This window comes from Mesorhizobium sp. M0227, assembly GCF_040321855.1.
Classification (GTDB): Bacteria; Pseudomonadota; Alphaproteobacteria; order Rhizobiales; family Rhizobiaceae; genus Mesorhizobium.
On sequence record NZ_JAMYSJ010000009.1, the window covers coordinates 1 to 57,671 of the forward strand.

The window sequence follows — 57,671 nt, forward strand, 5'->3', positions numbered from 1 at the left end:
GGGGCGATCATGCCCCCGTGTCGTCAAAAAGCTACCAGCCAAATATCCTGTCAGAACACTGAAGGTGCCTAAGTGAACTGCATTAGCCCAATGGGCGGCGTTTTTCGTTTGTAGCCAATTGATTTCGTTGCATCCGAGCAGAGACTCCAGCCAAAGGATTGACCCTTCGCCATGGTTGCGGCACCCTTGGCCGTGGGTTGGGTGTCACGAACAAGGCGCCTATGGATGTCGAAGAAGTTGAAAGCTGCAATCATTGCAGCCCTTGTCGCTCTGGCTGCTGGTTTCGCCGTCAGCAACGGGCTGATAAGCCAGCAGACGGCCGATGAGATCAAGGCCAGGACTGACCAGGTTCTGACCGAGGAAGAGGCCGCACAGCCTGCGCCTCAGCCTGACAGCCCCGCCCCGCCTTCCACGGAACCCGCACCGCAGGCTCCGGCCCCTCCCGCCGCGGCACCCCCGCAAGGATCACAACCGGGTCAATGAAGAAGCCCCGCCAGAATGGGCTCCTCTCGTGCGATCGTGCCATCACCATACCTGCTGAGTGTATCGTTTTAATACAATCGCCGATTGGTAGACTTGCGCCACGGATAGGCAGTTAGTTTCAGCGTCAGGCAAAAAGGGGGGAAATGCCTCGCACTGGGAGAAAACGATGTCCGTACAAAAAGGCGACTTTCGAACCAACAGAGCCGACTACGTGATTGCCGCGATGCATGGCGGAGTGACCGCCGAAGACAGCGTTCGAGACGAGAACCTGGCAAGGAGAAAGAAGTCCCTGTGGCTGAAGGAGCGGCGATCGGCCAAGTCGGCTGAGAACCCGTTGGACAGCTCGCCGCTGTCTAAAAGAAGCCCTCGCGGTTAGCGATTTACAATCACCCTTCCGCGATCACACCATATCCGCACACAACCCACTCACCCATATTGCAGGTGCCGCCGTCGGTGTTGACTAGCTCCGACGGCGGCCTAGTTCGTGGCGAAATAACCTCCGTTTTTTGAGAAGACGGCGGGACTAAGGTCTTGTGCCCTACACGCAAAGGTCCGAGTGGTCCTGTTAGGTTCCGGAAATGTCTCTTGGACGTTCCGCTATTTTATCCAATTGAAATTTAGCGTTACCGTGTATTCTCGCCCGATAGCGGCGCCTGATCCGGCTGCCCGCATCCGCCCTGGCTGAGTCCCCTCAGCCGATGCGCTCACCGCTCTTCGGATCGAATAGATGCAGCTGGTGTGGTTCGGCCGCCAACCGTACCTCGTCGCCGGGCTTCACGCCGGCACGGCCCATGGCAAAGACGCAAAGCTGCTGGCTGGCCAGCTTGACGTAGAACTGCGTCGAAAGCCCGAGCGGCTCGACCACCCTCACCTCGCCCTTCAACGCGCCGTCATCCGCCAATTTTATATGCTCGGGCCGCAAACCGACGGTGATTGCGTCACCATCCTTGAGCGGCAGGCCTTCCGGCAGCCTCAGCGCCTGGCCATCGGTCAGCACGGCCTCCGGGGTAGCGCCCTCCCGAACCGTCGCCGGCAGGAAATTCATGCCGGGTGAGCCGATGAAACCGGCGACGAACATGTTGGCCGGCCGATCATAGAGATCAAGCGGCGCGCCGACCTGCTGGATCAGCCCGTCATGCATGACGACGATCCGGTCGGCCATGGTCATCGCCTCGATCTGGTCGTGCGTGACATAAACCGATGTCGTCTTCAGCTGCTGGTGCAGCGCCTTGATCTCGGCGCGCATATGGACGCGCAGCTTGGCGTCGAGGTTCGACAGCGGCTCGTCGAACAGGAAGACCTTGGGGTCGCGCACGATGGCACGGCCCATGGCGACGCGCTGGCGCTGGCCGCCGGACAATTGCCGCGGCAGGCGCTGCAGGAACGTGTCGAGCCCGAGCCGCTTGGCGGCGCCGTCCACCCTGGCGTCGATCGTCGTCTTCTGCGCCTTCTTCAGGAGCAGGCTGAAGCCCATGTTCTTCGACACGTCCATATGCGGATAGAGCGCGTAGGACTGGAACACCATGGCGATGTCGCGGTCCTTGGGTGCCACGTCATTGACCAGCCGCTCGCCGATGCGGATCTCGCCGCCGGAAGCCTCCTCCAGCCCGGCGATCATGCGCAAGAGCGTGGACTTGCCGCAGCCTGACGGGCCGACCAGGACGACGAACTCGCCATCGGCGATTTCAAGGTCGACCGCCTGCAGGACGCGGACGGCGCCATAGTCCTTGCGGACCTTTTCGAGCGTAACAGAGGCCATCGATCTATCCTTTGACGGCGCCGGCGGTCAGGCCGGTGACGAGATAGCGTTGCAGGAAGGCGAAGAAGATACAGACCGGGATCAGCGCCAGGATGGACGCCGCCATCATCTGTCCCCAGTCGACGGCGAACTTGCCGATGAAGGTGAGCAAGCCGACGGCAAAGGTCTTTTGGTCGTCGCTGGAAATCAGCATCAGCGCGAACAGAAGCTCGCTCCAGGCGGCGGTGAAGACGAAGCCGAGCGTTGCGCCCATGCCCGGTAGCGTCAACGGCACGATCACCTTGCGCATCGCCTGCGCTCGGGTGCAGCCGTCGATCATCGCGGCCTCCTCCAAATCCTTTGGAATGCCGTCGAAGAAGGACTGCATCAGGAAGGTGGCAAAGGCCGTGTTGAAGGCGGTGTAGATGATGATCAGCCCGGTCAGGCTGTTGATCAGGCCGATCTGACCCATCACGCGGTAGATCGGCGGAATGACCATCACCAGCGGAAAGGTCTGGGTCAAAAGCAACATCAGCGCAAGTGCTGCCTTGCCGCGAAAGGTGAAGCGCGACATGGCATAACCGGCGAGCGTGGCGATGATTGTCACCAATGCCGCCGTCGATACCGAGACGATGACGCTGTTGAGGAAATAGCGCGGGAAATCGGTGGCCTCGAGCACGGTGACGAAATTCTTCAACGTCATCTGCGACGGCCAGAACGTGATGCCTTCGGAATAGAGCAGCCGCTCCGGCGTGACCGAGATCTTCAGCGTCCAGTAGATCGGGAACAGGGCAAAGAGCACGTAGGCCGCGATTGCCGCGTAGAGGCCGATGCCGCCGAAGAAGCGCTGCGAGGTTGAGCGTCCTGCGATCATCAGACGTGCCTCACCAGGGTGCGGCGGATACCGATCAGCGCAATCGCATAAGCAATGAGCAGGACGAGCAGCAGCACCGCCACCGCCGAGGCATAGCCCTTGTCCAGCGATTTGAAGGCGCTGACATAGATGTAGACCGGCACCGTGTTGGTCGAGCCGGCTGGCCCGCCCTCCGTCATGACGAAGATCAGGTCGGCGAAGGTGGCGATCCAGATGGTGCGCAACATCACGGTGATGGCGATGGTCGGCGCCAGAAACGGCAGCGTCACCTTGGTGAAGCGCTGCCAAGGCGAAGCGCCGTCGATGGCCGCTGCCTCATGCAGTTCCGACGGAATGGATTTCAGCGCCGCCAAGAGCGTGATGGCGAAGAACGGAATGCCGAACCAGATGTTGGCGACGATCGGCCCCCACATGGCGGTTGAGGGATCGGAAAGCACATTGGTCGGCTGGGCTTTCAGCCCCAACGCAAACAACCAGTGCGGCAATGGGCCGATGATGGGATTGAACAGCCAGGCCCAGGTCAGGCCCGACAAGAAGGACGGCACCGCCCAGGGCAGGAACACCAGGGCTTGCACGGCCTTGCGGCCGCGAAATGGCTTGTCGAGCAGCAGCGCCAGGCCGAGGCCAAGGAAGAACTGGAAAAACAGACTGGCGACGGTCCACCACAACGTGTTGACCAGCGCCTGCCCCAGCACCTGATCCGACAGCATCGCCTGATACTGCCCAAGCCCGACATATTCGGACTTGAACGCCGAGAATTTGCGGAAGGAGTAGCTGATGCCGATGACCAGCGGCACCAGAAGCACCACGACCAGCAGGATGATCGCCGGGCTGAGATAGAGCCATGGCTCGATTGCGGCGTGGGATAACCGCTTGCGGCGCGGCTGGCCGGCGGATCGTATTTCGGACACGGCATAGGTCATTGGTTTAGGGGTCACTCCTGGAACGTCGGCTGGCGGAGAGCGTCCTTCTCCCCGTGAAACTGGGAGAAGATGCCGTAGACAGATGAGGGGCAGCGCTAACCTGGCAGAAGCTAGTGCTGCCCTCATCCGTCATTTCGTGACACCTGCTCCCCGTGAACGGGGAGAAGGGAAGAAAAGCTACTTCTTGTTCTTCGCCAGCCAATCCTGCTGTTCCTTGGTCAGGAAGGCAGCCCACTGGTCGGCGACGTCCTTGGCCGTCTTCTGGCCAAGCAGCACTTCCTGAAAATTCTTGATCGCCACCTGGTCGACGAAGTTGCCGAGGTTCTCCAGATGCGTTGGCGGGGTCACCATTTCATATTTGGAGCTGTCGCTCAGCTCCGTGAACCAGCCCTTGAACTGCTCGGTCTTGAAATGGGGATCCTGGTCGGCGCCGTTGTGGATCGGGACGACGCCGACTTCCTTGGCCCATTCCAGATTGTCCTTCGGCGAGAGCAGCGTCGCCATCAGCTTCCACGCGTCGTCCTTGTGCTGCGAGTTGGCGAACATCGCCCAGCCGGCATAGCCCAGTGTCGGATAGGATTTGCCGCTCGGCCCGACCGGCAATGGCGCTACCGCGAAATCGTCGGCGCTCATCTTCTCGGCAATGCCGAGCAGCGCGTCCGGATCCTGGTTGAGCATGGCGCAGGTGCCGGAATAGAAGCCGGTGACCGTTTCGTTGAAACCCCAACTCACCGCATCCTTAGGCGCCAGTCCGTCCTTGTACATGTCGGCCAGCATCTGCAGGCCCTTGACCGAGCCTTCTTCGTTGATCGTCGAAGTGCCATCCTCGTTGAAGTAGCCACCCTTGCCGGCGGCGATGTTCATGAACATGTGCATGCCGTTGAAAGCGCCCGGCCCGCCGCGCAGGCAGTAGCCATATTTGCCCGGCAACGCAGAGATTTTCTTGGCGTCGGCGATGAAATCATCGAGCGTCGCCGGCGGGCCATCGAGGCCGGCTTCCTTGAACAGTTTCTTGTTCCAGAACAGCGCGTTCACATAGTAGCCGTAAGGGATCATGAACTGGGTGTTGTTGACGGTCGAGCCGAACTGCTTGGCGCGGTCGCCCAGCGTCTTGGCATCATCCCATTTGGCCATATAGGGGCCGAGATCCTCGAGCTGGGCATTGTTGGCGTAGAGGCCCATCCAGCGTTCCGGCATTTCGACGATGTCAGGCGTATCGCCGGCCTGCACCATGGTCAGGAATTTCTCGAACGCCTGGCCCCAGGGCAGCGAGATAAGCTCGACCTTGATGCCCGGATTGGCGGTTTCGAATTCGGCGATCTGCTTCTTCAGGAATTCGGTGCGCGGCGGGCTGGTGATGACTTCGACCATTTTCAGGGTCGAGTCGGCCACAGCACTTCCGGCGGAAATCGCCAGTCCCGCAACGGTGGCAAGCATGACGGTCAGTTTTTTCATGTTCAAGACTCCCATTTTGAACCCGCTTGTTATTTTCTGGCTTTTTCGAAGGCTTGGGCGACATCCGCCCACAGGTCTTCGACACTCTCCAATCCGATATTGAAGCGGATGGTTCGGGGGCTGACGCCGAAGCGCGCCATCGAATTCAGGCCAGGCGTCTGCTCCAGCGACGCCTTGGCCGGCACGACCAGGCTTTCATGCCCGCCCCAACTGACGCCGATGCGGAAATATTTCATCGCATCGACGAAGACGGGGATGTCGATCTCGTCCGTCACCTCGAAGGAGAACAGACCGGCATAGCCGGCCAGTGTCGCCTTGCCCGGATGGTTCGAATAGACAGGATGGTTGACGCGCTCGACATTGGCATGCGCCTTCAGCCGTTCGGCGATGGTCAGGCCGCTCTTCATGTGGTGCGGCAGGCGCAGCGGCAGCGTGCGCAAGCCGCGCAGCAACAGCCAGGCTTCGAATGGCGACAGCTTGCCGCCGAGATAGGAATAGGTCTGCTCGTTGATGTGCTTGATATGAGCGGCCGAACCCGCGACGACGCCAGCGACGGTGTCGCTGTGGCCGCCAAGGTATTTCGAGGCCGAATGCAGCACCAGGTCGACGCCATGCGCGATCGGCTTCTGGAACACCGGCGTCGCCCAGGAATTGTCGATGGTGGTGACGATGCCCTGTTCCTTGGCCAGCCGTGTCAGATGCGCGATGTCCTGCAGCTCGAACATCATCGAGGTCGGGCTTTCCAGGTAGAGCAGCTTGGCGCCGGGAAGTGCCGCCGCGACCGCATCCGGGTCGGAGCCGTCGACATAGTCGACCTTGATGTTGAGCCGAGGCAACAGCCGCTCGAACAGCCGGTAGGCATCGCCATAGCAATTGCGCACCGCCACGATGCGCTCGCCTGCCCCAACGAACGCAAGCACCGTGGCACTGATCGCCGCCATGCCGCTGGAAAAGCCGCGCGCGGCTTCTGCGCCCTCAAGCGCTGCCACGCGCGCCTCGAACTCCATCACCGTCGGATTGTCGCCGCGCGAATAGATCGGCTGCTTTCGTTTGCCAGCAAAGGTATCGGCCATCTCGGCATAGCTGGCGAAGGTGAACAGCGAGGTCTGGTAGATCGGCGGCACCACCGCACCGCCAGGGAACGGTTCGTCATGCGCCAAGAGTGTCGCCGCCTCGGCGAGATAGTCGTGATCGAAACCGGATGGATGCTCGTTCATGTCTGGCTCGAAAGTTTGAGTTTGGCGGCACCGCGCTTGAGATCGTCCTCGACGGTAGCGATCAGCTTGAGGGCTTCGGCGCGGGCGCCCTGCGGGTCACGGGCTGCGATGCATTCGTAGATGGTGCGGTGATAGGGAAAGCTGGCATGGCCGAAATCGCGAACGCCGAGCGGATGCTCCCAGAAGCGGTGGAACAACTCGTACATGGCGGCGATGATCTGCTCGAACAGCGGATTACCCGAGGCCCGGTAGATCGCCTGGTGGAACTCCCAATCCTCTTCCGCCGACATGCCGTCGCGCGTGCGGAACGCCTGCTCCATGATGTCGAGCTTGCGTGCGATTTCGGCGATATCTGCCTGGCTGGCGCGTTCGGCGCAAAGAGCTGCGGCCTCCGCCTCCAGCGCGCGGCGGATCTCCATCGTCTGCATCAGGCTGGTGAAATCATTGCCGCCCGCCAGCGTCAGCGGCATGTGCAGCATATCGTGTGAAACAGCCGCCTTGAGATAGGTGCCGCTGCCCTGCCGCCTCTCGACGAGGCCGAGCCCTTCCCAGCGTGTCAGCGCCTCGCGCACGGTGTTGCGGCTGACCTTCAGCCGCTCGGCCAGAATGCGTTCGGTTGGAAGCCGCTCGCCCGGCTGCAGGGCTTCGGCGCGAACAAATCCCACCAACGCCTTCAACACCGCGTCGTCGCGCGCCGTGGTCTGAATGGGTGGCAGGCTGTTCTGGTCCACATTTCCTCCAAGTGGTCCAATGGTCCAACCAATTTCTGCACAGAAGGAAGCTCCTGTCAACCAACTGTCAGGAGCACTGTCGGAGGGAGCGACGCAATACTTTCAAGGCGGTCGCGCGATCGCGCTTCGATCGTATCTGCTAATCTGAGGCAGCAGGCGACCCGAACCAGGTGGTCAGCGCGTCCACCAGCCCCTGTTGGGTTCCCGCCCCGGCCCAAGCCACATAACCATCGGGCCGGATCAAGACGGCGCCGGGCGCGGCGACCCTCCCGAGCACCGGGAGGTCCCAGATACCGGCGTAACCGGCGTCGATCTGCCGGACCCGATCAGCCCAGGGCGCGAGGTCCAGCCTGCCGGGCTCACCGAAGTTGAGCAGCACGGGCCGCGCGTCGTGCAGCAAGGTGAAGACCCGCAACGGTCCGTCAGCGGTGGCCAGATCGAGATCGGGCATTCGCCGCCCAAGCAGCGGATGCCCCTCGCCGAAGTCGTAATGGACGCCCAGGCCGGACATCTCGGCGGCGATCCGTTTGCGGGGCTCATCCATGCCGAGCAACTCGGCAAAGATGTCGTTCAATGCCTTGCTGCGGTCATCCGTACGACGAAGAGCGACCTGTGCCATCGTGTTGCGCAACACGCGGGCAGCGACCGGATGGCGTTCGGTGTGATAGCTGTCGAGCAGGCTTTCCGGTGATATCAGCTTGACCACTTGGGCGAGCTTCCATCCCAGGTTAACCGCGTCCTGCACGCCGATGTTGAGGCCCTGTCCGCCCATCGGCGGGTGGACGTGCGCTGCGTCACCGGCCAGCAGGACGCGTCTGTCGCGGTATTTCACGGCTTGTCGCGTCATGTCGGTGAACCGCGAGAGCCAGGTCGGATTGTGGACCCCGTAATCGGTGCCGTAGATGGCGATCAGCGCCTCGCTGAGCTCGCGCAGGGACGGTTCGCCGCGGGCCTCCAGGTTCGGTTCCGTCAGCACGACGCCAACTTTTTTGCCGTCCTCGATCTTACCCAGGGCATGAATTCCGAAGGCGTTGCTGCGGAAGCCCCATTCCGGCTCTTCCGATATCTCGACCTCGGCAATCATCCAGCTCATCGTCGGATCCCATCCGGCGAACTCAATACCGGCTGATTTGCGAACGGTGCTGCGGCCTCCGTCGCAACCAACCAGATATGTCGTCTCAGCCGGTGGCCGTTGGACAGTTTGACATCGACGCCGCTGGCGTCCTGAGCAAACCCCGCAACCTCGTGTCCGCGATAGATCGGCACCTTGAACTCGCCGACCCAGTCGGCCAGGATGCGCTCGATGTGGTTTTGCCGCAGCGCCAGCAGATAATTGTGGCGCGTGGGAAAATCGCTGATGTCTAACCGGATCATGTGGAAGCCCACGGACGGCGATATCTGTCCCTGTGAAAGAAACCGATCCGCAATTCCGCGCTGGTCGAGCACCTCAAGAGTGCGCGCATGCAGGCCGCCAGCGCGCAATCCTGCCAGTTTCTGATCCGGTCGCCTTTCGACAATGGCAACGTCCACGCCTGCCAGCGCCAGTTCGCCTGCCAGCATCAATCCCGTCGGACCACCCCCGGCGATCACAACCGCATGATCTGAAATCATTATCATAACTCCCGTTTTCCGCACCCTGGCTTGGGTCGCGGTTTTACGGGAGGAGCCGGGTCTTGCCGCAAGCCTCTTGTGCGCCATATGTATGAAATGGAAGGGGTATTCTTCCCCTCATCGTTGGCTGCCCTCACAGCGAAACTGTGTAGGAACGGCTAGAACGGGTGTTCCGATTTCACATGCAGAAACGCAGATTCCTCCGTGCTTTGGCACGGAGTTCTGATGTTCTTTTGGAGAGAAGGGGGCCGGTCGGCGTTTGGCAGCGGTACGAGGAGGCCACTATGTGCCAGCGCCGGCCGGCCGACCCCACGGACCCAGGAGATGCGGCGGACCTGAGCATCATGGGGTATTCCCAGGATCGGAGCCGGCTTTCTATCCTCGTGCCGGCTTCGTCTTGGCCTGCACAGTTGCGCAAGAGCTTATGAAAATCAACAGTTTCTTAACCAAGGCTCGCGAATCGCTTGGATTAAGGTAAACGGGTAACCCTGTCGGGTTGACTGGATATTCGGAGCCTTGGCCGGTTATGCGGCTTTGGCAACAACCCGGTTGCGGCCGCCGCTCTTGGCTTCGTAGAGCGCGAGATCGGCACGCTTCATCAGCGCCGCCACCGTGTCCACGCCTTTCAGCACCGACGACACGCCGACGCTGACCGTGACTTCGATCGCCTTGCCGTCCTGCCCGATGGCGAAAGCCGCCTGGGCGATTTCGGCGCGAATGCGCTCGGCTACCTTCTCGGCCACCGCGCCCTCGGTGTCCGGCATCACCACGACGAACTCCTCCCCGCCAAAACGGCAGGCAAGGTCGATACCCCTGACATTCTTGCGCAGCCGTCGTGCGAATTCCCGCAGAACCTCGTCGCCGCCGTCATGACCGTGCGCGTCGTTGATCGCCTTGAAGCGGTCGAGGTCGGTCATCATCACCGACAGCGGCCGGCGCCGCGCCACCGCGCGATCGAACAGCGTCTGCAGATGGCTGTCTAGATAGCGGCGGTTGTGCAGCCCCGTCAGGCCGTCGGTCACCGCCATTTCGATGGTCTGGGTGACGCTGGCGCGCAGCTGGTCGTTGTAGCGCTTGCGGCGCACCTGGGTGCGCAGCCGCGCCGTCAACTCCTGCTGGTCGATCGGCCGCATCAGATAATCATTGATGCCGAGTTCGAGGCCGCGGATGATGCGTTCCTCCTCGCCCTCCTCCGCCAGCAGGATGATCGGCACGAAACGGGTGCGATCGAGCGAGCGCAACTGCGAACAGAGCCTCAGCGGATCGAAATCGGCGAACGCGGTCGAGATCATCACGCATTCATAGGACGTCTCGGCGGCCTGGAAGAAACCGGCATGCGGATCGCTGGAGATATCGAGATCGGCGCGGTCGCGCAGCATCTTCTGAATGCGCTCGACGGATGATTTGCGTTCGTCGATCAAAAGCACTTTGGGCGTCGTGTCCTCGGATGCGAAATTGCGGCTGAGCAACTCCTCGATGCCGATGTTGCGCGTCGTCGAGGCGCGCAGCCGCAACTCGTCGGTCAGCGACTTCAGGCGAACCAGGCTCTTGACGCGCGTCATAAGCTGCAGGTCGTTGACCGGCTTGGTCAGGAAGTCGTCGGCGCCGGCCTCGAGCCCGCGGACGCGGTCGGAAACCTGGTCGAGCGCGGTGATCATCACCACCGGAATGTGCGATGTCGCCGGATCGCTCTTCAGCCGCCGACAGACCTCGAAGCCGTCCATGTCCGGCATCATCACGTCGAGCAGCACGACATCGACCTTGCCGTTCTCGCAGGTCTCGATCGCATCCGGCCCGTTGGTGGCGGTCAGCACTTCGAAATATTCGGCCAGCAGCCGGACTTCCAGCAGCCGCACATTGGCAGGGATGTCGTCGACGACGAGGATCCGCGCAGTCATTTCACAAGGCTCCGGCTCGGCTGAAAGGGCACATCACGCATCGCCCAGATAGGATTTGATGGTTTCGATGAAACGCGGCACCGAGATCGGCTTCGAAATATAAGCCTCGCAGCCGCCCTGGCGGATACGTTCCTCGTCACCCTTCATGGCGAAGGCGGTCACCGCAATGACCGGGATGACGTGCAGCTCGTCGTCTTCCTTCAGCCATTTGGTCACTTCAAGCCCCGACACTTCAGGCAATTGGATATCCATCAGGATCAGATCCGGCCGGTGCTGGCGCGCCAGATCGAGCGCTTCCAGACCGTTGCGGGTGCGCACGGTCTCGTAACCGCTTGCCTCGATGAGGTCCCGAAAGAGCTTCATATTGAGCTCATTGTCCTCGACGATCATAACCTTCTTCGGCATCGATTTCCCGTCCCGGCTGCTCTTCCGCTTCGAAGGCGACCGTCATGCGCCCATGTCTGAACGCACCAAACCCTGCTTCACTTTACGGCAATATGATTGACGAAATGGAAATCCGCGGCTGGAAAACAGCGCGAATTCCACCTCGTCCCTGCGCGTCCAAAGGGCGCGCCACGCTCTAATGGCTTGCCGCAAGCAACTCTTGCCATTACTGCGGGAGAGACTCATTCCACACACCGAAGGTAGTGATGGCAAACGCAGCGTCAATGCGCGAAGAAGCGGAATCGATTGCCGTGAAGGCCCTGGGCTTCGTCGCCTCCGATCCGGAGCTGCTGCCGCGCTTTCTGGCGATCACCGGCATAGAGGTCCATTCGATCCGCAAAGCCGCCAGCGAGCCGGGTTTTCTGGCCGGTGTCCTGCAATTCATCCTCGCCCACGAGCCGACTCTGATGCGCTTTGCCGAGGAAACCGGCACCCCGCCGGCGGCTGTCGGCAAGGCCTTGCGGTCGCTGCCGCTGGGCGACGACAACCACGAGCATTCCATATGAGCGATGATCCGGAAACCGCGCGCCAGATTGAAGAACTGGCAGCCGACGACCGACCGCTGCTGGTGCTCGACGTCGATGACGTCGTGCTCGAATTCATCCGACCGTTTCCGAATTTCCTCAAGGCGCGCGGCTATGGCTTGACGCTGGCCTCGTTTCGGCTGACCGGCAACATCGCAGAGACCGCCAGCGGCCGCCTGATCGAACAGCCCGAAGTCACGGCACTGCTGGCCGATTTCTTTGACGCGCAAGCCGATTGGCAAAACATTACGGACGGCGCGGCAGAAGCCCTGGCAGGGTTTGGCGACCGCGCGGAAATCGTTTTGCTGACGGCCATGCCGCACAAGCACCGTGCCGTGCGTCGCGTCCATCTCGACGCGCTTGGACTGAGCTATCCGCTTCTGACCACTGAAATGGCCAAAGGACCGGCGGTGGCCAAGCTTCGCGGCAGGGCCGGCCGACCGGTGGTTTTCGTCGACGATCAGCCGCACAATCTGGCGTCGGTACGGGAATCGGTCGCCGACGCCGAACTGTTCCACCTGATGGCCGACAATTCGCTGCGCGCATTCCTGCCGCCGGTGACGGACGATGTGGTCGTCGTCCAGGACTGGCACGAGGCAGCGCCCAAGATTCAAAGCGCGCTGGGGCTCTGAACTCCAGCTTCAGGGGTTCAGTTCGCACCTGCGCCGCCGCTGTCGTCTCCGCTGTCATCGGCGCCGTCACCATCATCCACGCTGTCGTCCACGGCCGGATCGGCGGGCTTCAGCATGACGCCATTGACGGTGACCGAGCCATCGGCCTTGGCATTGACGATCCATTCCAGCCGGCCATCGGGCAGCGTCTTGCCAAAGCCCTTCGCCATGAGAGCGACTGGCACGTATTGGCCAACCTCCGGTTCCGACTTTGCCGCTTGCTGCAGGCCTTCGACAAGCTTGTCGAAGCCGGCGACATTGACGGTCACGCTACCTTCGGGCTTTTCGCCTGGGAATGTCATCTCGCCTTCCAGCGCGATCTCCGTGTCCTTGTTCTTCACGGTGCTGTGGCCAAGCACGACCTTCGGCATCCTGGCCATGAAGTCGACTTTAAGTTGCTCGCCGAATTCGGCCGACAGCGGCGGATTCTTATTGAGATCAAAGGCTTCGATCGCCTTCTTCGCCATGCTGTCGAGATCGATATTGGCGCCGCCAAAGTTCAAATCGACATCGGTGGGCAACAACCCCACGCTCCAGCTCGGCAGAAGCTGGGTCGGCACGGTCAGCCCCGATGCCTTGATGCCGTACGTGATCGTGCCGTTCTGGGCCACGCCATCGGTGCCGAACACGGTGCTGAGCTGGGTGGCGCCGAAATTGCCGACCGGGCTTTCCACCGCGAAATCCTTGAAACCGTAGGTCCCGTCGATACGCTGCCAAAGCGGCAAGGCGGCGAGCAGAAGCGATTTGAGCTGCGCCTGGTTGTCCTTCAGCGTCGCCTCGTCCTCGTTGGCCACCGCAAATGCCAGGAGATCGAGCAATGGCTTGGTCCGCACGCCCTTGCCGCTGGCTTCGACCGACAATTCCGGCGACCTGACGGTGACCGGGAATTTCAGCCCGCTCTCGGGGTCATCGAAATTGATCGCTTCGACAAAACTCGACACCTTCTGCGAGGTTGTGAAATCGACGCCCCCGGTCGCCGACTTGGTCGCGGCAACGGTCGCGATGCCGGCGCCCGTGCTGGCTTCCATGTGCTGCTTGGCATCCTTCGATGCCATCGTCATGCCGGCCATCGAGCTGGTGCCGCTGGTAAAGGCCGCCAGATTTGGATCGTAGACGCCCGAACCCTTGCCGTCCTTGATCGAAAACTGAGTGCTTTGCAGCCCCTCGGGTCCGTTGAACTCGAAGGAGGCGGTTTGGGAGAAATCCATGGAGACATCCCAGGACCCGTCGCTGCGCGGCTTGACCATCAAGGCATAGGGCGCGAAGTCGAACTTCAGCAGTTTCTGGTCCGGAAATGATGCGGCAAGTGCCTTGAAATCGAACACGATCTTGTAGGCGCCACCTTCGAGCGAAACCTTCAAAATGCCTTTGTCGATGGCCTGCTTGCCGACATAGCGGGACAAGTCGTCGGACAATTGCTTCGCACCCTGACTGTCGGCGGTCTGGCTGAAAGCAGGGGCACTCAACGCAAGAAGGAACACGAATGGCAGGGCACGGTTCACGCGAATTCTCCGTTTGACCTAGAAGAAAGACTTTGTCCGTCTGGTATGAAATTACCGCTGCAACCGCAAGGTGAGATCGACAACGGCACCCGGGCAGACCATCTCGATCAAAGCACCAGCCGCATCAGCGGGCGACCGGCCTTGCGTTCCACCAGCCGCTCGAAACCCGCCTTCTCGAAGACCCGTGACGAACCGACGAACAGGCCGATCGAGCGCGAATCGCGAGACAGGTCCATCGGGCACGCCTCGAGCAGCCGGGCCCCATTCTGGCGGGCGAAACCTATGCCGCCTTCGACGAGGCGATGCGTGATGCCCCTGCCGCGCGCCTTGGCGCGGATGAAGAAGCAGGAGATCGCCCAAACGGCCGCATTCCCCGCGTCGGCAGGATCGACCGGTGCCGACCCCCTGCCCTGATTGTTCCATTCGGGCACGTCGGCGCGCGGTCCGATCTGCATCCAGCCAACCGCCTGGCCATCCTCGAATGCCAGCAGTCCGGGCGGCGGGCCGGCTTCGATACGCGCCTTGATGTGGTCCTTGTTGCGTTCCCGGCTGCTCTCGCGGCGCATCGCCGGCGCCAGCCGGAAATGCGTGCACCAGCAGCCGTAGCAGGCGCCTTGCTTGCCGAAGAGGTCCTCGAATTCAGCCCAAAGCTCGGGCGCAAGCGGCGCTATGGTCGTGCTCATGCGTTCTCCCCAGGTCAGCCTTGTCGCTGGCCTTGCACTGTCGTACCATTGCTTCTGTTCTCTTTATGTTCGCAGCGATGGCGGCCCCTGTCAACAATCCCGATCACGGTTTTTGCCGCGACTGCCTGATGTTTCAGCGCAGCCCGACGCGCCGCTGCGAGCGCTGCGGCAGCCCCCGGCTCGTGCGTCATCCCGAGCTTTACCGGCTGCATCTGGCCCATATCGATTGCGACGCCTTCTATGCGGCGATCGAAAAGCGCGACAATCCGGCGCTCAAGGACAAGCCGCTGATCATCGGCGGCGGCAAGCGCGGCGTCGTCTCCACCGCCTGTTACATCGCCCGCATCCAGGGCGTCCGCTCGGCCATGCCGATGTTCAAGGCGCTCGAAGCCTGCCCGGAGGCGGTCGTCATCAGCCCCAACATGGAAAAATACGTGCGCGTCGGCCGCGAAGTGCGCGCCATGATGCAAGCGCTGACACCGCTGGTCGAGCCGCTGTCGATCGACGAGGCGTTTCTCGACCTCGCCGGCACCGAACGACTGCACGGCCTGCCGCCTGCTGTGGTGCTGGCGCGCTTCGCGCAGGCCGTCGAGAAGGAGATCGGCATCACCGTTTCGGCCGGCCTGTCCTATTGCAAGTTCCTTGCCAAGATTGCGTCTGATTTTCGCAAGCCGCGCGGTTTCTCGGTCATCGGCGAGGCCGAGGCAGTCGGCTTCCTGGCGGCGCAGCCGGTGACCATGATCTGGGGTGTCGGAAAGGCATTCAACGCCACCCTGGAGCGTGACGGCATCCGCACTATCGGCCAGTTGCAGCAGATGGATCGCGGCGACCTGATGCGCCGCTACGGCACGATGGGCGACCGGCTCTACCACCTTTCGCGCGGCGAGGACGTCCGCCGCGTCGATCCCGACCAGGATGCCAAGAGCGTATCGGCCGAAACCACCTTCGACACCGACATCGCGTCGCTGGAGGAACTGGTCGCGGTTCTCAGGGGTCTTTCGGAAAAGGTTTCGGCACGGCTGAAAAAGTCAGGCATTGCCGGGCGCACTGTGGTGCTGAAACTGAAGAGCCAGGATTTCAAGCTGCGCACGCGCAATCGCCAGCTCGGCGATCCGACCCGGCTCGCCGACCGCATCTTTCAGACCGGGGTGGAGCTTCTGCGCAAGGAAACCGACGGCACGAAATATCGGCTGCTCGGCATCGGCGTCAGCGACCTTTCGGACGACGACAAGGCCGACCCGCCCGATCTGGTCGACATCCAATCGCGCAAGCGCGCCATGGCCGAAGGCGCCATCGATGCCCTGCGCGACAAGTTCGGCCGCAAGGCGGTGGAAACCGGCTACACATTCGGCAAGGGCCGCGACGCCCATCCGCCGGAGCCGCTTGAGGATTAGGTGCGCTGCAGATCAATCCTGCTCGTCACCACGCTCTTGCCGGTTTTCGGGTCGGTGTCGATGACGGTCAGCCGCATGCCGTTCTCGCCGCGTTTCTCGACCTTCATCTGCGCCCTTCGGTCGCCATTGACCTCCTTGGCCCAGCGAATGCCCAGGTTGATCGCGTTGCCCGAACGGCTGCCGTTGAGCTGTGCCGGTCCCGTGCGAGAGCCGACATAGGTGCCGCTGTATTTGGCGCCGCTGGCCTTCAGATCCGCGCTGATGGCACGCGTGACCACGACAAGCCCCCGGCAATTGCCGTCGAGCGACAGGGAGGTCGATGTCGCGTTCGAGCTGAACGTGCAGGACACGTTCACGGTCGGCGCATCGGTGGTGACCTTGACGATACCCTTGCCGGCGAAATTGCCCTTGAACGACTGGAGAAATTGCGTCTCGTCGGCATGTGCCGCGCCTGCCGCAACCAGTAAACCGCCGGCAAGCGCGAATTGCGCGAAGAATCTCATCGAAGCTCTCCCTGTCGATCTTCAAAAAGGCGGGATGGTCCGCCAGCACGGCTGACCATCGGGACTCAACGCCACTTGCCGTTTCAGGTTCCGCCCGCCACATGACTGTTTCACAACATCCAGCCAGTCGCGACTGGCCCAGAAGAATGCCTTGCGTAGCGATTGCGGCAGAAGTCCTGGCCTGCGACATAGCGCGAATGGCACCCACACCCTCGATCCCCAAGGCCGCGTTCTGGATGGCGCTGTCGATCGCTTCCTTCCTTGGGATGACGGTCGCCGGCCGAGCCACGACAGCGGAGCTCAACGTCTTCCAGGTGCTGGAGTTGCGCTCTGTGATCGGCTTCTTCATCCTTCTGCCGCTGGTGATGACGAGTGGCGGCTTTCAAGCCATGCGCACGCGGCGCCCCATTGCCCATATCGCCCGCAACGTCATCCACTACACGGGCCAGGCGGCCTGGCTCTACGCCCCTCACTTTGATCCCGCTGGCCGTGCTGATCTCGATCGAATTCACCACGCCGATCTGGACAGCTATCCTGGCGGTGATTTTTCTTGGCGAAAGGCTGAACCGAGCCAAGCTGGCAGCGATCGGGCTGGGGCTGATCGGCGTGGTGATCATCGTGCGCCCCGGTGTCGGCTCGGTCGATCCTGGACATCTCGTCGTGCTGGGTGCCGCGGCCTGCTTCGGCATCTCGGTGGTCACGATCAAGTCGCTGACCCGGACGGACAGCGTCGTGCGCATCATCTTCTGGATGCTGGTTATCCAATCGGTGGTCGGTCTCATCCCGGCGCTTTATACGTGGCGCAACCCGCCACTGGAGCTGTGGCCATGGATCATGCTGATCGCCTTCACCGGCATGTCGTCGCATTTCTGCATGGCCCGTGCGCTTGGTCATGCCGACGCGACCATCGTCTCGCCGATGGATTTCCTGCGCGTGCCGCTATCGGCACTGATTGGCTGGCTGCTCTATAGCGAGCAGATCGACGCCTTCACCGCCGGTGGCGCGCTGCTGATCCTGATGGGCAATCTGCTCAATCTTCAGCGCAGGCCAATGAAGCCGGCCGAAGTGGCGGCGTCGTAGTCCCGCCGGCCGTCAGTTCCCTTCGTCGGGTATGTTGAGGAGATGGCCGCAGGCTTTGCAATGCACGGCGTCCGGCTCGTGCCGCCGCAAGCCGCACTGCGGACAGGGAAACAAAACCTTGGCTGGCCGGAAGATCGCCTGAGCCAGTCTGACAAACAGCGATATGCCGATGATCATGGTGACGATTGCCGTCAGCTTGCCGGCCATGCCCGGCAGCACGATGTCGCCGAAACCGGTCGTCGTCACCGTGGCGACGGTGAAATAAAGCGCGTCGATATAGTTCTCCAGGCCGGCGCCAGTGCGGAAGAAGAACGTGTAGACGAAGCCGGTGATGACAAACAGGAAGGTCAAGAGGTTGATGACCGCGTGGCTGGCCTCGCGCCACGGCCGCAGGCCGCGCATCTCCAGATGCCGCCAGAGCGAACCGCTGCGCGACAGCGACCACAGCCGCAGGATGCGCAGGAAGGCGAGATTGGCGAACGCCGTCGGCATCAGCAGCGTCAAAAGGATGAAGACATCGACCCACGACGTCGGCTGCTTCATCAGCCGCAGCATGTTTTTGGAGGCAAGCAGCCGGGCGACCAGGTCCGCGGCGACAAGCGCGGCCGCCGAATAGTCGAGCCAGAGGAATGACGGCTTGTCCTGAAGAACCGGCGTCGCAATGAAGAAAGCGATGATGGCGAGGTCGATGACTACAGCCACCAGTTGGAACCGGAAAGCGGCCGGCGTGCGCCCATGATAGAGCCTGCGCAGCCTGTCACGCAGCCGCGCCAAGGTTGAAACCGTCTGCGACCCGTTCCTCTGTGCCGGCTTCATGCTGACTGCGCTGGCGTTCGCGGCAGCGACCGCCCGGCTGATTGCCGCGCGCGAGAAAGAGCGGGGGTCACACCAACTCCACTTCGACCACGCCCGGCACCGCGCGCATCGCCGAGGCGATCTGCGGTGAAATCCGGTAGCGGTTCGGCAGCTCGATCTCGATTTCCCCTTCGCCTTCCTCCTTGATCAGCACGAAGCTGACCTGGCCTTCGCCCCTGACGGTCAGTTGGCCGGCCAGCGTGTTGATCGGCGAGGCGTTGCGCACGAAAATGCGAAGTGCCTTCTGGATACGGCTTGCCTCGTCCTCCAGCGACTGCACTGAGTTGATGCGCAGATTGACGCCTTCCGGCCTGTCCTCGGCGGCAACGGTGATGACCACGGAGCGGCCGGCCTCGAGCAGATCGCGATATTGCGCCAGTCCTTCGGAAAACAGCACAGCCTCGTACTGGCCCGACGTATCGGAAAAGGCGACGACCCCCATCTTGTTGCCGGTGCGGGTCTTGCGCTCCTGCTTGGACGTCACCGTGCCGGCCAGACGGCCGGCGGCGGCACCGCGTTTGACGGCCGCCGAAAACTCGGCCCACGTCTGAACCCGCATCTTCTGCAGGGCCGCCTTGTACTCGTCGAGCGGGTGCGCCGAGAGATAGAAGCCGACCACCTGGAATTCACGGTGCAGCCGGTCGGCGGCGAGCCACGGCTCTGTCGCCGGCAGATTGAGTGCCTGCGACTGGGCGCCGAGCGAAGCGCCGAAGATGTCGTGCTGGCCGGAAACCGCATTCTGCTGCGCCAGCGACGCCAGTCCCATCATGCGCTCCACGCCCGCCATCATCGACGCGCGGTCGTGGCCGAAGCAATCGAGCGCGCCGGCCATGATCAGGCTTTCGAAGACACGCTTGCCGACGATCTTGGGATCGACCCGCTCGCAGAAATCGGCGAGGTTCTTGAACGGCTTTTCACCACGCTGGGCAACGATGTGCTCGACCGCCGCATCGCCGACGCCCTTGAGCGCCGCCAGCGAATAGTAGATGCGGTTCTCGCCGACTTCGAAGGCGCGAAAGCTCGATATCACCGAGGGTGCCAGAACCTCGATGCCAAGGCGCAGCGCGTCCTGGCGGAAATCGGCCAGCTTGTCTGTGTTGCCCATGTCGAGCGTCATCGACGCTGCCAGGAACTCGACCGGATAATGCGCCTTGAGATAGGCGGTCTGGTATGAAACCACCGCATAGGCGGCGGCATGCGATTTGTTGAAACCATAGTCGGCGAACTTGGCCAGCAGGTCGAAAATGAAATCGGCTTGCGGCTTGCCGACACCACGCTCGACCGCGCCGGAGACGAAGCGCTCGCGCTGCTTGTCCATCTCGGCGCGGATCTTCTTTCCCATGGCGCGGCGCAGCAGATCGGCTTCGCCGAGCGAGTAGCCGGACAGCTCCTGCGCGATCTGCATCACCTGTTCCTGGTAGACGATGACGCCTTGCGTCTCCTTCACCAGATGGTCGATCTTGGGATGGATCGACGCCATCTCCTCCTCGCCATGCTTTCTGGCGTTGTAGGTCGGAATGTTCTCCATCGGACCGGGGCGGTAGAGCGCGACCAGCGCGATGATGTCCTCGATGCAGTCGGGCCGCATGCCGATCAACGCCTTGCGCATGCCGGCGCTTTCCACCTGGAACACGCCGACCACTTCACCGCGCGACAGCATGGCGTAGGTGTCGGGATCGTCGAGCGGGATCGTCGCCAGGTCGATCTCGATGCCGCGCCGGCGGATCAGCTTCACCGCCGTCTCCAGCACGGTCAGCGTCTTCAGGCCGAGGAAGTCGAACTTCACCAGTCCGGCCTGCTCGACATATTTCATGTTGAACTGGGTGACGGGCATGTCCGAGCGCGGATCGCGGTACATCGGCACCAGTTCCGACAGCGGCCGGTCGCCGATGACGATGCCGGCGGCGTGCGTCGAGGCATGGCGGTAAAGGCCTTCCAGCTTCTGCGCCATATCGAGCAGCGTCTGGACGATCGGCTCCCTCTCGGCCTCTTCGGCAAAGCGCGGCTCGTTGGCGATGGCGTCAGCGAGCTTGACCGGATTGGCCGGGTTCTGCGGCACCATCTTGGAGAGCTTGTCGACCTGGCCATAGGGCATCTGCAGCACACGGCCGACGTCGCGCAGCACGGCGCGAGCCTGCAGCGTACCGAAGGTGATGATTTGGCCGACCTGGTCGCGGCCGTATTTCTTCTGGACGTAGCGGATGACCTCCTCGCGGCGATCCTGGCAGAAGTCGATGTCGAAGTCGGGCATCGACACGCGGTCGGGATTGAGGAAGCGCTCGAACAGCAGCGAGAAGCGCAGCGGATCGATGTCGGTGATGGTCGTCGAATAGGCGACCAGCGAGCCTGCGCCCGAACCGCGGCCCGGCCCGACCGGAATGCCTTGCGCCTTGGCCCATTTGATGAAGTCGGCAACGATCAGGAAGTAGCCGGGAAACTTCATCTTGGTGATAATGCCAAGCTCGAAGTTCAACCGCTCGCGGTATTGCTCGACTGTATAGCCTGATGTTGGGCCATGCATGGCGAGGCGCGCGTCGAGCCCCTCATGCGCCTGGCGGGCCAGTTCGTCGGCTTCCGCCTGCACGGCGGCGTCATTGTCGGCGACATCGCCGCCGGTGAAGCGCGGCAGGATCGGATTACGGTTCTTCGGATAATAGGAGCAGCGCAGCGCGATCTCGACAGTGTTGTCGATCGCCTCCGGCAGATCGGCAAAGAGCCTCGCCATATCCGCCTGGCTGCGCAGGAAATTGTCCGGCGACAGCCGGCGACGATTGTCGGCGGCGACGACCGATCCCTCGGCGATGGCGATCAGCGCGTCATGTGCGTCATAGTCGTCACGAGAGGAAAAGAACGCCTCGTTGGTGGCGACCAGGGCCAGTTCATGGGCATACGCCAGATCGATCGAGGATTTTTCGATCACGCGGTCATAACCGGAAACCCGGTCCAGTTCGACATAGAGGCGATCGCCGAACATTGCCTTGAGGGTCAAAAGCCGTGCCTCGGCCAGATCGCGGCGATCTTCCTTGAGCGCGGTACCGATCGGTCCGCGCGGCCCACCGCTGAGGCAGATCAATCCGTCACAATAGCCGTCCATCATTTCGGTGGTCAGGTGCACGGCTTCGCCCGGCGGTGTTTCGAGGTAGACGCGACTGACCAGCCTGACCAGATTGGAATAGCCGGCCTCGGTCGCGGCGAGCAGGACGACCGGCCGCATATCCGGGCCCTGCCGCCTGCGGTCGCGCTGGCCATCGCTGTTTTCGCCGGAAAAGGCGAGCGCGGTCTGACAGCCGATGATCGGCTGGATGCCGTCCTTCACCGCCTTCTGCGCGAATTCCAGGGCGCCGAACAGATTGTTGGTGTCGGTGACGGCGATGGCCGGGGCTTCGTCCTTGACCGCGTGAGCCACCACCTTGCCGATCTGCAAGGCGCCTTCCAGCAGGGAATAGGCCGAATGCACGCGCAGATGGACGAAGGGCCGCGCCGGGGCCTCCGGCCGCGCCGCAGCAATCGCTGCTTCGCGCTTCAGGGGATCGCGGGGAAGTTTTTCGTCGGCCATGGCGCTGCGTGAAGGTCCTTGAGTCGATGGAGATGTATTGTCCGGGACCGCGCGATGCCAGTCCAGCACAAACCGCTGCTGATCACAGGCTGCCTGCCCGGCTAGCCCTAAGCAAACTCCATGATCACCGCATCCACGGCCAAGCTGTCGCCTGGCTTGGCGTTGAGTTTGGAGACGACAAGGTCGCGTTCAGCACGCAGCACGTTTTCCATCTTCATCGCTTCGACCACCGCCAAGGTCTCGCCGGCCTTGACCTCCTGGCCTTCGGCAACGGCAATCGACACGACAAGGCCAGGCATCGGGCAAAGCAGCAGGTTCGACGTGTCCGGCGCCACCTTTTCGGGCATAAGCCTTTCCAGCTCGGCGGTGCGCGGCAGCATGGCGCGCGCGGTCACCGACATGCCTTTCCAGGCTATGCGAAAGCCGTTGGCAACCGGCCTGACCTGGGACGTAACCTTGCGCTTGCCGACCGTCCCGCGCCAGACCAGGTCGCCCGGCCGCCAGTCTGATGCAACGGTCAACGCCCTGCCGCCCTCGATCGACAGATCGATTTCCATCGGAATGGAAATCATGCCCTCGATGATCGACGCCGACAGATAGTCATCGCCGATCTTTACCACCCAGTCGCGCTTCAGAGCTCCCGAATGCGGCGCCAACCGCCCGTCCAGCCGGTCGAGCCGGTCACGGCGCAGCAGTTCCACCGCGGTCGCGATCGACGCCAGCACGGCCTTCTCATCGTCGTTCGGTACGACCGGCGCGAAGCCGTCGGGATATTCCTCCGGTATGAAAGCGGTCGATATCCGCCCTTCCCGCCAACGCGGATGCTGCATCAAGGCGGCCAGGAACGGAATGTTGTGCTCGATACCGTCGACGACGAAGCTGTCGAGCGCTTCCGACATGGCATCGATGGCCTCCAGACGCGTCGGCGCCCAGGTGCACAGCTTGGCGAGCATCGGATCGTAGAACATCGAGATTTCGGCGCCTTCGGTGACGCCGGTGTCATTGCGGATGACGACATCGCCGAATTGTCCTTCCTCAGGCGGCCGGTAGCGCGTCAGTCGGCCGATCGAAGGCAGGAAGTTGCGGTAAGGGTCTTCGGCATAGAGCCGGCTTTCCACCGCCCAGCCGTTCAGCTTGATGTCGCTTTGCTTCAGGCCAAGCTTTTCGCCGGCGGCGACGCGGATCATCTGCTCGACCAGATCGATGCCGGTGACGAGCTCCGTCACCGGATGCTCGACCTGCAATCGTGTATTCATTTCAAGGAAATAGAAGTTCTTGTCCTTGTCGACGATGAATTCGACCGTGCCGGCGCTCTGGTAGTCGACAGCCCTGGCCAGCGCCACCGACTGCTCGCCCATGGCCTTGCGTGTCGCGGCGTCCAGGAAGGGCGACGGCGCCTCTTCGGCGACCTTCTGGTTGCGTCGCTGGATCGAGCATTCGCGCTCGCCGAGATAGAGCGCGTTGCCATGCGCGTCGGCCAGCACCTGGATTTCGATGTGGCGCGGATCGACGATGAATTTCTCGATGAAGACACGATCGTCTCCGAACGAACTCTTGGCTTCCGAGCGCGCGCGGTCGAAGCCGTCGCGCACTTCGGCCTCGCTCCAGGCGATGCGCATGCCCTTGCCGCCGCCGCCGGCCGAAGCCTTGATCATCACGGGATAGCCGATTTCGCCGGCGATCTTTTCGGCATGGTCGGCATTCTCGATAACGCCGAGCCAGCCGGGCACGGTGGAAACCTTGGCGGCGTTGGCGAACTTCTTCGATTCGATCTTGTCGCCCATCGCCTTGATGGCCTTGGGCTTTGGGCCGATGAAAATGATGCCTTCCGCTTCCAGCGCTTCGCAGAAAGCCGCCCGCTCGGACAGGAATCCGTAGCCGGGATGCACGGCCTGGGCTCCCGTTTCCTTGCAGGCGGCGATGATCTTTTCCGGGACGAGATAGCTCAGCGCGGCTGGCGAAGGCCCGATATGCACCGCCTCGTCGGCCATCTCGACATGCACGGCATCGCGATCGGCATCGGAATAGACGGCAACCGTGGCAATGCCCATCTTGCGCGCCGTCTTGATTACGCGGCAGGCAATTTCGCCGCGATTGGCGATCAGGATCTTGGTGAACATGCGAAATGTCATCCCTCGGGTCGGCCGTTCCTTTTATGGCCTGTGCTTGCAGGGTCAAGCCGACCATGCAATTCACTGCCTTTCAATCGACTTGCGATTCCAATTCATCGCTGTGGCCCAGTCGGGGAGCCAGCTGCCAGTTGATCGTGTCGGCAAAACCTGAAACCTTGGAAAAAAATCCGCATTGGAGGACGCCTGATGAAAACCCGCGCCGCTGTCGCTGTCGCCGCCGGAAAGCCGCTGGAGATCATGGAGGTCGATCTCGACGGCCCACGTGAGGGCGAGGTGCTGGTCGAGATCAAGGCGACCGGCATCTGCCACACCGACGAATTCACGCTGTCGGGCGCCGATCCCGAAGGCCTGTTTCCAGCCATCCTCGGCCATGAGGGCGCCGGCGTCGTCGTCGATATCGGCAAGGGCGTCACCTCGCTCAAGAAGGGCGACCACGTCATCCCGCTCTATACGCCCGAATGTCGCCAGTGCCATTCTTGCCTGTCGCGAAAGACCAATCTGTGCACGGCCATCCGCGCCACCCAGGGCCAGGGGCTGATGCCGGACGGTTCATCGCGCTTCTCGATCGGCAAGGACAAGATCTTTCACTATATGGGCTGCTCGACTTTCTCCAACTTCACCGTGCTGCCCGAGATCGCGCTGGCCAAGGTCAACCCCGACGCGCCCTTCGACAAGATCTGCTACATCGGCTGCGGCGTCACCACCGGCATCGGTGCTGTGATCAACACCGCCAAGGTCGAGATCGGCGCCACCGCGGTCGTCTTCGGTCTCGGCGGCATCGGCCTCAATGTCATCCAGGGCCTGAAACTTGCCGGCGCCGACATGATCATCGGCGTCGATTTGAACAACGACAAGAAGGAGTGGGGCGAGCGGTTCGGCATGACGCATTTCGTCAATCCGAAGGAGATCGACGGCGATGTCGTGCCCCACCTCGTCAACATGACCAAGCGTGGCGCCGACCAGATCGGCGGCGCCGACTACACATTCGACTGCACCGGCAGCACCAAGGTGATGCGCCAGGCGCTGGAAGCCTCGCATCGCGGCTGGGGCAAATCGGTCGTCATCGGTGTGGCCGGTGCCGGCCAGGAGATTTCCACACGGCCGTTCCAGCTGGTCACCGGGCGCACCTGGATGGGCACCGCCTTTGGCGGCGCGCGCGGCCGCACCGATGTGCCCAAGATCGTCGACTGGTACATGGACGGCAAGATCCAGATCGACCCGATGATCACCCACACGCTGAAGCTCGAGGACATCAACAAGGGTTTCGATCTCATGCATGAGGGCAAATCGATAAGAAGCGTCGTGGTTTACTGAGGAAGATCACAGGCCGCCACCTAACCGGCCCGAGACCTCCGTGGTTTACAATGGGGGAGAAAAGAAACATGAGCGAACTCCCCGCCATTCTCGTCGATGCAGACGCCTGCCCGGTCAAGGCCGAGGTCGAAAAAGTGGCCGACCGGCATGGCGTCGTTGTCACCTACGTCTCCAATGGCGGCCTGCGGCCATCGCGCGATCCGATGGTCCGCAATGTCGTGGTCTCCAAGGGCGCTGATGCCGCCGACGACTGGATCGTCGACAATGCGCGCACCAACGACATTGTGATCACCGCGGACATTCCGCTGGCCGCCCGCGCGGTGGCACTCGGCGCCCATGTGCTTGGGCCAACGGGGCGCCCCTTCACTCCGGAAACGATCGGCATGGCGATGGCGATGCGTGACCTGAAGCAGCATCTGCGCGAGACCGGCGAAAGCAAGGGCTACAATGCCAGCTTCGCGCCACAAGACCGGTCGCGGTTTCTGGGCGAACTCGACCGCATCTTGCGGCGGGCGCTCAAATCCGCCACACCAGACTAGAAACCGAGCGCCATCCAAGGTTGGAGCCGACATGGCTGCCGAAACCCCGGTGAAGTCTCCCATTCAGCGCCACATGCTGTTCGCTGTGTCGGCCTGCGTTGGCGTTTTTGCGCTTCTCGTGGCGTTGCTGCTGCACGCCCCGCTTGCCTATTCGATCGGCGCCAACGCGTTCTTTGCCGCCTATGTCATTCTCGTCGTCGCCCAGATGCCGAAGTTCACCGGCAGGTATCTGAGCAGGAATGCGCGTGCCACGGACCAGCCGGTGCTGGTCATCTTCGCTGTGACGCTTGTCGTCGTCGGCGTTGCCGTTATCTCATTGTTCCTGCTGATCAATCAGAAGGACAGAAGCCATCCCGTCGAGCTCATCTTCGCGCTGCTGTCGATCCCGCTCGGCTGGTTCACAATCCATGCCATGGCAGCGCTCCATTATGCCCATGTCTACTGGATGGACGGCGATGCGGTGGATGCCGAGACCAGGAAGAAAATCCCGGTCGGCGGACTGCTGTTTCCGGGCGACAAACGGCCGGAGGGCTGGGATTTCCTGTACTTCTCGACGGTGATCGGCATGACCGCACAGACTGCCGATACCAACATCTCGACAACGCATATGCGTCGTGTCGTGCTTGTCCATTCCATCCTGTCGTTTTTCTTCAACACGGTCATCGTCGCCGCTGCCGTCAATCTCGCCGTCAGCCTGGGCGGTCCGTAATAAATCCGTGATCGGATGAAACATCGGTTTGGATCGCGACGTATCAGGAGGACAATGAACGCGCAGGCCATGCCGCGAGGCCGGGAGACGAAAGACGATGGAATCCGTTGCCAGAAGCCAATCCGCCGCCGATCCAGGCGCTTCTGCGTCGAACGACAAAACGCTGATCTACCGGCAGTCTCGCTGGACGCGGCTGACGCATTGGCTCTGGGCTATCTCTTTGTTCTTCATGCTGCTGTCAGGCCTGCAGATCTTCAATGCCCGTCCGCAGCTCTATATCGGCAAAGAATCGGGCTTTGACTACAACAACACCATCTTCGCCATCGGCGCCGAGAATTCCGATGCGGGTCCGCGCGGCTACACCGAAATCTTCGGGCATCGCTTCGACACCACTGGGGTGCTCGGCTGGTCGGGTCCGGCCGGCCAGGAGACGTCCCGCGCCTTTCCGTCCTGGGCGACCATCCCGTCCTACTATGATCTCGGCACCGCGCGCGTCATCCATTTCTTCTTTGCCTGGATCCTGACCACGACGTTGATCGTCTGGTTTGTCGCCAGCATCGTGAACGGCCATCTGCGGCGTGATCTCGCGCCACGCCTCGACGATTTGAAGCGATTGCCGCAAGACATTGTCGACCACGCCAAGCTCAAATTCCACCACACGCGCGAATACAACACGCTGCAGAAGATGGCCTATGGCGGCGTGCTGTTCGTGCTGTTGCCGCTGATGATCATCACCGGCCTGGCGATGTCGCCGAGCATGAATTCGGTGCTGCCGTTCCTCAACGATCTGCTCGGTGGCCGGCAGACGGCACGCACCATCCATTTCACCGTCATGGTGCTGCTGGTCGCCTTCTTCGTCGTCCATATCCTGATGATCCTGGCCGCCGGCCCGATCAACGAACTGCGCTCGATCATCACCGGTTGGTATCGCACCGATCCTCCCGCACAGGACGACAAACCCGTCGAGAGGAGTGCCTGACATGGCAAAATTCCAGATCAGCCGCCGCAAATTCCTGACCGGTGCCAGCCTTGGCGTCTCCGGCATCATGCTGTCGGGCTGCGACGCCTTCGACAGTCAGCTAGGTGTTGGCAGCGGCCTGCGCAGTTTTCTCGAAAACGCCAATGACCTGACATACCGGGCACAGCGCCTGCTTGCCGGACGTGACGCGCTGGCGCCGGAATTCACCGAGGCCGACATACGCCAGCCGCAGCGGCCGAACGGTGTCACCGCTCCCGATGACGATGTTTACAAAGGCCTGCTCGCCAACAATTTCGCCGACTGGCGTCTGGAAGTGACGGGTCTCGTCGAAAAGCCGCTGTCGCTCAGCCGCGAGCAGCTTCAGAACATGCCGAGCCGCACCCAGATCACCCGCCATGACTGCGTCGAAGGCTGGAGCTGCATAGCCAAATGGACCGGCACCCCGCTGTCGCTGGTGCTGGACCAGGCGGTGGTCAAACCGCAGGCGCGCTACGTCATGTTCCATTGCCTCGACACGATCGACCGCAGCCTGTCGGGCGACATCAAATATTACGGTAGCATCGACCTGATCGATGCCCGTCACCCGCAGACGATTCTCGCCTATGGCCTGAACGGCAAGCCGCTGCCGGTCGAGAACGGCGCTCCGCTGCGGGTTCGCGTCGAGCGTCAACTCGGCTACAAGATGCCGAAATATCTCTACAAGATCGAGCTGGTCGACGGCTTCGCCACTGTCGGCGGCGGTCGCGGCGGCTATTGGGAAGACAATGGTTATGACTGGTACGGCGGAATCTGAGCTGCACACCGCCAATCCGGCTCTGAAGATGCTAGCCTAGCGAGCGGCGAAACAGTTCGCCCTTTTCGGCAATCTGCTCACCAATGCCGCCGAGCCGCAGCATGTGCCAGGCAAGGGCGTGATTGCTCGAGGTTACCGGTTTCCCCAGTTCCTTCTCGACGTCCTCGATGATGCGGGCAACGCGCATGCTCGTGCAGGAAACAAACACCGCCTCACAGTCGCTCGACGCGCCGATCTCCAAAATGGCCTGCTTGACCGATGCCGGCGTGATGCGTGCAACGACATTGTCGTCCGCCTCGTTGAAGGAGCCCATGACCGGAATATCCATCCCCGCGCCATCAGCGATGCCCGCAGGGAATGATTGATTTTCGCCAAATAAGGGGTGAGCAGCGCGATCCGCGAGACATCCAGGGCCTTCAGCGCCGCCCGTGCCGCCGTCACCGGGTTGGTCACTTGCACGCCCGGCAGCACCTCGTGAACGCGTTCGGCGACCTTGTCCTCGCCGATAACCAGCGCTGCCGAGGTGCAGGCAAAACCGATCACATCGAACTTGACGTCCGGCAAAAGCCCGACCGTTCCCGGAATCACGGCCGACATCTTCATCAGGTTTTCCGGGGTGATCTCGACATCGCTGTAGAGCCGCGCCTCGTACAGCGCGATGTCGCGCGCGGGCAGCGCATAGCGGAATTCATCCTCGATGGTCTGGTCGGTCCGAAGGACGAGCAGGCCGAGATTGGCGCGGGTGCCGATGCCGTCGTCGGTCGTGAAGGGAATGTGTTCCTTGTCGAGGACAAGCGTGTCGTCGGCGCGGCTAAGCGGGGCGTCCATGGCGCAGTCCCCTTCCTGATGCCAATCAGAATTGTCGACAATAGAAACGACGACTTTGCCAAACGTGTCAAGAGCTCCGTTCGAATTTTGGGAACCGAGAAATGCAGGAATTTCGCCCTGTCTGAACGATGAATCGATCGTCGACCCACGCGCCGTTGACAATGACCAGCGTCTTCCTATTGAATTGTCGACAATAGAAACGACAACCATTCGGGACAGCGATGCGCGTATTGATCTTGGGCGGCGGCGTTGTCGGGATCACCACGGCCTATCAGTTGCAAAAGGACGGCCACGCGGTCACCGTTCTCGAGCAGGCACCGCAGGTGGCCGAGGGCGCGAGCTGGGCAAATGCCGGCATGATCGCGCCCGGCCATTCCTTCGTCTGGTCATCGCCAGCCGCGCCAAAAATCCTGCTGAAGTCGCTGTTCCTGAAAGACCAGGCGCTTCGCTTCAAACTCTCCGCCGACCCGCATCTCTACAGCTGGTCGCTGCGCTTCCTCAGGGAGTGCACGGCCGCCAAAGCGCGTCGCAACACCCTTCTCAAACATCGGCTTGCGGTCCATTCCCAATCGGTCCTGAAGGCGGTCGTCAGGGAGGAAGCGATCCAGTACGACAGGACCTCGGCCGGCATTCTTTACTTCCACCGCAGCCGTCAGGCGCTCGACAAGGGCGTCGCCAACATGCGTCTGCTGGAAGCCGACGGCCAGGAGATCCGCCTTGTCGACGCGCAGGAAATCGTTGACCGCGAGCCGGCGCTGGCTGCGTCTCGCGGCGGCATCGCCGGCGGCATATTGTGTCCGACCGACGAAACCGGCGACGCCGCGAAATTCACGCGCGCGCTGGCGGCCATCGTCGAGACGAGGGGCGGCAAGATACTGACAGGCACCAGGATCGTCGGGATAGAACGTAGGAATGACGCGATCACCCGGGTCGTCACCGACAAGGGAGAGTTTCTGGCCGACACCTACGTTCTGTGTCTCGGCGCCGAGAGCCCCGTCCTCGCCCGCAAGATCGGCCTTGGCCTACCGATCTACCCGGTCAAGGGATATTCCCTGACCATTCCCATCGTCGATCGGGCGCTGGCTCCAAAACTCCCTGTCATCGATGAGCACAACCTCGTCGCCATCACGCCGATGGGCGATCGCATCCGCGTGACCGCCACCGCGGAATTCGCAGGCTATGATCGCAGCCACAAGCCTTCGGATTTCGCCTTCATGAAGCGCGTCACGCAGGACCTGTTCCCGCGCGGCATCGCCTATGATCGCGCCGAGATGCGGGCCTGCCTGAGGCCCATGACGCCCGACAACCTGCCGATCCTCGGCCTGCGCGACATCCGAAACCTGTGGCTGAACACCGGGCACGGCCATATCGGCTGGACGATGGCGCATGGATCGGCCCGTATCATCGCCGATCTGATCGCCGGCCGGACCGCGCCGGTCGCCCTCGACGGTATCACACAGGCGCGGTTCACCGAACCAAGCGCCGCAAAGGCTTGACGACGCCATGCTCCGACCCGCCAGGCAAAGCAACCGGGACAACAGCGCGGCGTTGGCATCCAAGCCGATCAAGACCGGCCCGCGTGTCTATGAAGAAATCCGTCGCATGGCGATGGACTATCGCTTCAAGCCGAACGAGCGCATCAACGAAGTGGCGCTTGCCGCGAGGCTGAATGTCAGCCGCAGCCCGATCCGGGAGGCCCTCCAGCGGCTGGTCACGGAGGAACTCATCACCTTCCAGACCAATCGCGGTTTCTTTTGCCGCGGCTTCGACGTCGACGAGGTCGTCAACCTTTCCGATGTGCGGGCCGTGCTCGAGGAGCGCTCGGTCAGGCTGGCGATCCAGCGCGCGACCAATGAGGAACTCGCCGCGCTCGTCGACTGGTGGACGCTCACCATGGCGCGCGCCGACTCGTTTTCCAGCGCCGAGCTGACCGCCAGGGATGAGGAATTTCACATCCGCGTCGCCAGGCTGTCGGGCAATCCAGAACTGGCGCGCATGCTCGAAGGCATCAACACGCGCATCCATTTCGTTCGCAAAATCGAAGTGGAGAAGCACCGGCGGCTGTCGACGACCTACACCGAACACAGCGAGATCGCCCGGGCCATGGTAGCTCGCGATGCCGACAGCGCCGCCAGGCTCATGGGTGACCACATCGCCATCAGTGTCGCCGATGCCATGTCGACCGTTCGGGAAGGCCTGGCCCGGATATACATCAACGTCGGCCAGATCTGATCCGGCGACCCTTTACCGTCAGGCGACCTTGTCGAGCAGCGACCTCAGCGCCGGATGGATTTCCGGTGAGGCGTGCTTGATCAGCGTCAGCAGCGCGCGTTCGTTCTCGTAAAGAGGCCTGTCGACGCCGATATGTTCGATCAGCCAGCCGGCTTCGCCGGCATCGATCGTCTCGGCGCGGCGGGCCAGGGCCTCGGCCGCCCTGTTCCTGGCTTCCCACTCGGCCTCGATGTCGCCTGGAGACCGATAGGCTTCCATGATGCCGGCAAGGCCGCCAGAGATCATGCGGCTGAAGAAGCCGCCGATTTCCGGATCGGCATGTTCGAGGAAGGCATCGCGGCGCAGCGCCACATCGCGCGTCGGTGCTTCGTAGCCGGCCGAGCACATGACGAAATTGGCGATCGCCTTGACGAACAGCTCGTTCCAGGACGGATCGTTGTGCCCTTGAGCAGTGCACTCGTTGATCTTGAACAGCACCTCGGCCTCGGCGTGCGTGATGGCGATGTTGCCGTCGCCGCCATGGGCATGGAGGATCCGGCGCAGCAGCTCGACCTCCGCCTGTGCGATGAGGCCGGGAGCCAGCGTGCCGCCGAGCATCAGCGGCCCCTTGCCATCAATGACGGCATGCGCCACCTGCTCCAGCGCATAGACGCAAAGCTGGCTCGGCGACGATCTTGCCTGTTCCAGCACATGCACCAGCAATTCGAGCTCGGTCCGGCTGTCGACCATGCCATCGCGCGAGATCGTGCGGATCAGCCAGTCGGCATTGTCCTGCGAGATATAGCCCGACGGCTTTTCCTGGTGGACGATATAGTCGGTAACCGCCTCCACGAAGAAGGGCGGCCATTCCTCGCATTTGTCCTTCGCCGTTGCATCGAGCGCAAACAGCGCCTCGGCCTCGCCGCGCGTCACGACGCCATCGCCGAACACTTCATGGCGCAACATCGCCACGTCCTCCGCGGCGATGCGGCTTTTCGAGGTCAGCCCGGCCACCGGCGCGCTCATGATCAATTCGCCCATTTGTCGTCCCCGTCCGCCGTCGCCAAGCGCCGGCCCCAAGCGTCATACAAGCCAACATATCAGCAGTGTCTTGAAAAACCGGCAAACGGCGTGGTTAGCGAAGACTTGTCGGCCAACGCATGTCGCCCAAAAACGTGCCGCGGTTTTGAAGAATGGCATGCACGCGCTTTAGATGTCGCTGACAGGTGACAAGCCGTCGCGCGCGAGCTATGGATGGCGCGTCGAGGACTCAGGGTCTGAGTCCTACCTGTTTGCGGGAGAGAACAGCGAGAGCTGTCGCCGAAGGGGAAATCGCCCGAAATCTCTCAGGCAAAAGAACCGTAGACGGGAAAGACACTCTGGAAAGTCGGGGCTTGCCCCCGCGCCGAAGGTGTAAGCGCCGCTGACAGAGCTCCGGCTGCGCGAGTCTCTCAGGCTTCAGACAGAGGGGCACGGACTGGTCGCCATTCGCGGCCGATTGCGTGCGACTCTGGAGACGACATGACGGGCGACGATACAAGACACCTACCCCTCGAAGACATCCATGTGGCCGCCGGTGCGCGTTTTGGCGCTTTTGCCGGCTGGTCGATGCCGCTGACCTATCCGGCGGGCGTCATGAAGGAACATCTTCACACCCGCGAACAGGCTGGCCTGTTCGACATCTCGCATATGAAGCTGTTCGAAGTCAGCGGGCCGGAGGCGGTTGCGCTGCTCAACCGCGCTTGCCCCTTGGATGCAGGCGCACTCCAAATCTCACAGTCCAAACTGTCCTTTTTCCTCAACGAGGCAGGCGGCATTCTGGACGACCTGATCGTCACCAGACTTGGCGATAGCAGGTTCATGGTGGTCGCCAACGCAGGCAACGCCGTCGCCGACGAAAAGCATTTGCGTGCACTTGCCGCGGATTTCGACGCCAGGGTCGAGCCGCTCGACCGCGTCTTCCTGGCCATCCAGGGTCCTGAAGCCTGGGCCGCCCTTTCGCGCGCCGGCATCGAGACCGGCTCGCTGCTGTTCATGCATGGTGTCGAACCGCGCAAGAACTGGTTCATGAGCCGGTCGGGCTATACCGGCGAGGACGGTTTCGAGATCGGCCTGTCGGAAGCCGATGCGCGCGACCTCGTCGCGAAGCTGCTCGGCGATGAACGCGTGCTGTGGATCGGCCTGGCCGCCCGCGACAGTCTGCGGCTGGAGGCCGGGCTCTGCCTGCATGGCCAGGACATCACGCCGGAGACCGACCCGGCCAGCGCTGCCTTGATGTGGGCTATTCCGAAAGACATCCGCGCTTCCGGCACTTTCATCGGCGCCGATGCGCTCCGCGCCGCCGTGGAACGAGGACCCGCGCAAAAGCGCGTCGGGCTGAAGCCGGAAGGCCGCCAGCCGGTGCGCGCCGGCGCCGCGCTCTTTGACGCCGACGGCACGCCCGCCGGCCATGTCACATCAGGCGGCTTTGGCCCGTCAGCCGGCCATCCGGTCGCCATGGGCTATGTCACGGCGCCACTGGCCAAACAGGGAATACGGGTTTTCGCCGATGTTCGCGGCACGAAAATCCCAGTCGATATCAGCTCCCTGCCCTTCACACCGCATCGCTACCGCAAAGGATGATCTCAATGGCAACGACCTATTTCACATCAGATCACGAATGGCTCCGCGTCGAGGGCGGCATCGCCACTGTCGGCATCACCGACTATGCGCAGGAGCAGCTCGGCGACCTCGTCTTCGTCGAACTGCCGGAGACCGGAAAGAAATTGACCAAGGGCGACACCGCCGTCGTGGTCGAATCCGTCAAGGCGGCTTCCGATGTCTACGCGCCGGTCGATGGCGAGATCACCGAAGCCAACAGCACGCTGTCGTCGGACCCGTCACTGGTCAACTCGGCGGCAACCGGCGCCGGCTGGCTGTGGAAGATGAAGCTTGCCGACGAAAGCCAGCTCGCGGGCCTCATGGATGAGGCCGCCTACAAAGCCCATATCGGCTGATATCAGGACGGATTGACATGACCGCAGCACTCACTCCCTTCTCGGCCCGCCACATCGGCCCGAGCGTCAACGATGTCAGAGCCATGCTTGCCGTGATCGGCGTTCCGTCCATCGAGACGCTGATCAGCCAGGCCGTGCCGCAGTCGATCCGCCTCGACTTGCCGCTGACCCTGCCCGCACCGGCCAGCGAAGCGGAAGCGCTGGCCGAATTGTCGGCGACCATGGCCAAGAATACGGTGCTGAAGAGCTTTATCGGTGCCGGCTATCACGGCGTGCATGTGCCGCCGGTCATCCAGCGCAACTTGTTCGAGAACCCGGCCTGGTACACGGCCTACACGCCCTATCAGGCCGAGATCAGCCAGGGCCGGCTGGAGATGCTGTTCAACTTCCAGACGCTGGTCACGGAATTGACCGGTCTGCCGGTGGCGTCGGCCTCGCTGCTGGATGAAGCAACCGCGGTCGCCGAAGCCATAGGCATCGCCTTGCGCCACCACCGCGACAAGCGCACCAAGATCGCACTTGCCGGCACGCCACACCCGCAGACACTGGACGTCGTGCGTACCCGCGCCGAGCCGCTCGGCATCGAGATCGACGGCGAGACGATCGACGACAACACCGCTGCTTTGCTCGTCTCCTGGCCGGATACGTTTGGCGTCTATGGCGACCACAAGGCGGCGATCGACAAGGCGCGTGCGACCGGCGCCATCGTCGTCTTCATTGCCGATCCGCTCGGCCTGGCGCTGACCGATGCGCCGGCCAAGCTTGGCGCCGACATTGCCGTCGGCCCGATGCAGCGTTTTGGCGTGCCGATGGGCTTTGGCGGGCCGCACGCCGCCTATTGCGCCGTCTCCGACAAGTTGACGCGGCTGATGCCTGGCCGCCTGGTCGGCCAATCCACCGATAGCAAAGGCCGGCCCGGCTACCGGCTTGCCTTACAGACACGCGAACAGCATATCCGCCGCGACAAGGCGACCTCCAACATCTGCACCGCACAGGCGCTGCTTGCCAACATGGCGACGGCTTATGCGATCTGGCACGGCCCCGCCGGGCTGCAGGCGATTGCCGGGCGCATCCACACGCTGGCCAATCGTCTGGCAAGCGGCCTCGAAGCGGCAGGCGTGTCGGTGATCGGCGCCAGCCGTTTCGACACGGTGACGGTGGAGACCAAGGGCAAGGCGGCGCAGATCGCCACTGCGGCTGAAAAGACCGGCCGGCTGCTGCGCGTCATCGATGCCGACCATGTCGGCATCAGCTTCGATGAGACCTCGACCGATGCCGATCTCGATGCGATCGCCGCCCTGTTCGGCGCCAAGGCCTCTCCGTCGGCCGACAGCACCGTACCTGGCAAGCCGCGCGGCAAGGAGTTCCTGACCCAGCCTGTGTTCCATGAGAACAAGTCGGAAACCGACATGATGCGCTTGCTGCGCCGGCTGGCCGACAAGGATCTGGCGCTCGACCGCAGCATGATCCCGCTCGGATCCTGCACCATGAAGCTCAACGCGGCGGCGGAAATGATGCCGGTAAGCTGGCCTGAAATCGCTAATTTGCATCCCTTCGCACCGGCCGCACACTCTGCCGGCTATCGCGCCATGATCGGCGAACTGGAAGGATGGCTGTCGGAGATCACGGGCTTCGACGCCGTTAGCCTGCAGCCCAATGCCGGCAGCCAGGGCGAATATGCCGGCCTGCTAGCCATCCGCGCCTATCACCGCTCACGCGGCGAAGGCCATCGCACCGTCTGCCTGATCCCCTCCTCCGCGCATGGCACCAATCCGGCGAGTGCGGCGATGGCCGGCATGAGCGTTGTCGTTGTGCGCTGCCTGGAGGACGGCAATATCGACATGGACGACATGAGAGCCAAGGCCAACGAGCATTCCAAGAATCTCGCGGCACTGATGTTCACCTACCCCTCGACGCATGGCGTCTACGAGGAAGGTGCACGCCACCTCTGCGCCCTTATCCACGAGCATGGCGGCCAGGTCTATTTCGATGGCGCCAATCTCAACGCGCTGGTCGCCTTGGCGCGGCCCGCCGATATCGGCGCCGATGTCTGTCATATGAACCTGCACAAGACCTTCTGCATTCCGCATGGCGGCGGTGGCCCGGGCATCGGCCCGATCGGCGTAAAGGCGCATCTGCAGCCCTATCTGCCGGGACATGTCACCGAAGGTTCGGCGCACGCCGTGTCGGCCGCACCATTCGGCAGTGCCTCGATCCTGCCGATCACCTGGATGTATATCCGCATGATGGGCGCCGCCGGACTGAAGCAGGCGACGGAGACCGCCATCATCTCGGCCAACTACGTGGCGACACGGCTCGCGCCGCATTTCCCGCTTCTCTACAAGGGCAGGCACGATCGCATCGCGCATGAATGCATCCTCGACACCCGCGTGCTCAAGGACAGCGCCGGCATCAGTGTCGACGATGTCGCCAAACGGCTGATCGACTACGGCTTCCACGCGCCGACCATGTCCTTCCCGGTCGCCGGCACGCTGATGGTGGAGCCGACCGAATCCGAGCCCAAGCGGGAACTCGACCGCTTCTGCGAGGCGATGATCGCCATCGCAGGCGAGGCAGCGAAAGTCGCCAGGGGCGAATGGCCTTTGGCCGACAATCCGCTGGTCAACGCGCCGCACACCGCCGCCGAGGTGCTGGCCGGCCAGTGGACGCATCCCTACTCGCGCCTGGAGGCGGCCTATCCCGCCGGCGACGCCGACACGGCAGCCAAATACTGGCCACCGGTGTCACGCATCGACAATGTCGCCGGCGACCGCAACCTGGTCTGCTCCTGCCCGCCACTGTCGGACTATCTGGGTGCGGCGGAATAATTACGCGGAGCGCAAGGCCGGCTTGATAGGTTCGGCCTTGCCTGTCCTTTTACGGCTGATGACGCAGTTTCGCCCGGCGCGCTTGGCGGCATAGAGCGCCGCATCGGCCTCGGTCAGCACCTCATCGAGGCTGCTGCCGCTTGCCTCGCCAAAGCCGATGCCGCCGCTGACCGTGCTGCGCAACTTGCCGAGTTGGGTGGCGACGATCTCGGTGCCGAAGGCCACACAGATCTTGCTGGCGAGATCATGGGCCTTCTCTTCCGTCATTCGCGACATGACGACGGCGAATTCCTCGCCGCCCAGGCGAAAAGCGTCGACGCCGGTCCTGGCATATTTCTTGATGACCGCGGCGAAGCGGCACAAGACCTGGTCCCCGACCGGATGGCCATAGACATCGTTCGTCCGCTTGAAGTGGTCGAGGTCGAACATGACGACGGACATGAACGGACCGAAACTCCGCTCGCCGTAGAGCGACGTCAACGCCCGCCGGTTCATCAACCCCGTCAGCGGGTCGGTCATGGTCTCGGCCTTCAGCTCGATCTGCGCCTGCAGATGGTGGAGGGAGAGCGTCAATGCGCCGAGCCCGGTCATGCAAGCCACCGCCACGACGGAGTTCAGTCGTTCGGCCCAGTTGTCGGGCGCGACCGCGAGCGTCCATTGCCCCTTGGTCAGCAGAACCACGCCACAAAGCGCAAACGACACAGCGCAGGTGCCGCTCAGAAACGAAACCACCAGCAGGATCCGGCGATCGTGACTGCCATTGATCCAAAACATGGCGCCGATCGCCGACAGAAGCACCGTCACCGTGGCGTAGGTGACGATGAAGCCGACACCGTCAAGCCCCAGGAAGGTCACTGCCGCACAGACAGCCATGGCGGCAAGCGCCGGTGCAACGGCGCGTCTGTGGCCGGGCACGCCCAGATATTGCATGGCCGACACGCAGAGGATCAGGAACCCCAGGCTGAGCAGCGCAAGCACGATCTGACAGAGCAGCGGATCGGGATCCTTGGTGTATCGCCAGAACAGGATCACATGCGCGACGAGCACCAGAATGCCGCACGCCACCGTCAGCACGAAGCCTGCCTTGGGCGCGGTGAACCAGATCGCAAACATGGTGACGCTGAGGCAGATGCCCGACAGCGCAGCTGCGAGCAGGAGCGAACTGAAGTCCAGCATATCGGGCAAGGGCCTCTCGAGCGTCGGCGGTTGCGCTGCACTCTAAGGTCAGCGGCAGCCCTCAGATATGGGTTTTCAGCCGATCTATCGATGCAACCTACGGATAGGGTTTACAAAACGTTCGATGCCATGTGTCCCGAAACCGGACCCTTGGACGACGCGAGGTCAACCCTTGTTCAAGAGAGCGAGGTTGGCGTTGACGACGGTGGGATCGGCCATGCCGGCCTTCGCTTCGAGCAGCAGCGCCTTGGCCTTCTTGCGATTGCCGCGCAGCAGTTGCGAATAGCCCATGTTGTTGACGATCTGCGGCTTGCGGCCGGCGACTTTCAAAAGCTGGCCGTAGGCACGGTCGGCGAAGTCGAAGCGGCCGAGTTCATCATAGGAAGCAGCGAGCCCCATCCAGGCCTCCGCATTGTCGGCCTTCAACTCGACGGCCTTGCGGAAGTGCTTTTCGGCGAGGCCGTAATTGGCGTCGCGAAACTGCGCCTTGCCTTGCGCCAGATCGGAGGTGTCGATGTCCTTTGCCGCCGGTTGGATGGCGGTGGTCTTGGTGGTGTCGACGCCGCCCGTTGTACAGCCAGACATCATCAAGACGGCCGAAATCGCGGCCATTGCCGTGAAGTTACTGTGACGCATGCCCCTGCCTCATCGCCCGATTTGCCGGGTCGTTCTTCAGGAAACACATTATATCAGCGACGCTTAAACTTTGGTGCCGAAACGTCACCAAAATTTGGTTTCGGGCACACCAGCCATTAACCACCAGGCCACGCTGCTTCAGTCGCAGCCAGCGGCGTCCTCACGGCTCCAGGGCTTTGAGCCCCGCAGGAGCCGTATACCGGCTGCCATCATAGCGCAGCCGGTAGGTTTGGCTCACGGACTTGCCGGGATGGGACTGGCACTCGCCATCCTTGTCGGGCAACGGATTGTCAGTATCCATTTGCTCGACCACCGTTATGTCGTGGTAGCCATGATGTTTGGCCGGGCTCATCGCCAGGCTAACCCGACTAGTATGAAAGTATCCGGCGCAATTGGTATCGCCCTCGCCGCCATTGCCGCCCACGACCAGGCCATCGAGCACCATCCTCAGGGAATCGCCATCGACGGCATAGAGCCGCAGGTCGGTTTCACTGAAGGGATTAGGCAGCGAATTGTTCGCCATTTCGATGCGCAGGCCAAAGGCAGTAACATCGGGCGCCAGCGCATAGCGGCCGGTATCAAGTTCGACCTTGCGGATGGCGATGGCATCATCATTCATCAGCCCGGGCTGGAGCAAGCGCTGGCGCACCTGCCGGCTCTTCCTGTCGACAATCAAAAGCTCGATATCGCCGGCATGCGCGTAGTCGCTGGGTTGGGACCCCTCCATCAGCGGCACTGCGACCAACAGCAGGTCGTCATGGGCGGGCCAGATCTTGCAAACCAGCCCCGGCGGATCGCCATACGCGAATGTCAGGGCGATGCTGGTGTGGGGTTCGAGCGTGAACGAGGTGCCGTCGGCGTTCTTTCGAGCTTTGGGATAGGCCTGCTGCACCAAGGCGGCGGCATCGCCGCAATCGTCGGCCACGGCCCAGGCGGGCGACAGGCTGGCCGCGGCAAGGCCGAGCAAGAGAGTGCGCAGCAGCATGGACTTCTCACCTGCAAAGCCGGGTTCGGTCAGAACAATGGTTGTCAGCCCCTTGCTAGGGCTTTTGTGAAGCGCTCGCTAGTGCGCCGTCATTTTGACGATGACTGGAATGGCCGCGATCATCAGCACTACCGGCAGGATGCACACAACCACCGGCACCGACATCTTGGCCGGCAGAGCGTGCGCCTTTTCCTCGGCCAACGACATACGCTTGTGGCGCATGTCGTCGGAGAAGACGCGCAGCGCCCCCGACAGGCTGGTGCCGAGTTCCTTGGACTGCTGCAGCAGCGTGGCGAAGGAACGCACCTCGTCCAGGCTGAGGCGGTCGGCGAGCGCCTTCAGCGCATCGTCAAGGCTGCGCCCTGCCCTCAGCTCCAACGACACCAGCTGCAGGTTCTGGCTGAGCGCGGGATAGGTCTTGGCAAGTTCCTTGGAGACGCGCTCTATGCCGGCCTCCATGCTCATTCCGGCATCCGAGCAGACAATCATCAGGTCCATGAAATCGGGAAAGCCGTTGCGGTACTCACGCCTGCGTTCCCGCACTTTCTGGCTCAGCACCAGGCCGGGCAGGAAATAGCCGGCCGCTCCCGACAGGATGACGAAGGTCCAGCGGCTGGCCATCGTCGCGTCCGGGCTGGCCATCCACCGGTTGAGCACAAACACACCGATTGCCGTGCCGATCATCGCGCTGAACCGGATCAGGAAGAACGTGCCGACAGCACGCGGCTCCATGTAGCCCGCCTGGATGAGCTTCATGCGCAGCCGGGCGACATTTTCCGGATCGCTCCTGGCGTAGAATTCTTGCGCCCGCTTCACCGCCTTCTCGCGCACGACGCCGGTATTCTTCTTCTGCACCGGCTCTGGTTTGGCGGCCACGGGACCGTTGTCGACCCTGAGCCGGCGCATGACCTCGTTGCGGTCGCCCTTCGCCATGACAACAGGCCAGGCAACAGCGGCAGCACCCGCCGCCAGCAGCAGGATGGCCACCGGCATCAACGAGGTCGGTGCAAGCGAGGCGAGGAATTCGATGAAGCCCTGCATGTCAGAACTTGAAATTCGACATCTTGAACATCATCAGATTGCCCAGCATCAGCCAGGTGATAGACCCACCGAGCAGGTACCAGGTTTTCGCCTCGCCCCAGACGTCGCTGTAGAAGCCCGGCATCAGCGCCATGATGGCGGTGAACAGCAACGCCGGCACCGCCGTCAGTATGTAGGCCGACATCCGGCCTTCTGTCGCAATTGCGCGCACCTTGCGGCGCAGCTTGCCGCGCTCGCGGATCGTCGTCGCCAAGCCATCGAGGATCTCGCGCAGATTGCCGCCCGAACTGGTCTGGATCGAGACGGCGGTGACGAACAGCGGCAGATCCTCCTGGCCGACCCGGTCGAACAGCGAGTTCAACGCCGAAACCAGATCGGAGCCATAGGTCACCTCGTCGGCGATGACGCCGAACTCGGTGCCGATCGGGTCGGGCATCTCGCGCGCCACCATGGCGATCGCCACCGGCACCGGATGGCCGGCCTTCAGGCCACGCGTGATCAGTTCCAGCGCCTCCGGCAATTGCATGCCGAACCGCTTCACCCGGCGCTTGCGCTTGAAGCGCAGCGTCATCACTGGCAGCACCGGCACAAGCACCACAAACAGCACAAGCCCCATCAGCGGTGGCAAGCCGTACCAGATGGCGACCAGACCAGCGGCGAATGCCACGCCGCAGGTGATCATCAGGAATTTCGACAGCGGCATGATCATGCCCGACTGGATTCGCAGAGCGCGGAACCGGTCCGGCGAAAACAGCGGCGTGCCCGCGTCAAGGCCCCGCTCCTTGCGCAGCTGGACGAGCACCTGCTCCTGGCTGATCTTGTTTTCCTGCAGCTTCATGCGCCGGTTGATGGCGGTGCGCTTGTCGCTGCGGCCGGCATAAAGCAGGTAGCAGGCCTCAGCGATCAGGATGCCGGTCAGTGCAGCCGCGGCATAGACGACATAGATCGCGCTGAGCCCGTCGAACACTTGGCTACTCCTGCGGCCGGCCGGGTTCGAAATATCGCCCGGGGAACTCGATGCCCATGGCGCGCAGATCCTCGAGGAACCGCGGCCGGATGCCGGTCGCCTCGTAGTGCCCCAGAATCTTGCCGTCGGCCTCCATGCCGGTGCGCACAAAGCGGAAGATCTCCTGCATCTGGATGACATCTCCTTCCATGCCGGTCACCTCGGCGACACTGGTCACCTTGCGCTTGCCGTCGGACAGGCGCGTCAGCTGAACGATCAGGTCGAGCGCGCTGGCGATCTGGCTGCGGATCGACTGCACCGTCATCGGCATGCCGGTCATGCCAAGCATCTGCTCGAGCCGCGAAATGGCGTCGCGCGGCGTGTTGGCATGGATGGTCGCCATCGACCCTTCGTGGCCGGTGTTCATCGCCTGCAGCATGTCGAATGCCTCCTCGCCGCGGCACTCGCCGAGGATGACGCGGTCGGGGCGCATGCGCAGCGCATTCTTGACGAGGTCGCGCTGCTTCAGCTCGCCATGGCCTTCGATGTTGGCGGGACGTGTCTCCATGCGCGCGACATGCGGCTGCTGCAACTGGAGTTCGGCCGCGTCCTCGATGGTGATCAGCCGCTCGTCTTCCGGAATGAAGGCCGACAGCGCATTGAGCATGGTCGTCTTGCCGGTGCCGGTGCCGCCCGAAATGATCGTCGTCTTGCGGGCATGCACGGCCGCCGCCAGCACTTCGGCCATGTTCTGGGTGATGGCGCCGAATTCGACTAGTTTGTGCAGGCCGAGCTTGTTCTTGGAAAACTTGCGGATCGACACCAGCGGCCCATCGACCGCAACCGGGCGGATGGCCGCGTTGAAGCGCGAGCCGTCCAGCATGCGGGCGTCGACCATCGGCTGCGATTCGTCTACGCGACGACCGACCGCGGCGACGATCTTGTTGACGATGCGCAGGAGATGCGCCTCGTCCTTGAACGGAATGTGGACCGGCTGCAGCTTGCCCTTCTTTTCGACAAAGCAGTTCATGTGGCCGTTGATCAGGATGTCGTTGATGTCGGGGTCCTTGAGCAGCGGCTCGAGCGGACCGAGGCCGACCATCTCGTCGACGATGTCGTCGACCAGCGCGTCAAGCTCGACGGTGTTGATCGCCATCCGCTCCTGCTTGGTCTTTTCCGACACGAAATCATGCACTTGCCGGCGCATCTCATCCTTCGGTAAACGCTCCAGCGCGACAAGATTGATCTCTTCGAGCAGCAGCCGGTGGATACGCACGCGCGCATCGAGCACCTTGTTGGCATTCTTTGCCGGCGCTGTGTCCGGCTTTGCCGGCAAAGCCTTTCGGCTGGTCGGAATGACGACGGCATGATGGGCGACCGGCGTCGTCTCAGGCGCGCGCTGCTGCGGACGCGCATCTCGGTTCTGCAGGGCGGAGAAGCGGCTGGTCATCCGGCTTTCCTCTTCAGCAATCCACGGCCCATGCCAAACAGCGAGCGCGATTTCGCGCGGGTTGGGACCGCTTCTTCCGGCAGGATGATCTTCTTCAGGTCGTTGATGACATTGGCGTTCGGATCGATCTCGTGCAGCGGCACGCCGCGATCGACCGCTTCGCGCACCAGCCGGTAGTTGTTGGCGATGCCGCCGACGAAATGCTCGCCGAGAATTTCCTGGACGTCCGCCTGCTTGATGCCGTTGTCGAACATCTTCTGTTCGAAACGGTTGACGATGACGTTCGGCTTCACTTCCTTGCCGGCAGTCTCGTAGACCGCCTGGATCAGCCGCTGCGTGTGGCGCAGGCACGGCACCGTCATTTCCGCGACGATGTAGAGCTTGTTGGAACCGAGCAGCACGGTTTCCGTCCATGGAAACCAGGTGCGTGGCATGTCGATGACGACATTGTCGAAATAGGCCGAAACGAGGTCCAGCATGCGCACCACGACATCAGTCTTGAACGAGCGCATCTCTGCCGGATGCGCCGGTGCCGCCAGCACGCACAGCCCGCTGGCATGCTTGGACAGCATCACGTCGAGCAGTTGCCGGTCGAGACGCTCGGGCTGGTTCTCGATCTCGGTGATGTCGAAACGCGGTTCGAGGTCGAGATATTCGGCACAGGCGCCCTGCTGGAAATTGAGATCGACGACGCAGGTCGAGGCGCCGCGCGTCACCGAGTGATGCAGCTGGAAAGCGGTCTGCAGCGCCAGCGTGGTGGTGCCGACGCCGCCCGCGGCAGGCATGAAGGTGTAGATCTGCGACTCGCTGTTTTCCTCGCGCCCGGGTCCCTGCAGTGCCCGCACGACAGAGCGCACCAGATCGGCGGTGGTGATCGGCTTGACCAGGAAATCCGCGACCTTGAGCTGCACGAGAATGCGCACCGCGGCGGCGTTGAACTCCTGGGTGACGACGACGACAGGAACCTTGTCCTCCAGCCGGCGCATGATGCGCTGCAGCGACTCGACCTCCTCCAGCCTTGCCGCATCCATGTCGACGATGATGGCGCCGAAGTCGGCTTCCTGGATCTCGCCGCGCAACTCGGTAACGTTCTTCTCCACTGTCGAGAGCTGTATGATCTCGGAGGCGGAAAACGCGGTGCGCGTGTCCTGCGCAAACGTCCTGTCGGTCGATACGAGCAGGATCTTCCTGGTCTTGATGCCGTTTGCCATTCTGTCAGCCTGTCAGGTCGATCGACCGTTGGATCAGTTGCCCGTGGGATCAATTGGTCGTGCTGGACTGCGACGCCTTGGCACCGGCCGCCTGATCGGGTGTTACGGCCGCGGCACTGCCTCGTTGGGCCGGCACCAGGAGCCTGGTGTTCTGGACCCCGTATTTCCAGGGATCGACCATCTGCATGACGGTGTTGGCGGCCTGCGCATTTCCGGCGCCGGCCGTCGGCCCTTCGCTGCGCACATAGTCGTCGCTGGTGCAGCCAGCGGTAAAGCCGGCCAGCAGCAAGGCGACGCTCGATCCAAAGACCAGACGCATGGCTTCAATCCTTCGGCAGGTCGAGGAAATGCCCAGCCGAAGCGGCCGCTGCAGGTTGAGTGACGCGGCCGTCTGCCAGCGCCACGGTGCGACCGGTATCGGCGCCCTTCACTTCCTCGGTGTTGTTGAGAAAATAATCGGCGTTGCTGGCCGGCTGCGTGCCATCTGTCGGCTCGACGAGCTTCTTCGACGGATCGACCGGCTTGACCAGATAGGGCGTGACGATGATGACGAGGTCGGTCTCGCGCCGCTGATAGGATTTCGACGAGAACAGCGCTCCAAGCACCGGCATCTTGCCGAGGCCGGGAATGCGCGACGTGGTGATGTCGTTCTGCGACTGCAGCAATCCGGCGATCATGAAGCTCTGGCCGTTCTTCAGGTCGACCGATGTCCTGGCACGGCGCACGATGAAACCGGGCACCGAAATGCTGCCTATGTTGTAGGAGGCAGACGCGTCGATCGAGGAGACTTCCGGCGCGATGTCCAGGCTGACCAGCCCGTCCTTCAGAACCGTCGGCGTGAAATCCAGGCTGACGCCGTACTTCTTGTAGCTGACCGAGATCTTGCCGTCGTCCTCGGAGACCGGGATCGGGAACTCGCCGCCGGCGAGGAAGCTCGCCGTCTGGCCGGACCGGGCGATCAGGTTCGGCTCGGCCAGCCGCCGCGCCAAGCCGCGCTCTTCCAGCGCTTTGATGGCGATATCGATGGAGACGCCATTCGACAGCAGCTTGCCGATGATCTCGCCTGTTCCCGCGCCCTGTATCGATCCGGCCGGCAGCGTGACGTCGCGGCCACCCATGCCATAGGCGAAATTGGCGGCGTATTTGGCGCCGAGATCCTGGCCCGCCTGGCGGTTGATTTCGACAAAGCGGACGTTGAGCTGGACCTGCTGCGACGACGAGATGTTGACCGAGTTGATCACCTCCTCGGCACCGGAAAAGCGCGTCGCGATCTTGTTTGCCTTTTCGGCGGCGACGGCATCATCGGCCTCGCCCGACAGCACGACCCGGCCATTGGCCGATCCGACCTTGATCCTGGCATCCGGCACGCTGGCCCGAATGGTGCTGGCCAACTGGTCTGTGTCGAGCGTCACCTCGATGTCGACGGTGCCGACAAGCTGCTTTTTCTCGTCGAACAGCGCAATGCCGGTGGTGCCGAGATTGTTGCCGAGCACATAGAAGGATTTGTCGGTCAGCGGATTGACGTTGGCGATTTCCGGATCGCCGATCACGATCTGGTAGAAGGCGGCACTGGTCATGATCGTCTTCGGCTTGCCCTTGGCGACCTTGATCGATGCATTCTTGGTCGACGACACATAGACGATGTCGTTGTCAGCTCTCGCCGAGGCGCCGAAGGCCAGCATCGCGGCAGCAGCCAGCGAAGACACGACAGCCACCGCACGCAAAATGGGCAACCGCCCCATGACCCGATATGTGAACAGCCCGAACATTGTCCCGTCCCTCACCCAGTCCCCACTGGCTTATTTCTGGTCCCGCGAAGGAACCTGGTATTCCTCGGCCGTTGTGCCGCGCGTCACGATGACGGTCTTGAATTTCGGCTTCTCCGGCTCTTTCACCACGGCATCGAACAGCGAGCCGGCAGCGGCCTGCACGTTCGAGGCGGCCGATCCACCGAACGAAGAGATGGTGGTGACGCCGCCCTTGCCGTCGCCGCCTTCGCTGGCCGAGCGCAGCGACAGCGACAGCGTACCGACAGTGCGGGCCAGCGCCACTTTCTGCGCGCCGTCGGTCGTCACCTCGATGGTCACCGAATTGGAAATCTGCGGCGTCGTCTGGCGCTCGTCGGCACCCTGCCCGACGCTCAGCACCTTGGCATCGGCAACGACAATCTCGGAGGTGACCGTCGATCCGGCCGCGCCCTGTGCATTCTTGGCCACTTCCTGAATTTCGCCGGCATCGCGCGTCAGCACGACATCAACGCGGTCGCCCGGTGTGACGAAGCCGCCGACACCTGCTATCTCGTCGGTGCGGATGGTGACCGCCCGCATTCCGGGCGTCATCATGTTGGAGAGTGTCGCGCGGCCGTTCGGACCGGACAGCTTGGTCAGCAGTACCGGTTCGTTGACCTCTATCGGCGACAGCACCACGCGGCTGCCATCGGCAAGCAACGCATTGATGGTGGTGAAGGCGCCCTGCGGCACGGCCTCTTGCGACCACGGGATTTCGCTGAGCTGCGCGCGGTCGAGCGCCATGCCGTAGCGCAATGGGGCATTCGCCACCACGATGGTCTTGAACTCGACCTTCGGCACGACAGCTGCCGGAATAGACGACGTCTTCTCTTCGGAATCGGCCTTGGCCTGGCTTTTGACCCAGAAATCCGCGGCAAAGATCGAGATCGCCCCGAAAACGGCGGCGATGCCGATCATCGATATGGCCTTGCCCCTCACGCCGAAACCCCTGATGCCCGCAGTTTCTTGTTTTGTTGGGCTTAACCCTAGGCGGCATTGTTAAAGAATCAGGAATCCTGCACCGCGGTATCGGACCTATTTCCGCCGGCTTGGTTATCGAATGGTTTTGGAGTAAGAGGGGCCATATCCCCGAACGGAACAGGAACCTCGGTCGCTTGGCGCTGAAAAGCGTGGCAGTATCGCGAGGTGATTCGCAGCATCGGACTCTATGGCAGGCATGGACGATCTTTTCGGCAATGACGACAACAAGCCGCAGCCGGTTCGCGCGCCAGCGCGCCCTGCGGATCCACTGGTGGTGCAAGCCACCAAGCGTCCTGCCTCGACCAAGGACGGCAGCGAGGGCTATAGCGCCGCCGACATCGAGGTGCTGGAAGGGCTGGAGCCGGTGCGCCGACGGCCAGGCATGTATATCGGCGGCACCGACGACAAGGCGATGCACCATCTGTTCGCCGAGGTCATCGACAATTCGATGGACGAAGCGGTGGCCGGCCATGCCACCTTCATCGATGTCGAGCTCTCGGCCGATGGCTATCTCGCCGTGACCGACAATGGCCGCGGCATCCCGATCGATCCGCACCCGAAGTTCAAGAAGCCGGCGCTTGAAGTGATCATGACGACGCTGCATTCGGGCGGCAAGTTCGACTCCAAGGTTTACGAGACATCAGGCGGCCTGCATGGCGTCGGCGTGTCCGTGGTCAACGCGCTGTCGGACCATCTCGAGGTCGAGGTCGCGCGGGGACGGCAACTCTATCGGCAAAAATTCTCGCGCGGCGTTCCCGTGACCGGGCTGGAACAGTTGGGCGAGGTCCACAACCGGCGCGGCACAAAGATCCGCTTCCACCCCGACGAGCAGATTTTCGGCAAGGGCGCGGCGTTCGAACCGGCGCGGCTCTACCGCATGACGCGCTCGAAAGCCTATCTGTTCGGTGGTGTCGAGATCCGCTGGACCTGCGATCCGTCGCTGATCAAGGAAAAGGACCAGACACCGGCCAAGGCGGAATTCCATTTTCCCGGCGGCCTGAAGGACTATCTCAAGGCATCGCTCGGCGACGACTTCCAGGTGACGCGCGAAATCTTCGCCGGCAAGAGCGAGAAACAAGGCGGCCATGGGTCGCTGGAATGGGCGGTGACCTGGTTCGGCGGCGACGGCTTCATCAATTCCTACTGCAACACCATCCCGACCGGCGAAGGCGGCACACACGAGGCCGGCTTCCGCAACGTGCTGACGCGGGGCCTGCGCGCCTATGCCGATCTCGTCGGCAACAAGCGCGCCTCGATCGTCACCTCGGAAGACGTCATGATCTCGGCGGCGGGCATGCTGTCGGTGTTCATCCGCGAGCCGGAATTCGTCGGCCAGACCAAGGACAGGCTGGCGACGATCGAGGCGATCCGCATCGTCGAGACCGCGATCCGCGACCCGTTCGACCATTGGCTGGCCGACAACCCGCAGGAAGCCTCGAAGCTGCTCGAATGGGTGATCGCGCGCGCCGACGAGCGGGTACGCCGGCGCCAGGAAAAGGAAGTGTCGCGCAAGAGCGCGGTGCGCAAATTGCGGCTGCCGGGCAAGCTCGCCGACTGTACGCAGAATGCCGCGGCCGGCGCTGAACTGTTCATCGTCGAAGGCGACTCGGCCGGCGGCTCGGCCAAGCAGGCGCGCGATCGCGCCAGCCAAGCGGTGTTGCCATTGCGCGGAAAAATCCTCAACGTTGCCAGCGCCGGCAACGACAAGCTTGCCGGCAACCAGCAGATCTCGGACCTGATCCAGGCGCTCGGCTGCGGCACGCGGTCGAAATACCGCGACGAGGATTTGCGCTATGATCGCGTGATCATCATGACCGACGCCGACGTCGACGGCGCCCACATCGCCTCGCTGCTGATCACCTTCTTCTACCAGGAGATGCCGGCACTGGTGCGTGGTGGCCACCTCTATCTGGCGGTACCGCCGCTTTACTCGATCAGGCAAGGCGGCAAGGTCGCCTATGCCCGGGATGACGCGCACAAGGACGAGCTTATGCGCACCGAATTTACCGGGCGCGGCAAGGTCGAGCTTGGCCGCTTCAAGGGTCTGGGCGAGATGATGGCGGCCCAACTCAAGGAAACCACCATGGATCCGAGGAAGCGCACGCTGCTTCGGATCGATGTGATCGACGCCGAGGCGGCGACCAAGGACGCCGTCGATGCATTGATGGGCACCAAGCCGGAGGCCCGCTTCCGCTTCATCCAGGAACGCGCCGAATTCGCCGAGACGGAAGTGCTGGATATCTAGCCACCAGCCGGTCCATAACAAGGCTCCAGTTGCGGAGACGAGCATGTGACCTGGGCGCGGCTGAAAGGCTATTTCGAGACGAGTTTAGCCGGCTTGACGCAACCGACGCGTTCGGACTGGATTTTCTCGCTGCGCACTGTTTCGGCTGGCCTGATCGCTCTGCTAGCCGCCTATGCGCTGAAGCTCGACCATCCGCAATGGGCCATGATGACGGTGTTCATCGTCGCCCAGCCGGTTGCCGGCATGGTACTGGCGAAGGGCTTCTACCGGCTGCTCGGCACGCTGGTCGGCGGCATCGCCGCGATCGGCATCACCACCGTTTGCGGCACCAGCCCCTGGGTGCTGGTAACGGTGCTTGCCGTCTGGATCGGCATCTGCACCTTCGTCTCGTCGCTGCTGCGCAATCCGGAAGCCTATGGCGCCGCCCTCGCGGGCTACACCGCAATGATCATCGGCCTGCCCGCTTTCGGACAGCCGCATCTCGTCGTCGACCTCGCGGTCGCGCGCTGTGCCGAGATCGTGCTTGGCATTGTCTGCGCCGGCCTGACCAGCCGCCTGATCCTGCCAAAACTGGCCAGCGACGCCATCGTCTCGCGCCTGAAACGCTGCATCCTTGATCTTGCCACCTATGCCGGCGGTGCGTTCTCCGGCGGCGACCCGGCAACGCTGTCCGCGCTGCACCGAAAGCTGATCACTGATGCCCAGACGCTCGGCGAGATGCGCGCCTATGCCAGGCTCGAAGCGCCAAGCTTCGCGCCGCGCGCCCATCCAGTCCGGCGCACCATCGGACAACTGCTCTCCGCGCTCTCGGCGGCACGCGCGCTGCATTCGCACGCCGCCCCGAAGAATGCGGCGCTCATTCCGGTGCGCTCGGAATTACAATCGCTGGTCGGCGAGCTGGCGACCAAGCCCGGCGCGCTGGACGATACGGCGCTGTGGATGGCTCGGCTCGATGCGATTGCCGGAAACGCCCGGCAAATGCCCGATACCTCGACCGACCAGGGCAACGACAGGGTCGGCACTATCACCCGCCTGACCATCGCCGCCGATTTCGCCGATGCGCTCAAGCAGGTGCTGCGCGGCCTCGACGCCTTGCGCGCGCCTGCCACACGTCCGGCCCGGGGCAGCAGGCAGCCTGCGCTGGTGGTGCATCGCGATTACGCCGGCGCATCGCGTAACGCCTTGCGTGCTGCCCTTGCCACGCTGCTGGTCGCGGCCTTCTGGCTGACGACGAAATGGTCGGAAGCGGCCGGTACGGTCATTCTCGTTGCTGTCGTATCGAGCCTGTTTGCTGCTCGCCCCGACCCTGTGCAGGTCGCCTGGGGTTTCTTCAAGGGAACGCTTCTGGCGCTGCCGTTTGCCTTTCTCGTCGGCCAGATCGCATTGCCTGCCCTGCCCGGCTTCGGCTGGTTCATGCTGTTTGTCGTGCCCATCCTTGTACCGACGGCGCTGGCCATGGCCAATCCACGCTATGTCGGCGTGGCGACGGCCTTCGCCATCAACTTCCTTGCCTTCCTGAGCCCGCACCAGGCGATGACCTACGATCCCGGACCCTTCTTCGCCGGTTCGGCGTCGATCCTGGTCGGCATCCTGCTGGCGATCGGTGTCTTCATCGTCGTGCTGCCCGCCGATCCGTGGCTCGCGGCCAACCGCATCGTGCGCGCCATGCGCGAGGATCTGGCGCGGCTTTGCCTGCATGAGCGCGTGCCGAGACGTTCGGCCTTCGAGAGCCTCGCCTACGACCGCATCAACCAGCTGATGCCGCTGGTGCAGAATGCCGGTCAGAAGGGCGATGCGGTTCTGGGCGGCGGAGTCGCCGCCGTCACCGTCGGCCTGGAGGTCCTTCGGCTGCGCGATGCAAGCCAAAGCCATGCCATTCCATCCGAGACCGCGCTTTCGATCGCCAACTTCCTGAGGGGACTGGCGCGCGAACTGCTTTTCCGCGCCCCCAGCGATCCGCAGACCTCGACCGTCGCCGTCGCCCGGCAGTACGCAGCGAACATCGCCGAGCGAAACGGCACCAGCGAATTGCTGCAGATCGCGGCATCGCTGCGCATCATCGCCGCCGCGATGGAGGATTTCCCCGACTTTTTCGCGAGGGATAAAGGTTAAGCTGCCGCTATCGCCAGCGCGTGGCCTCGCGCGTTCTCGCGCAGCGCATCGAGATGGATCGACTTGATCAAGGCGGCAAGATCGCCTTCGGCGGATTGCCCACCCACTTCCTTGAGCATCAGCCAGCTGACCTCCTGCACACCGGCGATGCGCTTGCCGTTGGCAACCTCGCGCCAGATCTTCAGCGCACGCAGGATGATGGCATGGGTGACTGCGGCGAGTCCGGCGCTGCGGAACAGCGCCTGCAAGGCCACGTCGTGCCCACCGGCCAGCAGCGCCCTTACCCTTTGTTCGGACTGCTGGCTGAGCGCGACCAGCGCCGAGCCGAAGAAATCCACCTTGCCATGCGCGATGGTGCGGATCAGAAAGCTCGCGGTAAGGTCGCCACGCAGCCTGAGATGCTCGATCAGGGCCGCATGTTCTTCCTGGCGCGTGCCTTCGATCAGCGTCACGGAAGCCTTGACGCAGGCGTCGCGCATGACGCGGTCGGCTCGCGCCGCGCCCATCATCGCCATCACCAGTGGCGACGTTTTCAACATTTCGCCAAGCTTGACGAGCAGCATATGCCGGCAGTCGGCCGGCAGCCTGATATCCGATATCAGCGCCTCGCGCACCAGCGGCAGGTGCCCATGTCGTTCGGCCATGCGGCGGAAGCTGAGCGAGGCGATGTCGGCGCCGCTGTTGGCGAGCAGCACGGCGCAGGCGTCCGCCTCGCCGATCTCGGCGATGGCCGCCGACAGCGCCATCGAGACGAGTGGCCGCTCGGCGATCAATTTCTGTGTCGCCTTCGGACTTGAAGCCACGCGGTTGATCAGGTCGGCGTCGGTGAGCAGCGGCGAGCGCGCCAACACCACGCCGGCGACTTCCGGCTGGTCGGAGGCCAGCACGCTGATGATCTGCATTGGCGCGTGGTGGCTCATCGACAGCGCCTCGGCCATCGCCAGCCGCACCTTCGACGAGGCATCGTCGAGCAACAGCGTCAGCGCCGCCTCGGCGGCGCAACGGTCCTCGAAAGGCAATTCGGAATTGATATAGGCCCGGGCCAGAGCGCTCGCCGCCGCGGCACGCTCCGACACCCTGGCCGTGTAGATCCATTTCAGGAAATGCGAAACAACAACCATGCCCGCCTGCTTACGCCTCTTGTCAGAAGCTTCTGACCCCACTGACGACCGTAGGCAGAATTGGTTTACGAACCGTTCACCATGTTCATTAACTGGCTTGCGAGCCTGATTTGCAGCGCCTATCACCGTCAAGCACCTGAGGAGAAAGAAATGGCCGGGCTTTATCTCGAAGAGTTCGTTGTCGGCCATGTCTTCCAGCACACGCTGCGCAAGACCGTTACCGAAAGCGACAACATGCTGTTTTCGGTAATGACGCTGAACCCGCAGCCGCTGCACATCGACTTCGATTTCGCCGCCAAGAGCGAATGGGGCAAGCCGCTGGTCAACTCGCTGTTCACGCTCGGCCTGATGATCGGCATTTCGGTCAATGACATCACAGTCGGCACCACGGTCGCCAATCTCGGCATGAAGGAGACCGTGTTTCCGCATCCGGTCTTCCATGGCGACACCATTCGCGTTGAGACGACAGTCATCTCGGTGCGCGAGTCCAGGTCGAAACCCGATCGCGGCATCGTCGAATTCGAGCATCGCGCCTACAACCAGCATGGCGATCTCGTCGCCAAATGCACTAGGCAAGCGATTATGCTGAAGAAGGCGATCTGACGCATGCGTTCGCTGCTGTTCATCCCTGGCGATTCCCAGAGGAAACTGGAAAAGGGTTTTGGTGTCGGCGCCGACGTGGTCATCGTCGACCTCGAGGATTCCGTGGCACCTCGCAACAAGGCGCTGGCACGCGAGGTGGCGGCGCGCTTCATCCTGGAACGCAGGGCGCAAACCAGTTCAGCCATCTATGTCAGGGTCAACGACCTGTCGACCGCGCTGACGGATGACGATCTGGCGGCGTTGGTGCCGGCACGACCCGACGGCATCATGCTGCCCAAGTCGAACAGCGGCCAGGATGTGCAGCACCTGTCGGCAAAGCTCAGGGTGCGCGAGGCCGAAAACGGCTTGGCCGACGGCGCGATCAAGATCCTGCCGATCATCACAGAAACGCCGGCAGGCGTGCTCGCGGCGGCGACCTATGCCGGGACAAGCGCGCGGCTTGCCGGCCTCACCTGGGGCGCTGAAGACCTGTCGGCGACGATCGGCGCGCGCAGCGCCCGCGACGAGCATGGCCGCTACACGGACGTGTTCCGTCACGCTCGCACCATGACCATACTTGCCGCCGGTGCGGCGGAGGTCGAGGCGATCGACACCGTCTTCCCGAATTTTCGCGACATGGCGGCCTTCGAAGCGGAATGCACCGAGGCCGAGCGCGATGGCTTCACCGGCAAGATGGCGATCCACCCCGATCAGGTGCCGGTCATCAACGCCGCCTTCACGCCGTCGGTCGACGCCGTGAGACAATCGGCGGCAATCGTTGCCGCGTTCGCGGCAGCGGGAAGTCCCGGCGTCGTCAGCATCGACGGCAGGATGTTCGACCGCCCGCACCTGCGGCTAGCCGAGCGGCTTCTGGCGCGGGCAAAGGCGGCAGGTGTTTCCGCCTGAGCGCCTGCTACCAAACCAACGGGATCAGGCGGTAACGGACCCGGGCCACATAGTCGTCATAGCCGCGCAAGCCGGTGCGAAGCGTCTTCTCTTCAATGAAGGTGCGGATGGCCAGGAGAACGACGATCACGAGTACCGACGCCAGCCCCCACCAGGAACCAAGCAGAAGTGCCGTGCCGGCGAAGAAGAGGATGGCGCCGGCGTACATCGGATGGCGGACGTAGCTGTAAGGCCCCGTGGAGATCACATGTTGTCCGCGTTCATCCTGGATCCTCACCACGGGCGCCGCGAAACTGTTCTCCAGCATCGTCAGATAGCAGATCCAGATTCCGAGCAGCAGGACGAGCGCGCCGACCACCTGCACCCAGACGGGAACCACGGACCAGCCGAAACGGACGTCGAACCCCATGAATATCTGCGAACCAAAGATGGCGAACAGTAGTATGGACAGCAGGACCTTGTCGGCCGTGTCCTGATTCTTCTGGATGGGAGAACTCAGCCGCTCATTCATCAGGCCGGGATCGCGCCTTGCCAGCGCCACGCCCAAGGTGAGACTGAGCCCCACCATCCCCACCAGATAGACCCAGGCCCCCGGCCAGTGCAGCGTGCCGGCCGACAGGAAGAGCAAGGCGCCCATGGCGCCAAACCAGACGAATGTTTGAAGGACCAATTTCGCGATCATGATCGGCCTTTCATGATATCCGCTCACTTGCGCTGGCAATTTTAGACCATCGGTCTACCATACCGACCGACGGTCTGTAATTCAAGCGAGCTGTGCAGAAGGTTCATCATGCCCCGTGTCATCAAGCATCCAGAGTTCAGGCGAGAAGAACTTCTGGACCATGCCCAGACGCTTTTTCTGACGCAGGGCTATGACAAAGCGAGCCTCAACGACGTGATTGCGTCCGCCGGCGTCTCCAAGGGCGCCTTCTATCACTACTTCCCCTCCAAGGAGGCTCTTCTGGAAGCCTTGGCCGATCGCTTTGCAAGACAGGCACTGGCTGGCGTGCAAGACATAATCGACGATCCGGGCCTAGACCCGCTTGACCGCCTGAATGGCCTGCTCAGCCAGTCGCGGCGGGCCAAGATCGAGACCGCGCCGGAAGCTTGGACTCTTTTCGAGACGATGTTTCGGCCTGAGAATCTGGTGCTTTTCCACCGTATCAATCTGGCCGCCAGCGCGTCGTTTTCACCTCTGCTGGTCAAGATCATCAGGCAAGGGATCGAAGACGGCACTTTCAGGACCTTCGATCCGGAAGGTGTCGCCGACATCGTCATGCAGTTCGGCATGGCCACGCATGACGTCGTTGCCAAGGCAATTGCCGGCGGCAGCGACGCCGACATGGAGATCGCGATCGAGGCCCTGGAGAAACGCGTCAGGCTCTACGAGATCGCTCTCGACCGCATACTGGGTCTGCCCGATGGAAGCATCCGGATCGGCGAGCCCGGCTATGTGCGCACCGTCATGACGGCCAGGCAGCGAAGGAGTGCCGGCAAGGCGCTGGCCAAGCCTGATATCTAGTCCTTGTCCCAGCGCGGCCGGCGCATCGAAAACACCTCGTCGACGCTGGCATAGTCCATATAGCCGAGACGAGCGACATTGCCGGCCTTGGTGATGTCGAACAGGCCGTCTGTCAGGAAGGCGTCGTCGATGTGCACGCCGACCACCTCACCGGCAACAATCACAGCGCTTGTCGGCGATCCATCCAGCGCCTTTGGCCGAAAGACTTCCGTCACCCGGCATTCGAGTGCTGCCGGCGCTGCCGCCACGCGCGGCGGCCCGACCAAGCGCGACGGCGCCATGGCAAGATCGGCATAGACGAACTCGTTGACGCCGCGCGGTGCGTTGACCGATGTGCGGTTCATATTCTCCGCAAGATCGCGGCTGACCAGATTGGCGACGAACTCACCGGTCTCCTGCGCGAAAGAGGCGCTGTCCTTCTCGCCCTCGGAGGAGAACCAGACAATGAACGGCCGTGTCGAAACGGCATTGAAGAAGGAGTATGGAGCAAGGTTGATCTCACCGGCTCCGTTCAGCGTCGAAATCCAGCCGATCGGACGCGGCGCCACGATCGCCTTCGATGGATCGTGCGGCAGGCCGTGGCCCTTTGAGGGTTCGTAGAACATTCAGCCCGCCCACGGCCCCGAATAGTCACTGTACAGCTTTGCCGGATCGGGCCGGGGCCGCTCCGGTGCCGGGCCGGCATAGGAGCCGATATGGATGAAGCCGACGACGCGCTCCTGCGGCGCCAGCCCCAGCAGCGTCCTGCCCTCCGGCACATCCGAATACCAGTTGCTGATCATGTTGGTGCCATAGCCCAGCGCATTCGCTGCTATCATCAGGTTCATCGCCGCCATGCCGCCCGACAGGAACATTTCCCATTGCGGGATTTTGGGATTCTCCCGGGGGATAGATACGACGCCGATCACCAGCGGCGCGCGTGAGAACCGCGCCAGTTCCTGATTGCGGCGGCCTTCCGGCAATGGGCCCTCCCGCTGCTCTGCAAGCGCTGCCAGTTGCCTGCCGATCTCGGCGCGGGCGTCGCCACGGTAGACGATGAAGCGCCAGGGCTCCAATCGGCCATGGTCGGGCACCCGCGAAGCAGCAGTGATCATCGTCGCGACCTCCGCATCGCTCGGCGCCGGCTCCTTCAGATCGGGGATCGGAGCGGAGTTTCGGGTCAGCAGGAAATCGATGATCGGCGACGCCATGGGCGCAAGTCTCCTGAACATTCTGTTTTGAGCTGAAGCGCACCATCGGGAATTCGGGCGGCTCGGGCATTGGCGCGGGATACGCCGGACGGAAGAGTCGTATCGGACTCTTAAGCCTTGAAATTGCCACCGCCATGGGCTTCAACGCAAGGCATGTTTGAGGGGACTGTCCGTCTTTTCCTGATCTGGCTCGGCGCCCTGCTGTTCATGGCGCCGGTTTCGTACGCCATGGCGCAGAACGTCGACGGTGTCAGCGACCTGAAGCTTCCGGGAATTTCGAGCTACGCGACGCCGAAAGGCGAGACGTCA

At 62.7% G+C, this 57,671-nt stretch carries 50 protein-coding genes, 2 pseudogenes and 1 riboswitch (1 of these 53 running past the window's edge); of the genes and pseudogenes, 21 read left to right on the top strand and 31 right to left on the bottom strand.

Annotated elements, in window-relative coordinates; translation table 11 throughout:
• Positions 1–1,174: 1,174 nt before the first annotated feature.
• From NKJ00_RS14310 to NKJ00_RS14350, 9 genes and pseudogenes are all read right to left on the bottom strand, one after another.
• Positions 1,175–2,242: an ABC transporter ATP-binding protein gene (locus NKJ00_RS14310; protein ID WP_352630148.1), complete on the bottom strand. Its 1,068-nt coding sequence runs from the start codon at positions 2,240–2,242 to the stop codon at positions 1,175–1,177.
• A gap of 4 nt (positions 2,243–2,246) precedes the next feature.
• Entirely contained in the window at positions 2,247–3,095 is an 849-nt protein-coding gene (locus NKJ00_RS14315) for a carbohydrate ABC transporter permease (RefSeq protein WP_352610720.1), read from the bottom strand.
• Entirely contained in the window at positions 3,095–4,018 is a 924-nt protein-coding gene (locus NKJ00_RS14320; RefSeq protein WP_023810538.1) for a carbohydrate ABC transporter permease, read from the bottom strand. Before NKJ00_RS14320 ends, NKJ00_RS14315 begins: the two co-directional genes overlap by 1 nt.
• 177 nt (positions 4,019–4,195) lie before the next feature.
• A complete protein-coding gene (locus NKJ00_RS14325) occupies positions 4,196–5,473 on the bottom strand; it encodes an ABC transporter substrate-binding protein (RefSeq protein ID WP_352610718.1) in 1,278 nt (425 codons plus the stop codon).
• Positions 5,474–5,502: 29 nt separating this feature from the next.
• Positions 5,503–6,690: a PLP-dependent transferase gene (locus NKJ00_RS14330; protein WP_352610716.1), complete on the bottom strand. Its 1,188-nt coding sequence runs from the start codon at positions 6,688–6,690 to the stop codon at positions 5,503–5,505.
• Positions 6,687–7,421, bottom strand: coding sequence for a FadR/GntR family transcriptional regulator (locus NKJ00_RS14335; RefSeq protein WP_352440267.1), 735 nt, complete (start codon positions 7,419–7,421; stop codon positions 6,687–6,689). Before NKJ00_RS14335 ends, NKJ00_RS14330 begins: the two co-directional genes overlap by 4 nt.
• Positions 7,422–7,560: 139 nt before the next feature.
• Positions 7,561–9,032: pseudogene (locus NKJ00_RS14340) on the bottom strand (FAD-dependent monooxygenase).
• Between the two features lie 524 nt (positions 9,033–9,556).
• Positions 9,557–10,930, bottom strand: coding sequence for a PleD family two-component system response regulator (locus NKJ00_RS14345; RefSeq protein WP_352630150.1), 1,374 nt, complete (start codon positions 10,928–10,930; stop codon positions 9,557–9,559).
• A 33-nt stretch (positions 10,931–10,963) separates the two neighbouring features.
• A complete protein-coding gene (locus NKJ00_RS14350) occupies positions 10,964–11,335 on the bottom strand; it encodes a response regulator (protein ID WP_013531932.1) in 372 nt (123 codons plus the stop codon).
• Between the two features lie 245 nt (positions 11,336–11,580).
• On the opposite strand from NKJ00_RS14350, the gene NKJ00_RS14355 reads away from it, so the two are divergent.
• Both NKJ00_RS14355 and NKJ00_RS14360 read left to right on the top strand, forming a co-directional pair.
• The gene (locus NKJ00_RS14355; protein ID WP_024503583.1) at positions 11,581–11,880 is read left to right on the top strand and encodes a DUF3572 domain-containing protein; all 300 of its coding nucleotides are present in this window, start codon (positions 11,581–11,583) and stop codon (positions 11,878–11,880) included.
• Complete coding sequence (locus NKJ00_RS14360) at positions 11,877–12,530, top strand: hypothetical protein (protein ID WP_128303385.1); 654 nt, start codon at positions 11,877–11,879, stop codon at positions 12,528–12,530. Before NKJ00_RS14355 ends, NKJ00_RS14360 begins: the two co-directional genes overlap by 4 nt.
• Positions 12,531–12,547: 17 nt before the next feature.
• Here the strand turns inward: NKJ00_RS14360 and NKJ00_RS14365 are convergent, their stop codons facing one another.
• Both NKJ00_RS14365 and NKJ00_RS14370 read right to left on the bottom strand, forming a co-directional pair.
• Complete coding sequence (locus NKJ00_RS14365; RefSeq protein WP_352630152.1) at positions 12,548–14,071, bottom strand: hypothetical protein; 1,524 nt, start codon at positions 14,069–14,071, stop codon at positions 12,548–12,550.
• Between the two features lie 107 nt (positions 14,072–14,178).
• A complete protein-coding gene (locus tag NKJ00_RS14370; protein WP_352610712.1) occupies positions 14,179–14,754 on the bottom strand; it encodes a GNAT family N-acetyltransferase in 576 nt (191 codons plus the stop codon).
• Positions 14,755–14,819: 65 nt separating this feature from the next.
• On the opposite strand from NKJ00_RS14370, the gene NKJ00_RS14375 reads away from it, so the two are divergent.
• A complete protein-coding gene (locus NKJ00_RS14375; RefSeq protein WP_128303383.1) occupies positions 14,820–16,148 on the top strand; it encodes a DNA polymerase IV in 1,329 nt (442 codons plus the stop codon).
• On the opposite strand, the gene NKJ00_RS14380 is transcribed toward NKJ00_RS14375, so the two are convergent.
• A complete protein-coding gene (locus tag NKJ00_RS14380; RefSeq protein WP_352610710.1) occupies positions 16,145–16,651 on the bottom strand; it encodes a hypothetical protein in 507 nt (168 codons plus the stop codon). The two genes, NKJ00_RS14375 and NKJ00_RS14380, sit on opposite strands and share 4 nt — an antisense overlap.
• 197 nt (positions 16,652–16,848) lie before the next feature.
• Between NKJ00_RS14380 and NKJ00_RS14385 the strand changes: the two are divergent.
• A pseudogene (locus NKJ00_RS14385) lies at positions 16,849–17,731 on the top strand (DMT family transporter).
• Positions 17,732–17,743: 12 nt separating this feature from the next.
• On the opposite strand, the gene NKJ00_RS14390 reads toward NKJ00_RS14385, so the two are convergent.
• From NKJ00_RS14390 to NKJ00_RS14400, 3 genes are all read right to left on the bottom strand, one after another.
• Positions 17,744–18,547, bottom strand: a complete 804-nt coding sequence (locus NKJ00_RS14390) for a potassium channel family protein (RefSeq protein WP_352440260.1) — start codon at positions 18,545–18,547, stop codon at positions 17,744–17,746.
• Between the two features lie 67 nt (positions 18,548–18,614).
• Complete coding sequence (dnaE, locus tag NKJ00_RS14395; RefSeq protein ID WP_352630153.1) at positions 18,615–22,142, bottom strand: DNA polymerase III subunit alpha; 3,528 nt, start codon at positions 22,140–22,142, stop codon at positions 18,615–18,617.
• A gap of 107 nt (positions 22,143–22,249) precedes the next feature.
• Entirely contained in the window at positions 22,250–24,262 is a 2,013-nt protein-coding gene (locus NKJ00_RS14400; protein WP_352630154.1) for an acetyl-CoA carboxylase biotin carboxylase subunit, read from the bottom strand.
• 198 nt (positions 24,263–24,460) lie between these two features.
• Between NKJ00_RS14400 and NKJ00_RS14405 the strand changes: the two genes are divergently transcribed.
• From NKJ00_RS14405 to NKJ00_RS14425, 5 genes are all read left to right on the top strand, one after another.
• A complete protein-coding gene (locus tag NKJ00_RS14405) occupies positions 24,461–25,588 on the top strand; it encodes an S-(hydroxymethyl)glutathione dehydrogenase/class III alcohol dehydrogenase (RefSeq protein ID WP_127270241.1) in 1,128 nt (375 codons plus the stop codon).
• Positions 25,589–25,656: 68 nt separating this feature from the next.
• On the top strand, positions 25,657–26,127 hold the full coding sequence (locus NKJ00_RS14410; protein ID WP_352610702.1) for a YaiI/YqxD family protein: 471 nt from the start codon (positions 25,657–25,659) through the stop codon (positions 26,125–26,127).
• Between the two features lie 31 nt (positions 26,128–26,158).
• On the top strand, positions 26,159–26,836 hold the full coding sequence (locus NKJ00_RS14415; RefSeq protein WP_352552923.1) for a DUF1345 domain-containing protein: 678 nt from the start codon (positions 26,159–26,161) through the stop codon (positions 26,834–26,836).
• A 97-nt stretch (positions 26,837–26,933) separates the two neighbouring features.
• Positions 26,934–27,815 (top strand): cytochrome b/b6 domain-containing protein, encoded by an 882-nt coding sequence (locus NKJ00_RS14420; RefSeq protein ID WP_352630156.1) that lies wholly within the window; start codon positions 26,934–26,936, stop codon positions 27,813–27,815.
• Between the two features lies 1 nt (position 27,816).
• A complete protein-coding gene (locus NKJ00_RS14425) occupies positions 27,817–28,608 on the top strand; it encodes a molybdopterin-binding protein (protein ID WP_023810518.1) in 792 nt (263 codons plus the stop codon).
• A gap of 31 nt (positions 28,609–28,639) precedes the next feature.
• On the opposite strand, the gene NKJ00_RS14430 is transcribed toward NKJ00_RS14425, so the two are convergent.
• Positions 28,640–28,936, bottom strand: a complete 297-nt coding sequence (locus tag NKJ00_RS14430; protein ID WP_352630159.1) for an aspartate racemase/maleate isomerase family protein — start codon at positions 28,934–28,936, stop codon at positions 28,640–28,642.
• A gap of 146 nt (positions 28,937–29,082) precedes the next feature.
• Between NKJ00_RS14430 and NKJ00_RS14435 the strand changes: the two genes are divergently transcribed.
• The 3 genes from NKJ00_RS14435 (at position 29,083) to NKJ00_RS14445 (ending at position 31,668) form a co-directional block, all read left to right on the top strand.
• Positions 29,083–29,568 (top strand): hypothetical protein, encoded by a 486-nt coding sequence (locus tag NKJ00_RS14435; RefSeq protein ID WP_352630160.1) that lies wholly within the window; start codon positions 29,083–29,085, stop codon positions 29,566–29,568.
• A gap of 89 nt (positions 29,569–29,657) precedes the next feature.
• Positions 29,658–30,932 (top strand): D-amino acid dehydrogenase, encoded by a 1,275-nt coding sequence (locus NKJ00_RS14440; protein ID WP_352630162.1) that lies wholly within the window; start codon positions 29,658–29,660, stop codon positions 30,930–30,932.
• A gap of 52 nt (positions 30,933–30,984) precedes the next feature.
• Positions 30,985–31,668: a GntR family transcriptional regulator gene (locus NKJ00_RS14445; protein ID WP_352630164.1), complete on the top strand. Its 684-nt coding sequence runs from the start codon at positions 30,985–30,987 to the stop codon at positions 31,666–31,668.
• An 18-nt stretch (positions 31,669–31,686) separates the two neighbouring features.
• On the opposite strand, the gene NKJ00_RS14450 is transcribed toward NKJ00_RS14445, so the two are convergent.
• Positions 31,687–32,688 carry a hypothetical protein gene (locus tag NKJ00_RS14450; RefSeq protein WP_352630166.1) on the bottom strand — a complete coding sequence of 334 codons (1,002 nt, stop codon included), beginning with the start codon at positions 32,686–32,688 and terminating at the stop codon, positions 31,687–31,689.
• Between the two features lie 244 nt (positions 32,689–32,932).
• A riboswitch (glycine riboswitch) is annotated at positions 32,933–33,019 on the top strand.
• 149 nt (positions 33,020–33,168) lie between these two features.
• On the opposite strand from NKJ00_RS14450, the gene gcvT reads away from it, so the two are divergent.
• From gcvT to gcvP, 3 genes are read left to right on the top strand one after another with little or no spacing between them, the layout of a single operon-like run.
• Positions 33,169–34,269: a glycine cleavage system aminomethyltransferase GcvT gene (gene gcvT, locus NKJ00_RS14455; RefSeq protein ID WP_352630168.1), complete on the top strand. Its 1,101-nt coding sequence runs from the start codon at positions 33,169–33,171 to the stop codon at positions 34,267–34,269.
• A 5-nt stretch (positions 34,270–34,274) separates the two neighbouring features.
• On the top strand, positions 34,275–34,643 hold the full coding sequence (gene gcvH / locus NKJ00_RS14460; RefSeq protein ID WP_128303368.1) for a glycine cleavage system protein GcvH: 369 nt from the start codon (positions 34,275–34,277) through the stop codon (positions 34,641–34,643).
• A 17-nt stretch (positions 34,644–34,660) separates the two neighbouring features.
• Positions 34,661–37,471, top strand: coding sequence for an aminomethyl-transferring glycine dehydrogenase (gene gcvP, locus NKJ00_RS14465; protein WP_352440247.1), 2,811 nt, complete (start codon positions 34,661–34,663; stop codon positions 37,469–37,471).
• Here the strand turns inward: gcvP and NKJ00_RS14470 are convergent, their stop codons facing one another.
• From NKJ00_RS14470 to cpaB, 10 genes are all read right to left on the bottom strand, one after another.
• Entirely contained in the window at positions 37,472–38,647 is a 1,176-nt protein-coding gene (locus tag NKJ00_RS14470) for a GGDEF domain-containing protein (RefSeq protein ID WP_023810510.1), read from the bottom strand.
• Positions 38,648–38,812: 165 nt separating this feature from the next.
• Positions 38,813–39,283 carry a hypothetical protein gene (locus NKJ00_RS14475; RefSeq protein WP_023810509.1) on the bottom strand — a complete coding sequence of 157 codons (471 nt, stop codon included), beginning with the start codon at positions 39,281–39,283 and terminating at the stop codon, positions 38,813–38,815.
• A gap of 160 nt (positions 39,284–39,443) precedes the next feature.
• A complete protein-coding gene (locus NKJ00_RS14480) occupies positions 39,444–40,268 on the bottom strand; it encodes a PA3715 family protein (RefSeq protein ID WP_023810508.1) in 825 nt (274 codons plus the stop codon).
• Positions 40,269–40,346: 78 nt separating this feature from the next.
• Positions 40,347–41,309, bottom strand: coding sequence for a type II secretion system F family protein (locus NKJ00_RS14485; RefSeq protein WP_127322803.1), 963 nt, complete (start codon positions 41,307–41,309; stop codon positions 40,347–40,349).
• 1 nt (position 41,310) lies between these two features.
• Positions 41,311–42,276 (bottom strand): type II secretion system F family protein, encoded by a 966-nt coding sequence (locus tag NKJ00_RS14490; protein ID WP_352630171.1) that lies wholly within the window; start codon positions 42,274–42,276, stop codon positions 41,311–41,313.
• Positions 42,277–42,280: 4 nt separating this feature from the next.
• Positions 42,281–43,705, bottom strand: coding sequence for a TadA family conjugal transfer-associated ATPase (locus NKJ00_RS14495; protein ID WP_352630173.1), 1,425 nt, complete (start codon positions 43,703–43,705; stop codon positions 42,281–42,283).
• Entirely contained in the window at positions 43,702–44,916 is a 1,215-nt protein-coding gene (locus NKJ00_RS14500; RefSeq protein WP_127297210.1) for a CpaE/TadZ family protein, read from the bottom strand. Before NKJ00_RS14500 ends, NKJ00_RS14495 begins: the two co-directional genes overlap by 4 nt.
• 49 nt (positions 44,917–44,965) lie before the next feature.
• The gene (locus NKJ00_RS14505) at positions 44,966–45,235 is read right to left on the bottom strand and encodes a hypothetical protein (protein WP_128303365.1); all 270 of its coding nucleotides are present in this window, start codon (positions 45,233–45,235) and stop codon (positions 44,966–44,968) included.
• Between the two features lie 4 nt (positions 45,236–45,239).
• Complete coding sequence (locus NKJ00_RS14510; protein WP_502895808.1) at positions 45,240–46,658, bottom strand: type II and III secretion system protein family protein; 1,419 nt, start codon at positions 46,656–46,658, stop codon at positions 45,240–45,242.
• Between the two features lie 57 nt (positions 46,659–46,715).
• Complete coding sequence (gene cpaB, locus NKJ00_RS14515; protein WP_352440243.1) at positions 46,716–47,642, bottom strand: Flp pilus assembly protein CpaB; 927 nt, start codon at positions 47,640–47,642, stop codon at positions 46,716–46,718.
• Between the two features lie 229 nt (positions 47,643–47,871).
• On the opposite strand from cpaB, the gene parE reads away from it, so the two are divergent.
• Together parE and NKJ00_RS14525 are read left to right on the top strand one after the other, a co-directional pair.
• Positions 47,872–49,929, top strand: coding sequence for a DNA topoisomerase IV subunit B (gene parE, locus NKJ00_RS14520; RefSeq protein WP_023810500.1), 2,058 nt, complete (start codon positions 47,872–47,874; stop codon positions 49,927–49,929).
• A gap of 45 nt (positions 49,930–49,974) precedes the next feature.
• Positions 49,975–52,041 (top strand): FUSC family protein, encoded by a 2,067-nt coding sequence (locus tag NKJ00_RS14525; RefSeq protein ID WP_352610680.1) that lies wholly within the window; start codon positions 49,975–49,977, stop codon positions 52,039–52,041.
• Here NKJ00_RS14525 and NKJ00_RS14530 read toward each other — a convergent pair.
• Positions 52,038–53,162, bottom strand: a complete 1,125-nt coding sequence (locus NKJ00_RS14530) for a DUF2336 domain-containing protein (RefSeq protein WP_352610678.1) — start codon at positions 53,160–53,162, stop codon at positions 52,038–52,040. The genes NKJ00_RS14525 and NKJ00_RS14530 overlap by 4 nt on opposite strands.
• A gap of 150 nt (positions 53,163–53,312) precedes the next feature.
• Between NKJ00_RS14530 and NKJ00_RS14535 the strand changes: the two genes are divergently transcribed.
• Entirely contained in the window at positions 53,313–53,765 is a 453-nt protein-coding gene (locus tag NKJ00_RS14535) for a MaoC family dehydratase (protein ID WP_352610677.1), read from the top strand.
• A gap of 3 nt (positions 53,766–53,768) precedes the next feature.
• Positions 53,769–54,650, top strand: a complete 882-nt coding sequence (locus NKJ00_RS14540) for an HpcH/HpaI aldolase/citrate lyase family protein (protein WP_352610676.1) — start codon at positions 53,769–53,771, stop codon at positions 54,648–54,650.
• A gap of 7 nt (positions 54,651–54,657) precedes the next feature.
• On the opposite strand, the gene NKJ00_RS14545 is transcribed toward NKJ00_RS14540, so the two are convergent.
• The gene (locus NKJ00_RS14545) at positions 54,658–55,332 is read right to left on the bottom strand and encodes a methyltransferase family protein (RefSeq protein ID WP_023810495.1); all 675 of its coding nucleotides are present in this window, start codon (positions 55,330–55,332) and stop codon (positions 54,658–54,660) included.
• Between the two features lie 108 nt (positions 55,333–55,440).
• On the opposite strand from NKJ00_RS14545, the gene NKJ00_RS14550 reads away from it, so the two are divergent.
• On the top strand, positions 55,441–56,172 hold the full coding sequence (locus tag NKJ00_RS14550; protein ID WP_352552891.1) for a TetR/AcrR family transcriptional regulator: 732 nt from the start codon (positions 55,441–55,443) through the stop codon (positions 56,170–56,172).
• Here the strand turns inward: NKJ00_RS14550 and NKJ00_RS14555 are convergent.
• Positions 56,169–56,777 carry a flavin reductase family protein gene (locus NKJ00_RS14555; RefSeq protein WP_352610673.1) on the bottom strand — a complete coding sequence of 203 codons (609 nt, stop codon included), beginning with the start codon at positions 56,775–56,777 and terminating at the stop codon, positions 56,169–56,171. The genes NKJ00_RS14550 and NKJ00_RS14555 overlap by 4 nt on opposite strands.
• Positions 56,778–57,362 (bottom strand): nitroreductase family protein, encoded by a 585-nt coding sequence (locus NKJ00_RS14560; protein WP_352630177.1) that lies wholly within the window; start codon positions 57,360–57,362, stop codon positions 56,778–56,780. It abuts the gene before it with no gap.
• Positions 57,363–57,515: 153 nt separating this feature from the next.
• On the opposite strand from NKJ00_RS14560, the gene NKJ00_RS14565 reads away from it, so the two are divergent.
• A protein-coding gene (locus NKJ00_RS14565) for an RgsD C-terminal domain-containing protein (RefSeq protein ID WP_023810491.1) crosses the window boundary here: on the top strand, positions 57,516–57,671 show its start. 807 nt of this gene lie beyond the right edge of the window; the window shows 156 of its 963 coding nt (coding positions 1–156); its start codon is at positions 57,516–57,518; its stop codon lies beyond the right edge, outside the window.

Excerpts from the sequence above, each read along its gene's own strand:
- NKJ00_RS14510 (WP_502895808.1), bottom strand. The coding sequence starts at position 46,658 with ATGGGGCGGTTGCCCATTTTGCGTGCGGTGGCTGTCGTGTCTTCGCTG.
- NKJ00_RS14375 (WP_128303383.1), top strand. The coding sequence starts at position 14,820 with ATGTTCGCAGCGATGGCGGCCCCTGTCAACAATCCCGATCACGGTTTT.
- NKJ00_RS14400 (WP_352630154.1), bottom strand. The coding sequence starts at position 24,262 with ATGTTCACCAAGATCCTGATCGCCAATCGCGGCGAAATTGCCTGCCGC.
- parE (WP_023810500.1), top strand. The coding sequence starts at position 47,872 with ATGGCAGGCATGGACGATCTTTTCGGCAATGACGACAACAAGCCGCAG.
- NKJ00_RS14415 (WP_352552923.1), top strand. The coding sequence starts at position 26,159 with ATGGCTGCCGAAACCCCGGTGAAGTCTCCCATTCAGCGCCACATGCTG.
- NKJ00_RS14310 (WP_352630148.1), bottom strand. The coding sequence starts at position 2,242 with ATGGCCTCTGTTACGCTCGAAAAGGTCCGCAAGGACTATGGCGCCGTC.
- NKJ00_RS14390 (WP_352440260.1), bottom strand. The coding sequence starts at position 18,547 with ATGAAGCCGGCACAGAGGAACGGGTCGCAGACGGTTTCAACCTTGGCG.
- NKJ00_RS14555 (WP_352610673.1), bottom strand. The coding sequence starts at position 56,777 with ATGTTCTACGAACCCTCAAAGGGCCACGGCCTGCCGCACGATCCATCG.
- NKJ00_RS14320 (WP_023810538.1), bottom strand. The coding sequence starts at position 4,018 with ATGACCTATGCCGTGTCCGAAATACGATCCGCCGGCCAGCCGCGCCGC.
- NKJ00_RS14470 (WP_023810510.1), bottom strand. The coding sequence starts at position 38,647 with ATGCTGGACTTCAGTTCGCTCCTGCTCGCAGCTGCGCTGTCGGGCATC.
- dnaE (WP_352630153.1), bottom strand. The coding sequence starts at position 22,142 with ATGGCCGACGAAAAACTTCCCCGCGATCCCCTGAAGCGCGAAGCAGCG.
- NKJ00_RS14355 (WP_024503583.1), top strand. The coding sequence starts at position 11,581 with ATGGCAAACGCAGCGTCAATGCGCGAAGAAGCGGAATCGATTGCCGTG.
- NKJ00_RS14440 (WP_352630162.1), top strand. The coding sequence starts at position 29,658 with ATGCGCGTATTGATCTTGGGCGGCGGCGTTGTCGGGATCACCACGGCC.
- gcvP (WP_352440247.1), top strand. The coding sequence starts at position 34,661 with ATGACCGCAGCACTCACTCCCTTCTCGGCCCGCCACATCGGCCCGAGC.
- NKJ00_RS14325 (WP_352610718.1), bottom strand. The coding sequence starts at position 5,473 with ATGAAAAAACTGACCGTCATGCTTGCCACCGTTGCGGGACTGGCGATT.
- NKJ00_RS14430 (WP_352630159.1), bottom strand. The coding sequence starts at position 28,936 with ATGGATATTCCGGTCATGGGCTCCTTCAACGAGGCGGACGACAATGTC.
- NKJ00_RS14360 (WP_128303385.1), top strand. The coding sequence starts at position 11,877 with ATGAGCGATGATCCGGAAACCGCGCGCCAGATTGAAGAACTGGCAGCC.
- NKJ00_RS14370 (WP_352610712.1), bottom strand. The coding sequence starts at position 14,754 with ATGAGCACGACCATAGCGCCGCTTGCGCCCGAGCTTTGGGCTGAATTC.
- NKJ00_RS14345 (WP_352630150.1), bottom strand. The coding sequence starts at position 10,930 with ATGACTGCGCGGATCCTCGTCGTCGACGACATCCCTGCCAATGTGCGG.
- gcvH (WP_128303368.1), top strand. The coding sequence starts at position 34,275 with ATGGCAACGACCTATTTCACATCAGATCACGAATGGCTCCGCGTCGAG.
- NKJ00_RS14315 (WP_352610720.1), bottom strand. The coding sequence starts at position 3,095 with ATGATCGCAGGACGCTCAACCTCGCAGCGCTTCTTCGGCGGCATCGGC.
- NKJ00_RS14480 (WP_023810508.1), bottom strand. The coding sequence starts at position 40,268 with ATGCTGCTGCGCACTCTCTTGCTCGGCCTTGCCGCGGCCAGCCTGTCG.
- NKJ00_RS14560 (WP_352630177.1), bottom strand. The coding sequence starts at position 57,362 with ATGGCGTCGCCGATCATCGATTTCCTGCTGACCCGAAACTCCGCTCCG.
- NKJ00_RS14330 (WP_352610716.1), bottom strand. The coding sequence starts at position 6,690 with ATGAACGAGCATCCATCCGGTTTCGATCACGACTATCTCGCCGAGGCG.
- NKJ00_RS14535 (WP_352610677.1), top strand. The coding sequence starts at position 53,313 with ATGGCCGGGCTTTATCTCGAAGAGTTCGTTGTCGGCCATGTCTTCCAG.
- NKJ00_RS14410 (WP_352610702.1), top strand. The coding sequence starts at position 25,657 with ATGAGCGAACTCCCCGCCATTCTCGTCGATGCAGACGCCTGCCCGGTC.
- NKJ00_RS14545 (WP_023810495.1), bottom strand. The coding sequence starts at position 55,332 with ATGATCGCGAAATTGGTCCTTCAAACATTCGTCTGGTTTGGCGCCATG.
- NKJ00_RS14350 (WP_013531932.1), bottom strand. The coding sequence starts at position 11,335 with ATGCCGAAGAAGGTTATGATCGTCGAGGACAATGAGCTCAATATGAAG.
- NKJ00_RS14530 (WP_352610678.1), bottom strand. The coding sequence starts at position 53,162 with ATGGTTGTTGTTTCGCATTTCCTGAAATGGATCTACACGGCCAGGGTG.
- NKJ00_RS14425 (WP_023810518.1), top strand. The coding sequence starts at position 27,817 with ATGGCAAAATTCCAGATCAGCCGCCGCAAATTCCTGACCGGTGCCAGC.
- NKJ00_RS14475 (WP_023810509.1), bottom strand. The coding sequence starts at position 39,283 with ATGCGTCACAGTAACTTCACGGCAATGGCCGCGATTTCGGCCGTCTTG.
- NKJ00_RS14500 (WP_127297210.1), bottom strand. The coding sequence starts at position 44,916 with ATGGCAAACGGCATCAAGACCAGGAAGATCCTGCTCGTATCGACCGAC.
- NKJ00_RS14540 (WP_352610676.1), top strand. The coding sequence starts at position 53,769 with ATGCGTTCGCTGCTGTTCATCCCTGGCGATTCCCAGAGGAAACTGGAA.
- NKJ00_RS14405 (WP_127270241.1), top strand. The coding sequence starts at position 24,461 with ATGAAAACCCGCGCCGCTGTCGCTGTCGCCGCCGGAAAGCCGCTGGAG.
- NKJ00_RS14485 (WP_127322803.1), bottom strand. The coding sequence starts at position 41,309 with ATGCAGGGCTTCATCGAATTCCTCGCCTCGCTTGCACCGACCTCGTTG.
- NKJ00_RS14380 (WP_352610710.1), bottom strand. The coding sequence starts at position 16,651 with ATGAGATTCTTCGCGCAATTCGCGCTTGCCGGCGGTTTACTGGTTGCG.
- NKJ00_RS14495 (WP_352630173.1), bottom strand. The coding sequence starts at position 43,705 with ATGACCAGCCGCTTCTCCGCCCTGCAGAACCGAGATGCGCGTCCGCAG.
- NKJ00_RS14450 (WP_352630166.1), bottom strand. The coding sequence starts at position 32,688 with ATGGGCGAATTGATCATGAGCGCGCCGGTGGCCGGGCTGACCTCGAAA.
- NKJ00_RS14505 (WP_128303365.1), bottom strand. The coding sequence starts at position 45,235 with ATGCGTCTGGTCTTTGGATCGAGCGTCGCCTTGCTGCTGGCCGGCTTT.
- NKJ00_RS14420 (WP_352630156.1), top strand. The coding sequence starts at position 26,934 with ATGGAATCCGTTGCCAGAAGCCAATCCGCCGCCGATCCAGGCGCTTCT.
- NKJ00_RS14550 (WP_352552891.1), top strand. The coding sequence starts at position 55,441 with ATGCCCCGTGTCATCAAGCATCCAGAGTTCAGGCGAGAAGAACTTCTG.
- gcvT (WP_352630168.1), top strand. The coding sequence starts at position 33,169 with ATGACGGGCGACGATACAAGACACCTACCCCTCGAAGACATCCATGTG.